The 56,575-nt window shown below is 66.4% G+C and carries 51 protein-coding genes (2 of these 51 only partly in view); 33 read left to right on the top strand and 18 right to left on the bottom strand.

Translation table 11 applies throughout. The annotated features are described in order from the left end of the window. On the bottom strand, positions 1 to 93 hold the beginning of the coding sequence (locus WOC76_RS15230) for an acyltransferase family protein (protein WP_341105682.1). The gene continues 1,914 nt to the left of window position 1, outside the view; 93 of the gene's 2,007 nt are visible here — the first part of the coding sequence; its start codon is at positions 91 to 93; its stop codon lies beyond the left edge, outside the window. A gap of 135 nt (positions 94 to 228) precedes the next feature. Here WOC76_RS15230 and WOC76_RS15225 point away from each other — a divergent pair, with 135 nt between their 5' ends. Next, complete coding sequence (locus WOC76_RS15225; RefSeq protein WP_341105683.1) at positions 229 to 1,770, top strand: class I adenylate-forming enzyme family protein; 1,542 nt, start codon at positions 229 to 231, stop codon at positions 1,768 to 1,770. 128 nt (positions 1,771 to 1,898) lie between these two features. Beyond that, a complete protein-coding gene (locus WOC76_RS15220) occupies positions 1,899 to 2,273 on the top strand; it encodes a hypothetical protein (RefSeq protein ID WP_341105684.1) in 375 nt (124 codons plus the stop codon). A gap of 123 nt (positions 2,274 to 2,396) precedes the next feature. On the opposite strand, the gene WOC76_RS15215 is transcribed toward WOC76_RS15220, so the two are convergent. Further along, complete coding sequence (locus WOC76_RS15215; RefSeq protein WP_341105686.1) at positions 2,397 to 2,774, bottom strand: AprI/Inh family metalloprotease inhibitor; 378 nt, start codon at positions 2,772 to 2,774, stop codon at positions 2,397 to 2,399. 204 nt (positions 2,775 to 2,978) lie between these two features. On the opposite strand from WOC76_RS15215, the gene hemN reads away from it, so the two are divergent. From hemN to WOC76_RS15180, 7 genes are all read left to right on the top strand, one after another. Then, positions 2,979 to 4,325 (top strand): oxygen-independent coproporphyrinogen III oxidase, encoded by a 1,347-nt coding sequence (gene hemN, locus WOC76_RS15210; protein WP_341105687.1) that lies wholly within the window; start codon positions 2,979 to 2,981, stop codon positions 4,323 to 4,325. A 34-nt stretch (positions 4,326 to 4,359) separates the two neighbouring features. Then, on the top strand, positions 4,360 to 4,749 hold the full coding sequence (locus tag WOC76_RS15205; RefSeq protein ID WP_341105689.1) for a hypothetical protein: 390 nt from the start codon (positions 4,360 to 4,362) through the stop codon (positions 4,747 to 4,749). Continuing rightward, the gene (locus WOC76_RS15200; RefSeq protein ID WP_341105690.1) at positions 4,746 to 5,408 is read left to right on the top strand and encodes a nucleoside deaminase; all 663 of its coding nucleotides are present in this window, start codon (positions 4,746 to 4,748) and stop codon (positions 5,406 to 5,408) included. The genes WOC76_RS15205 and WOC76_RS15200 overlap by 4 nt, the downstream gene beginning before the upstream one ends. A gap of 101 nt (positions 5,409 to 5,509) precedes the next feature. Further along, positions 5,510 to 5,638, top strand: coding sequence for a hypothetical protein (locus WOC76_RS15195; RefSeq protein ID WP_341105692.1), 129 nt, complete (start codon positions 5,510 to 5,512; stop codon positions 5,636 to 5,638). Between the two features lie 84 nt (positions 5,639 to 5,722). Further along, positions 5,723 to 6,820 carry an ATP-dependent DNA helicase gene (locus WOC76_RS15190; RefSeq protein WP_341108754.1) on the top strand — a complete coding sequence of 366 codons (1,098 nt, stop codon included), beginning with the start codon at positions 5,723 to 5,725 and terminating at the stop codon, positions 6,818 to 6,820. A gap of 67 nt (positions 6,821 to 6,887) precedes the next feature. Further along, entirely contained in the window at positions 6,888 to 8,663 is a 1,776-nt protein-coding gene (locus tag WOC76_RS15185; RefSeq protein ID WP_341388890.1) for a patatin-like phospholipase family protein, read from the top strand. After that, entirely contained in the window at positions 8,660 to 8,980 is a 321-nt protein-coding gene (locus tag WOC76_RS15180) for a hypothetical protein (RefSeq protein ID WP_341105697.1), read from the top strand. The genes WOC76_RS15185 and WOC76_RS15180 overlap by 4 nt, the downstream gene beginning before the upstream one ends. Positions 8,981 to 8,985: 5 nt before the next feature. Here the strand turns inward: WOC76_RS15180 and WOC76_RS15175 are convergent, their stop codons facing one another. Further along, positions 8,986 to 10,347 carry a hypothetical protein gene (locus WOC76_RS15175; RefSeq protein ID WP_341105700.1) on the bottom strand — a complete coding sequence of 454 codons (1,362 nt, stop codon included), beginning with the start codon at positions 10,345 to 10,347 and terminating at the stop codon, positions 8,986 to 8,988. Positions 10,348 to 10,480: 133 nt separating this feature from the next. On the opposite strand from WOC76_RS15175, the gene WOC76_RS15170 reads away from it, so the two are divergent. Continuing rightward, entirely contained in the window at positions 10,481 to 11,089 is a 609-nt protein-coding gene (locus WOC76_RS15170; protein WP_341105701.1) for a hypothetical protein, read from the top strand. Here the strand turns inward: WOC76_RS15170 and WOC76_RS15165 are convergent. Then, positions 11,070 to 11,570 (bottom strand): hypothetical protein, encoded by a 501-nt coding sequence (locus tag WOC76_RS15165; RefSeq protein ID WP_341388886.1) that lies wholly within the window; start codon positions 11,568 to 11,570, stop codon positions 11,070 to 11,072. The two genes, WOC76_RS15170 and WOC76_RS15165, sit on opposite strands and share 20 nt — an antisense overlap. Positions 11,571 to 11,649: 79 nt before the next feature. After that, a complete protein-coding gene (locus WOC76_RS15160) occupies positions 11,650 to 12,222 on the bottom strand; it encodes an HNH endonuclease (protein WP_341105706.1) in 573 nt (190 codons plus the stop codon). A 457-nt stretch (positions 12,223 to 12,679) separates the two neighbouring features. On the opposite strand from WOC76_RS15160, the gene WOC76_RS15155 reads away from it, so the two are divergent. After that, complete coding sequence (locus WOC76_RS15155) at positions 12,680 to 13,900, top strand: exonuclease SbcCD subunit D (RefSeq protein ID WP_341105708.1); 1,221 nt, start codon at positions 12,680 to 12,682, stop codon at positions 13,898 to 13,900. Continuing rightward, positions 13,901 to 17,665 carry an AAA family ATPase gene (locus WOC76_RS15150; RefSeq protein ID WP_341105709.1) on the top strand — a complete coding sequence of 1,255 codons (3,765 nt, stop codon included), beginning with the start codon at positions 13,901 to 13,903 and terminating at the stop codon, positions 17,663 to 17,665. A 20-nt stretch (positions 17,666 to 17,685) separates the two neighbouring features. On the opposite strand, the gene WOC76_RS15145 is transcribed toward WOC76_RS15150, so the two are convergent. Beyond that, positions 17,686 to 18,906 carry a TCR/Tet family MFS transporter gene (locus WOC76_RS15145; RefSeq protein WP_341105711.1) on the bottom strand — a complete coding sequence of 407 codons (1,221 nt, stop codon included), beginning with the start codon at positions 18,904 to 18,906 and terminating at the stop codon, positions 17,686 to 17,688. 313 nt (positions 18,907 to 19,219) lie between these two features. Here WOC76_RS15145 and WOC76_RS15140 point away from each other — a divergent pair, with 313 nt between their 5' ends. The 3 genes from WOC76_RS15140 (at position 19,220) to WOC76_RS15130 (ending at position 24,243) form a co-directional block, all read left to right on the top strand. Further along, a complete protein-coding gene (locus tag WOC76_RS15140) occupies positions 19,220 to 20,839 on the top strand; it encodes a porin (RefSeq protein WP_341388883.1) in 1,620 nt (539 codons plus the stop codon). 87 nt (positions 20,840 to 20,926) lie between these two features. Beyond that, positions 20,927 to 21,640 (top strand): tetratricopeptide repeat protein, encoded by a 714-nt coding sequence (locus WOC76_RS15135; protein ID WP_341388881.1) that lies wholly within the window; start codon positions 20,927 to 20,929, stop codon positions 21,638 to 21,640. A 668-nt stretch (positions 21,641 to 22,308) separates the two neighbouring features. Next, positions 22,309 to 24,243, top strand: coding sequence for an OprO/OprP family phosphate-selective porin (locus tag WOC76_RS15130; RefSeq protein ID WP_341105715.1), 1,935 nt, complete (start codon positions 22,309 to 22,311; stop codon positions 24,241 to 24,243). Positions 24,244 to 24,303: 60 nt separating this feature from the next. Here the strand turns inward: WOC76_RS15130 and WOC76_RS15125 are convergent, their stop codons facing one another. Then, complete coding sequence (locus tag WOC76_RS15125; protein WP_341105717.1) at positions 24,304 to 24,672, bottom strand: hypothetical protein; 369 nt, start codon at positions 24,670 to 24,672, stop codon at positions 24,304 to 24,306. 481 nt (positions 24,673 to 25,153) lie between these two features. Between WOC76_RS15125 and WOC76_RS15120 the strand changes: the two genes are divergently transcribed. Continuing rightward, the gene (locus WOC76_RS15120) at positions 25,154 to 26,506 is read left to right on the top strand and encodes a DEAD/DEAH box helicase (RefSeq protein ID WP_341431479.1); all 1,353 of its coding nucleotides are present in this window, start codon (positions 25,154 to 25,156) and stop codon (positions 26,504 to 26,506) included. A 124-nt stretch (positions 26,507 to 26,630) separates the two neighbouring features. Further along, on the top strand, positions 26,631 to 28,088 hold the full coding sequence (gene glpD, locus WOC76_RS15115; RefSeq protein WP_341105721.1) for a glycerol-3-phosphate dehydrogenase: 1,458 nt from the start codon (positions 26,631 to 26,633) through the stop codon (positions 28,086 to 28,088). A gap of 52 nt (positions 28,089 to 28,140) precedes the next feature. Here the strand turns inward: glpD and WOC76_RS15110 are convergent, their stop codons facing one another. Beyond that, positions 28,141 to 29,874 (bottom strand): acyl-CoA dehydrogenase, encoded by a 1,734-nt coding sequence (locus WOC76_RS15110; RefSeq protein ID WP_341105722.1) that lies wholly within the window; start codon positions 29,872 to 29,874, stop codon positions 28,141 to 28,143. 140 nt (positions 29,875 to 30,014) lie between these two features. Between WOC76_RS15110 and WOC76_RS15105 the strand changes: the two genes are divergently transcribed. From WOC76_RS15105 to WOC76_RS15095, 3 genes are all read left to right on the top strand, one after another. Continuing rightward, the gene (locus tag WOC76_RS15105; RefSeq protein WP_341105724.1) at positions 30,015 to 30,239 is read left to right on the top strand and encodes an FmdB family zinc ribbon protein; all 225 of its coding nucleotides are present in this window, start codon (positions 30,015 to 30,017) and stop codon (positions 30,237 to 30,239) included. 247 nt (positions 30,240 to 30,486) lie between these two features. Continuing rightward, complete coding sequence (gene infC / locus WOC76_RS15100) at positions 30,487 to 31,008, top strand: translation initiation factor IF-3 (RefSeq protein ID WP_341108755.1); 522 nt, start codon at positions 30,487 to 30,489, stop codon at positions 31,006 to 31,008. A 133-nt stretch (positions 31,009 to 31,141) separates the two neighbouring features. Continuing rightward, on the top strand, positions 31,142 to 31,969 hold the full coding sequence (locus WOC76_RS15095; RefSeq protein WP_341105726.1) for a hypothetical protein: 828 nt from the start codon (positions 31,142 to 31,144) through the stop codon (positions 31,967 to 31,969). A 17-nt stretch (positions 31,970 to 31,986) separates the two neighbouring features. Here WOC76_RS15095 and WOC76_RS15090 read toward each other — a convergent pair whose 3' ends face one another. The 7 genes from WOC76_RS15090 to WOC76_RS15060 form a co-directional block, all read right to left on the bottom strand. Next, a complete protein-coding gene (locus WOC76_RS15090) occupies positions 31,987 to 32,814 on the bottom strand; it encodes an ABC transporter permease (protein ID WP_341105728.1) in 828 nt (275 codons plus the stop codon). Between the two features lie 19 nt (positions 32,815 to 32,833). Next, complete coding sequence (locus WOC76_RS15085; RefSeq protein WP_341105730.1) at positions 32,834 to 33,577, bottom strand: ABC transporter ATP-binding protein; 744 nt, start codon at positions 33,575 to 33,577, stop codon at positions 32,834 to 32,836. 16 nt (positions 33,578 to 33,593) lie between these two features. Continuing rightward, positions 33,594 to 34,559 (bottom strand): YVTN family beta-propeller repeat protein, encoded by a 966-nt coding sequence (locus tag WOC76_RS15080; RefSeq protein WP_341105731.1) that lies wholly within the window; start codon positions 34,557 to 34,559, stop codon positions 33,594 to 33,596. Further along, on the bottom strand, positions 34,556 to 35,734 hold the full coding sequence (locus WOC76_RS15075; protein ID WP_341105732.1) for an ABC transporter substrate-binding protein: 1,179 nt from the start codon (positions 35,732 to 35,734) through the stop codon (positions 34,556 to 34,558). The genes WOC76_RS15080 and WOC76_RS15075 overlap by 4 nt, the downstream gene beginning before the upstream one ends. 66 nt (positions 35,735 to 35,800) lie before the next feature. Further along, entirely contained in the window at positions 35,801 to 36,217 is a 417-nt protein-coding gene (locus tag WOC76_RS15070; RefSeq protein ID WP_341105733.1) for an EF-hand domain-containing protein, read from the bottom strand. Positions 36,218 to 36,333: 116 nt separating this feature from the next. Then, complete coding sequence (locus WOC76_RS15065; RefSeq protein ID WP_341105735.1) at positions 36,334 to 38,784, bottom strand: TonB-dependent receptor; 2,451 nt, start codon at positions 38,782 to 38,784, stop codon at positions 36,334 to 36,336. A 122-nt stretch (positions 38,785 to 38,906) separates the two neighbouring features. Further along, positions 38,907 to 40,247 carry a histidine kinase gene (locus tag WOC76_RS15060; protein WP_341105737.1) on the bottom strand — a complete coding sequence of 447 codons (1,341 nt, stop codon included), beginning with the start codon at positions 40,245 to 40,247 and terminating at the stop codon, positions 38,907 to 38,909. Positions 40,248 to 40,325: 78 nt separating this feature from the next. On the opposite strand from WOC76_RS15060, the gene WOC76_RS15055 reads away from it, so the two are divergent. Then, positions 40,326 to 40,943 (top strand): response regulator transcription factor, encoded by a 618-nt coding sequence (locus tag WOC76_RS15055; RefSeq protein ID WP_341105739.1) that lies wholly within the window; start codon positions 40,326 to 40,328, stop codon positions 40,941 to 40,943. Positions 40,944 to 40,976: 33 nt separating this feature from the next. Here WOC76_RS15055 and WOC76_RS15050 read toward each other — a convergent pair whose 3' ends face one another. Both WOC76_RS15050 and pqqA read right to left on the bottom strand, forming a co-directional pair. Next, the gene (locus tag WOC76_RS15050) at positions 40,977 to 42,008 is read right to left on the bottom strand and encodes a cytochrome-c peroxidase (RefSeq protein ID WP_341431478.1); all 1,032 of its coding nucleotides are present in this window, start codon (positions 42,006 to 42,008) and stop codon (positions 40,977 to 40,979) included. Between the two features lie 146 nt (positions 42,009 to 42,154). Further along, positions 42,155 to 42,232: a pyrroloquinoline quinone precursor peptide PqqA gene (gene pqqA, locus WOC76_RS24365; RefSeq protein WP_154420341.1), complete on the bottom strand. Its 78-nt coding sequence runs from the start codon at positions 42,230 to 42,232 to the stop codon at positions 42,155 to 42,157. Positions 42,233 to 42,686: 454 nt separating this feature from the next. On the opposite strand from pqqA, the gene WOC76_RS15045 reads away from it, so the two are divergent. From WOC76_RS15045 to WOC76_RS15025, 5 genes are all read left to right on the top strand, one after another. Further along, positions 42,687 to 43,790, top strand: a complete 1,104-nt coding sequence (locus WOC76_RS15045) for a formylmethanofuran dehydrogenase (protein ID WP_341105742.1) — start codon at positions 42,687 to 42,689, stop codon at positions 43,788 to 43,790. After that, a complete protein-coding gene (locus WOC76_RS15040; protein ID WP_341105744.1) occupies positions 43,784 to 45,418 on the top strand; it encodes a formylmethanofuran dehydrogenase subunit A in 1,635 nt (544 codons plus the stop codon). Before WOC76_RS15045 ends, WOC76_RS15040 begins: the two co-directional genes overlap by 7 nt. Beyond that, positions 45,406 to 46,314, top strand: coding sequence for a formylmethanofuran--tetrahydromethanopterin N-formyltransferase (fhcD, locus tag WOC76_RS15035; RefSeq protein ID WP_341105746.1), 909 nt, complete (start codon positions 45,406 to 45,408; stop codon positions 46,312 to 46,314). Before WOC76_RS15040 ends, fhcD begins: the two co-directional genes overlap by 13 nt. Next, positions 46,311 to 47,120 carry a formylmethanofuran dehydrogenase subunit C gene (locus tag WOC76_RS15030; protein ID WP_341105748.1) on the top strand — a complete coding sequence of 270 codons (810 nt, stop codon included), beginning with the start codon at positions 46,311 to 46,313 and terminating at the stop codon, positions 47,118 to 47,120. Before fhcD ends, WOC76_RS15030 begins: the two co-directional genes overlap by 4 nt. A 64-nt stretch (positions 47,121 to 47,184) precedes the next feature. Then, a complete protein-coding gene (locus WOC76_RS15025; RefSeq protein ID WP_341105749.1) occupies positions 47,185 to 47,400 on the top strand; it encodes a hypothetical protein in 216 nt (71 codons plus the stop codon). Between the two features lie 13 nt (positions 47,401 to 47,413). On the opposite strand, the gene WOC76_RS15020 is transcribed toward WOC76_RS15025, so the two are convergent. Beyond that, positions 47,414 to 47,731 carry a DUF1330 domain-containing protein gene (locus tag WOC76_RS15020; RefSeq protein ID WP_341105750.1) on the bottom strand — a complete coding sequence of 106 codons (318 nt, stop codon included), beginning with the start codon at positions 47,729 to 47,731 and terminating at the stop codon, positions 47,414 to 47,416. Between the two features lie 146 nt (positions 47,732 to 47,877). Here WOC76_RS15020 and putA point away from each other — a divergent pair, with 146 nt between their 5' ends. The 7 genes from putA to WOC76_RS14985 all read left to right on the top strand — a co-directional run. Beyond that, complete coding sequence (gene putA / locus WOC76_RS15015) at positions 47,878 to 50,949, top strand: bifunctional proline dehydrogenase/L-glutamate gamma-semialdehyde dehydrogenase PutA (RefSeq protein ID WP_341389862.1); 3,072 nt, start codon at positions 47,878 to 47,880, stop codon at positions 50,947 to 50,949. 129 nt (positions 50,950 to 51,078) lie between these two features. Further along, positions 51,079 to 51,588 carry an Hsp20/alpha crystallin family protein gene (locus tag WOC76_RS15010; protein ID WP_341431477.1) on the top strand — a complete coding sequence of 170 codons (510 nt, stop codon included), beginning with the start codon at positions 51,079 to 51,081 and terminating at the stop codon, positions 51,586 to 51,588. Positions 51,589 to 51,935: 347 nt separating this feature from the next. Beyond that, positions 51,936 to 53,138 carry an MFS transporter gene (locus WOC76_RS15005; protein WP_341105751.1) on the top strand — a complete coding sequence of 401 codons (1,203 nt, stop codon included), beginning with the start codon at positions 51,936 to 51,938 and terminating at the stop codon, positions 53,136 to 53,138. Between the two features lie 132 nt (positions 53,139 to 53,270). Continuing rightward, positions 53,271 to 53,678, top strand: a complete 408-nt coding sequence (sdhC, locus tag WOC76_RS15000; protein WP_341105753.1) for a succinate dehydrogenase, cytochrome b556 subunit — start codon at positions 53,271 to 53,273, stop codon at positions 53,676 to 53,678. Positions 53,679 to 53,692: 14 nt separating this feature from the next. Further along, positions 53,693 to 54,088 (top strand): succinate dehydrogenase, hydrophobic membrane anchor protein, encoded by a 396-nt coding sequence (gene sdhD / locus WOC76_RS14995; protein WP_341105755.1) that lies wholly within the window; start codon positions 53,693 to 53,695, stop codon positions 54,086 to 54,088. A gap of 48 nt (positions 54,089 to 54,136) precedes the next feature. Beyond that, a complete protein-coding gene (gene sdhA, locus WOC76_RS14990) occupies positions 54,137 to 55,969 on the top strand; it encodes a succinate dehydrogenase flavoprotein subunit (RefSeq protein WP_341431476.1) in 1,833 nt (610 codons plus the stop codon). A 1-nt stretch (position 55,970) separates the two neighbouring features. After that, positions 55,971 to 56,575: the 5' portion of a succinate dehydrogenase iron-sulfur subunit gene (locus tag WOC76_RS14985; RefSeq protein ID WP_341105757.1), read on the top strand. The gene runs 181 nt beyond the window's last position; only the first 605 of its 786 coding nucleotides appear in the window; its start codon is at positions 55,971 to 55,973; its stop codon lies off the right edge, out of view.

Here is a 56,575-nt window from a genome sequence, read left to right as displayed (position 1 = left end):
GCCGCCCCGGAAGAGGTCGAACCCCGCATGAAAAAATACAACGGGCACAACCGCGATGGCGCGAAGGCCGTCAATCTCGGCTCGATATCTCATTCAGGCTTGCCCGGCTCCTCGAAGTTAAAGCAAAGCTTACGCTAATCAGCTGCTGGCTGTGCGATATCCGGCCTGAAAGGCGCCGCCGTCAACACCGGGCTGGCGCGCGCCGGGGCTTGCCGCCGCGTGGAACGGATGCAAAAAGAAGCCGTGCTCCTCTCCGTCTCCGCCCGCGAACCCGTTCCCGCCCGTTTCAACCTCGCCCGCTACTGCCTGGCCGAGAATGCTCAGGCGCGGCCTGACGCAACAGCCCTCACCGTCGTCGGCGACGCCGGGGCGCAGCGCTGGACGCATGCGGCGCTCGATCTGAAGGTTCGTCGCCTCGGGGCGGGTCTGGCGTCGCTCGGACTGGAGCCGGGCGCGCGCGTCATGATTCGCATGGGGAACGAGGCGAATGCCGCGCTTCTCTATTTCGCCTCCATCGCAGCGGGCTTCGTGCCGCTTCTGGCCTCATCCCAGCTCACCTTCGAGGAGGCCGATTTCCTGTTGCGGGATTGCGGGGCCTCGGCGCTGGCGCTCGGCGCGGCCTTCGAGCACGAGACGCATGGCGGGGATTTCGCCGTGCTGCGCGGGGCCGACATCGAGCGCCTTGCGGATTGCGCGCCGCTCGACGATTACGCCGACACCGCCGCCGACGATCCGGCTTATCTCGTCTATACCTCCGGCACCACGAGCCGGCCGAAGGGCGTGCTCCATGCCCATCGCGCCGCCTGGGGACGCCGGCCCATGCGCGCCCATTGGACGGGACTCGGTCCGGGCGATGTGATGCTCCATGCCGGGGCCATCAACTGGACCTATACTCTGGGCGTCGGCATCGTCGATCCGCTCTCGGCGGGCGGTTCGGCCGTTCTTTACAACGGTCATCCCGACCCGAACGTCTGGCCCCGCCTCATCGCCGAGCATCGCGCGACCGTCTTCGCCGCCGTGCCGGGCGTTTACCGGCAGATGCTGAAATATGCCGCGCCGGAGAAGGCCGATCTCTCCAGCCTGCGCCATGGCCTGTCCGCCGGGGCGGCGCTGGCCCCAAGCCTGCTGGCCGAATGGCGCGCACGCACGGGCAAGGAGATCTATGAAGCTTTCGGCATGAGCGAATGCTCGACCTTCATTTCCAGCGGCCCGACGACGCCGGTGCATCCGGGCTCGCCGGGGCGTCCGCAGCCGGGCAGGGTGGTGGCGGCGCTGCCGCAGGACGGCGGCGAGACGCCGCTTCCGCAAGGCGAAACCGGCGTCCTCGCCGTGCGGCGCGACGAGCCGGGTCTGATGCTCGGCTACTGGAACCGGCCCGAGGAGGAGCGCGAGGCGTTTCGCGGCGACTGGTTCGTCTCGGGCGACCTCGTGGCCTTCGACGCCGAGGGCTACATGCACCATCACGGCCGGGCCGACGAGGTGATGAACGCCGGGGGCTTTCGCGTCTCGCCGGCCGAGGTCGAGAAATGCCTCGCCGCTTTCGACCATGTGGCCGAAGCCGCCGCGGCCGAGCGCCCCGGCCGGGACGCCGATACGACCATCATCAAGGCCTATGTGGTGATGCGCGACGGGGCGGCGCAGGACGAGGCGGCGATTCTCGCTCATTGTCAGGAGCATCTCGCCGCCTACAAGCGCCCCCGCGCGGTGGTCTTCCTCGACGCCTTGCCGCGCAACGCCAATGGCAAGCTCAACCGGCGCGCTCTTCCGTAAGGTCCGGCTCCCCCTCCAAAGCTGACGCGAAGATGAACGGCGCGGACATGCGCCGTTCAGGCGCGCGACTCCATTATCGCGTCATGAGGCTTGACCCGACGGAAAGCCTCTCACGAATGGAGCCTCCCATGCGCCTGCATATTCGAGTGATCGCCGCGACCGCCGCCCTGGCGGCCGTTCTGGGAGCCGGCGTCGCTCCCGCCGCCGCCGACGACTGGGACGACGGCTATCGCGGCTGGGGGCATCATCATGGATGGGGCGATGACGATTGGGGGCGCCGGGGCTGGGGCTATGGCCGCGGCTGGGGCTACGGCTCCGGCTATCGCCGCGGCTGGGACAATGGCGGCGCCGCCGCTGCGGCGCTCGGCGGTTTTGCGCTCGGCGCCGCGGCCGGCGCGGTCGCCCGGCCGGGATATTACGGCGGGTGTTACGTCACCCGGCGCCCTGTCGTCGATTACTGGGGAAATGTCGTGAGTTACCGCAGCGTCGAGGTCTGCGACTAGGCAGCGCCGTCGCGCTTTGCGCAAAGGCTTTCCGCCGCCTCCTCCCCGCCCCTCTCGCTGGCGGCGGACAGCGAGCCTCCCGGAGCGATCCGGGAGGCTTTCTTTTATGGAACGGGCTTGCTTTTATGGAATGGGCTTGAAGGCGAGCGCGGATTTGCCGCCTTCCTTGGCGTCCCGGCGCCAGAGGCCTGCGTCGTCCTTTTCGAAATGCGCCTTGTGGCCCTTACGGGCTGTCAAGGCGAGACGGCCGTGATCCATGGCCCATTTCACCGGGTCGAAGACGACGATGCCATTGTCCCGGCATGCGGGGGCGAGTTGCGCCTTGCCGCCGCCGAAGAGCGTCAGCATGCAGCCCGTGTCCTTGTCGTCGCGCAACACGGAGTAGCGTCCCGTGACCTCGCTGGCCGCGAAAGCGCCCGCCATCGGCAGGAGAACGACGAGCACGGCCGCGGGCAGGCCGAGACGTTTCAGCTTTCCCGCGCCGGAAATGGATGTCGACATCGACTGTTGCTCCAGGAACAGGAGAGGAATCGTTGCAGGTCTGCTCTTTTACCATGGGCAGGCGAAGTTACCATGGTCAGGACCGGCTGCGTCGTCAGCCCGGGATCGGGCATCCCGAGCGGGCGCGGTAATGTGTAGCAGTGCGAAAAGGGCGTCTGCGCGATAAGCTTGCGCAAAGTCAAAATACAAGAGGAATTGGAGCGTATGGACCCGGCCTCTCTCGCCCTCGCCGAACGTTCGGCGCCGCGTTACACGAGCTATCCGACAGCGCCGCATTTCTCGAAGACGATCGGCGACGCCGAGATGCGCGACTGGCTCGCCGCGCTCGACCCGCACGCCTCCCTCTCGCTCTATTTCCATGTGCCCTTCTGCCGGGAAATCTGCGCCTATTGCGGTTGTCACACCAAGGCCATGCGCCAGGAGGCGCCGCTCACTGCTTATAAAGAGACGCTGTTGCGCGAAGTGGAGATGACGGCGCAGGCGACCCTCGCGCGCGGCGTTTCCAGCATCCACTGGGGCGGGGGCACGCCGAGCATTCTCGGCCCGGCGCGCTTCCGCGAGATCGTGTCGCGCCTGCGCGACCTCTTCGATTTCTCGCCCGAGATCGAGCACGCCATCGAACTCGATCCGCGCCTGCTCGACGCGCCCATGGCCGAGGCGCTGGCCGAGGCGGGAATCACCCGCGCCTCTTTCGGCGTGCAGGATCTCAATGACCATGTGCAGGCGGCGGCGGGCCGCGTTCAGCCCTTCGAGGTGGTCGCCCGCGCGGCCGGCCTGCTGCGCGCGGTGGGCATTACCGCGCTCAATCTCGATCTCATGTACGGGCTGCCCAGCCAGAGCGTCGAGGACGCAGCGCGCACGGCCGCGATGGCGGCCTCTTTGGAGCCGCAACGGCTCGCGGTTTTCGGCTACGCCCATGTGCCCTGGTTCAAGGCCAATCAGAAACTCATCGACGCCGCGGCTTTGCCCGGCGCGGCCGAGCGTCTGGCGCAGGCGTCAGCCGTGCGCAGCACGCTCGAACGCGCGGGCTTCGAAGCGATCGGCCTCGACCATTTCGCCCGGCCAGAGGATCCGCTCGCGGTCGCGGCGCGGGAAGGGCGGATGCGGCGTAATTTCCAGGGCTATACGATTGATCAGGCGACCGCGCTGCTGCCGTTCGGCGTCTCGGCCATCGGCCGCCTGCCGCAGGGCTTCGTCGGCAATGCGACGGACCTCGCCGGCTGGCGCCGCGCAATCGAAGCGGATCGCTTCCCCGTCACGCGCGGCCTCGCCTTCTCCTTCGAGGACCTCGCGCGCGGCGACGTCATCGAGCGGCTGATGTGCGATTTCGCGGTCGATTACGGCGTCATCGCGCAGGAGCATGGTTTTGCGGCGGACGCCTTTGACGAGGCGGGCCCGCAATTGCGCCGGCTCGAAAGCGACGGCGTCGTCGAGCTTACGGGCCGTCGCCTCGCCGTGACCGAGCGCGGCCGGCCGTTCGTTCGCCTTGCCGCCGCGGCCTTCGACGCCTATCTGGAGGGGTCTGCGGCGCGCCATTCGGCGGCGGTCTGAGACGGGCGGCGGGGGGGCCATCGGAGGCAGGGGCATGACGCCGTCGACGCTTTATCTCGCCAAGCTCATGGGCGCCTATTCGCTCTTCGCCGCTGCGTGGCTCATGTTTCGCCGGGAGGCGGCGCTGGCGCTCATCGACCGCATCTCCAACGATCCTGTTTTCGAGTCGGTCATCGGGACGCTGCGGCTCGTCCTGGGCCTCGCCATCATTGTCGGCCACAACCGCTGGGGCGGTTTTGTCGAGGCGCTGGTGTCGCTCATCGGCTGGCTCGCCTTTTTCAGCGGGCTTGCGACCATGTTCCTGCCCACAGGGACGCTGCGCCGCGCCATCATCTGGATGCGCTTCAAGGAAAAGCTGCCGCTTTACGCGCTGCTTTCCTCGCTTCTCGGCGCGGCGCTCTTTATCGGCGGCGTCGTCGCGTGAACGTGGCGAATGCGGAAGAGGCGGTTCCCGAGGTGATGGCCCTCGGCCGCAGGCTCCTTGATGAAACGCTTCCCCGCGACGCGCGCCAAAGCGCGTTGAAGACGCGTCTTTCGGCCTATGCGGGGGACGAAGGCTTTCTCGGGCCGGGCGACGAGGCTGGCTGGGTGTCCTGCGTGCTCGCCTTCGCGTCGCTCAGTTGCGGCAATTTCGGCGTCGGGGCACTGATCGTCGACGCCGCCGGGCGCGTCTTCGCCTCGGGGCACAATGAAATCTGCACGCCGCGCTTTCGCAGCGACGCCCATGCGGAGATGGTCGTCATCTCGGAATTCGAGACGCGATGGCCGAACGCCAGCAAGAGCGGGCTCGCGCTCTACACGTCCCTCGAGCCGTGCCCCATGTGCTACACGCGCATCCTGATCTCGGGGCTCACGCGCGTCTTCTGGGTCGCCGATGACGAGGCCGGCGGGATGGCCCGGCGCGCCCATCTGATGCCCGACTATTGGCGCGCGATGGAAGGCCGCTGCCGCTTCGAGCGCGCCGAGACGCGCGCGCCGCTGCGTGCGCTCGCATTGGACATTCTCAATTACAATCTCGACGATCTGGGCTCGACGGTCGAGCTGAGGCCGCTCCCGGGCGTCTCCTCCGCCCGGCGGGGCTGAACTCGCCGCCCTTTGTCTGGTTTCGCCCTGTCCCGCAAGCCGGCGCCGCTTACTCTGACCGAGAAGCGCCGAGATCGGGCGCGGTCAGGGAGAAACGAAAAATGGAAGCCAGAGAGCTTTTCCGCAATCCGCGCTTCGTCGCGCTTTGGATCGGCGTTTGGGCCGGTATGCTGCTCGCGGTGGAAAACATCGCCACCAAGATCAGCCTGCTGATGCAGCTCGGCCAATAGCGGCCTTCGTTTTCCGCCGACCTTGTGACCGGCGGCGGCGTCCGGCATCGTGCTGTTCCCGATTCGATCTATCTTTGGGACACGATGCCCGTCTGGACGCCCGAACAGGACAATGCGCTGAGCGCCGTCGCCCGCTGGCTTGCGACGCCGCGCGGGCCGCAGGTGTTCCGGCTGTTCGGCTATGCGGGCACAGGCAAGTCGACGCTGGCGCTGCATCTCGCCGAGCATGTCGAGGGCGACGTGGCCTTCGCCGCCTTCACCGGCAAGGCCGCGCTCGTGATGCGCTCCAAGGGCTGCAAGGACGCGCGCACCATCCACAGCCTGATCTATCGCGCGACGGATTCGGAGACGGAGGAGCCGTCCTTCGTCCTGAATGACGACAGCGACGCCGCCCATGCCAAGCTGATCGTCATCGACGAATGTTCGATGGTCGACGAGGAGCTCGGCCGCGATCTCCTTTCCTTCGGCAAGAAGGTGCTGGTGCTGGGCGATCCGGCGCAATTGCCGCCGGTGAAGGGCGGTGGCTTCTTCACCGAGGCGGAGCCGGATGTGATGCTGACGCATGTGCACCGGCAGGCCTCCGACAATCCGATCATCCGCCTCTCCATGACGATCCGCGAGGGTGGGGCGCTGACGCGCGGCGTCTATGGCGACACGCGCATCGTCGGGCGCGAGGGGCTCGACCCCACGCTCGTCACCGGCGCCGATCAGGTGCTCGTCGGGCTCAACCGGACGCGGCGCGCCTATAACGGCCGTCTGCGCGAATTGCGCGGTTTTACCGGCGCCTTTCCGCACTCGGGCGAGAAGCTCGTCTGCCTGCGCAACAATCGCAAGAAGGGCTTGCTCAATGGCGCGCTTTTCACAGTAAAGAGCGCCGGGGCGCTCAGGCGCGGCAAGATCAGGATGCTCGTCACGCCGGAAGAAGGCGAGGCGGGCAAGTTCCAGCGCGTCTCGGTCATTCCGCAATTCTTCGAGGGCGGCGAGGGCGAAATCCCTTACGCGCTGCGCAAGGATTCGGACGAATTCGATTTCGGCTATGCGCTCACCGTGCACAAGGCGCAGGGCTCGCAATGGGACGACGTGACGCTCTTCGACGAGTCCTTCGCCTTCCGCGAACATCGCGCGCGCTGGCTCTATACAGGCGTGACGCGCGCCGCGAAGAAGCTGACGCTGGTGATGTGAGCCCGGCGCTTGTTCATTCCTGTGAGAGGGTCCAAGATGGCCGGGTTTTGCAGGCCCGGAGGTTTTCATGTCCGATATTGACGCCGCTTTCGTTCCGACCCTGTGGAAACTCGAACCGCAACAGACCCTGGGTCTGGCTTTGTCCGGCGGCGGCTTTCGCGCGTCCTTCTTCCATATTGGCGTGCTCGCGCGATTGGCCGAGCTCGATCTGCTGCGGCGCGTCACCACGCTGTCGACGGTCTCGGGCGGATCGATTGTCGGAGTCTATTACTATCTCAAGGTCAAGGAACTGCTGGAAGGCCGGCGAAAGGATGCGGCTGCGCCGACCTCACAGGCTTATGTGGACATCGTGCAGGAGATCGAGAAGGAATTTCTCGCGGCCGTGCAGACCAACGTCCGGATGCGCGCGCTGCTCGATCCTGTCGCGAATGCGAAGATGATTTTCTCCGACAATTACTCGCGCAGCGACCGTATGTCGGAAATCTATGACGAGGCCTTCTACGCACGCTTCGCGCCCTCCGGCCAATCGCGCGTGGCGCTCACGGACCTGCTGATAACGCCCCAGGGCATGGCGCCCGGCTTCGACGTGCGCGCATATAACAAGACTGCAGACTACAAAATCCCGATCCTCAAGATCAACGCGACCTCCCTGAACTCCGGGGCGCGCTGGACCTTCACCGCGACCGATCTCGGCGAAGAGCCGCCGGAGCCGAGAATCGACACGATCAAACTGCAGGACCGGATCACATATCGAACTGCGACCCTGGAACAGAAAAAGAAGCTGTCCCAGATCGGCGTGGCGGGGGCCGTCGCCTCATCGGCCTGCGTTCCCGCGATCTTCACGCCCTTTTCGATCCACGACCTCTATCCCGCTCAGCCGGGAGCGAAGGAGTTCGTCGTGGAGCTCGTGGACGGCGGCGTCTATGATAACCAGGGCGTCGAGGCGCTCACCGCCGAAAATTGCGACTTTATCATCTGCAGCGACGCCTCCGGGCAACTGGAAGAGAACCGCACGCCCGACAGCAAATCGCTGCCAGTGGCGGCGCGCGCCAACAGCATCTCGATGAATCGCGTGCGAACCGATTGCTATGGCCGCCTGTGCGCCAAGCCTGGCGATGGGAAGTTTGCCTTCTTCCATCTGCGCGACGCTTTCGCCGGCAACGCGAATTATCCGCCCTTGCCCGGACCGGTTGGGGAGTGCGGCCCGACGCCCAATGACGGGCACATCTACGCGCTTTCCAACATAAGGACGGATCTCGACGCCTTTTCCGATACGGAAGCCCTGACCCTCATGTATGACGGCTATTGCCTGAGCGATTATTTCCTCCAACGCGCGCGGGCGAACGCCGATCTAGGCCTTCCGGGACCTGGCGGCGCGCCGCGCGCGCCCTGGCGTTTTCTCGATATCCGCCCGGTCATCGAAAAGGCGAAAGGACCGCTGCGCGTCCAGCTCGACTACGGCAAATATCTTTTTTTCAAAGCCTTTTTTGCCGATCGTCCCACCGCTGTGCGCGTCACCGCCGTGTTCGCCTTGCTGGGGCTCGTCGCGGCCTTGACTCAATGGGACCGGATGGCCGCGCTGTATGACTTCGTCGTGCATGATCTATTATTTTTGTTGCTGCCCCTCGGAATTTTGGCGGCCCTCGTCTATGCGATCGCCAAGGCGCTGGACGATGCGCCGATCGTGCTCGCCGTCGCCGATTGGTTCCGGCAGTTCAGAAAGGCCGACAACGTCGTCCTGATCGCCCTCTTCTTCCTTCCAGGCCTTGTCGGAAGCGTCGTCGCCCTCGCCAGTCTCTATGTCTACTATCCGATATTTCTGCGCGCCGGGCGGCGTCCGTGAGCAGCGCGGCGGAGCGTGATGCAGGCAAGGGCGGCGTCGAGATGCGCCGCCTCTCCGACGGCGCGGTGTATCGTTTCCTTCCGGAGCCATCGGCGGGCGACGGCCATCCGCGCTACAAACGGGCGGACAAGGACATCTGGATCATGCGCCGGCCGGCGTTCGGCTGGGTCGTCTGGGATGCGGGTGAGCAAGCCCTGATGGGCCGGCCCTGGGAGATCGCGCCCGAGGATCAGGGCGCGACGCCGCCAGAGGGCGTCTGGGTGAGCCGCAAGGGCGCGCATTCCTTCGTCTATGAACTCGCCTTCGTCGGCGGCTAGACGTTTTATCGGCTCCAGGAATCGATGGCGTCGGCGAAGACCCGCTCGCCCGACGCGCCCTTTTCCATATTGATGGTCGCCGCGCGGCCATCGGCGAATTGCAGCGGCAGGTCGAGCACCGCGAGCGAGCGCATCAACTGAATGTTGCGCGCCTCGCGTTCGCCCCGCATCAGGCCGATGAGGAAATTGTTCTCGGTAATGGGCACGGGAATGCCCATCACCTTTTCGCCCGCCTGTGCGTCGGCGCGACGCATCTGAATCGGTCCGATGGCCTTTACGTTGCCGAGGGGACTCCCAGGCTGGGGCTTGAAGGAAATCGTGATCGTATGCGAGGCCGACAGCGCCGTGTCCATGTTCTTCTGGAACAGCAGAGTCATTTTCAGCTTGGCGTCCGGGACGTCGACATCGCCGCGAATCGCGGAAGAGACTGGCTGGCCCGGTCCGCCGCCGACATTTTCGAGCCGCCAGACCACCGACGCATTGTAGATGCGCTCGACCTTTTCAGGCTCCTGAAGCGAGGCGACCCAAAGCTCGGCCTTCTGCGCCACCGGAACGGACGTGACCCGCTTGGGTCCCGACGTCGTCGCGCCGCCTTCGACGCGGTCGCCGAATTTCCCGGCTTCCGCGCCCGCGGTCGCCGTCTCGGCCGGTTTCAGCTTGGCGAGATCCTCCGGCCGTTCGCGCAGATACCAGGCGAGCACGCCGACGACGGTCAGGAGTGCGATCAGCACGCCGCCGAGCGCCAGCATGCGCGCGGGCGGGCGCTGCGATCTCGGCGGGCGGGGGAGGGGCGCGGCGGGGCGCTGCGCTTCGCGTGGCGCGCCGGTGGGCGCGGTTTCGGCAAGCGTGTCGCGCCAGGCGTCTTCGGCGCTGCGCGCCGGGGGCATGGCGTCCGCGGACGATCCGGACGCCGTCGCGGCCTCGATGATGCGCGCGGGCGGCGCCTCGACGGCGGAAGGCTTCGAGGGGGCGGGTTTCGCCGGCGCCGGGGCGGCGGTTGCGGGCTTCGCGGCCGCCTGTCTGTCAGCCGCTTGCCTATCAGCCGCTTGCCTGTCGGCGCCTGGCCGGGGCGGCGTCGGCGCGGGTCCGGCCGCCGCTCTGGAGGTTGCCGCGGCTCTTGCGGCGACGGACGCAGGCTCGCGTACTTGGGGGCCCTTGCTGGCGAGTTCGAGTTCCAGGCGGGCGATGGCTTCTTCCAGCGCGCGCCCTTCGGCGGCGATGTCGGCCTCTGGGACCGGGGGCTGAATGCTCCGCAACTGGCTTTGCAGCGCCTTCCGCGCGCGGCCATAGACCGCCTGTCTCGTATCCGGCCTTTGCTGAGGAAGAGCGGATATGGCGCGGGAGATCAGCGAATAATAATCAGCCATGGCGGGTTAAGAGCATTTCCCAATGAGTGCGTCAATCCTGCCCCCCTTGCAAAACCGCGGAAAACCGGGGATTTCTGCGACCTTGCGCCTCGTATTGGACGCGGGCTGCGTTCCCTCACGCTGGAGAGTAAAAATGTCATTTTTCGCTTTGCTGGCGCGTGGCCTGCAAGCGGGTTTCGCCGCTGTGTTCGCCGCCGCATTGCTCGCGCCGGCGCCCGCGCGCGCCATCAGCATGGACAAATCCTCCACCATCCGCGACCAGTGCGAGATCTCCATCGGACCCGACCTCATCGGAATCGTGTCCTACATGCCGGATCGCTCGCGCGATCGATTCTGCGGCGAGTTTCCGGCGACGGGGCGCATCATTCTGACCATAGATCTGATCGCTGAGCGGTTGCGCGAGCTTCCCCTCGAAGTGCGCATCGTCAGGGAGCCAAAGGGCCCGCTCAGCGAAGAGGACGACCTTGCGCCTTATACCGTCGCCTATGTCGCGCCGCGCCTCTATCCCGGCGGCGCCGTGCCGGTGGAGCACGTTTTCGACGAGAGCGGCGATTACGCGGCCTTCATCACGGTGACGGAGAATTCGGGGACAAAACGCACAACGCGCTTCGGATTTACGGTCGGGGGGCCGCTGCAATTCTATGCGACGGCGATTCTCGCGGGGGTGTTCCTGAGCGGCGCGGCCTTCCTCTACTGGCGGCACGCCAGCGACTTGCGGCGCGTCACTCGGGCGCGGAAGTGAGGCGCGCCGGCGCCGGCGGGGGCGCCGCGATCAGCCAGTAGATCGCGCCCGTCAGCGCGCCGGTGAGAAAGAACAGCAGGGCGATGCGTCCCTCGGCGTCGGTCATGGCTCGCGTCGGATCGAGCCCTCTCGCCGCGCGCGCGATCCAGGGGGAGGCCCCGGCGAGCAGGCCGCTGACGCCCGAATACCAGACGAGAGACCGCGCGCCCGCTGCTTCGCCGACGAGGGCGGCGACGGCGAGGGGCGCGGCGCTGGTGGCGACGATCGCGGCCCAGATGACGAAGCCGATCGCCGAGACGGCCTGCGCCGGGTCGCCATCCGCAAGCGCCTCGTCGAAGGCGGCGAAAAGCCCCGCCATGACGGACGCCAGCCCCAGTTCGCGGGTGGCGGGATCGAAGAGAGCGGAAATGACGAGAAACATCGCGCCGGTCCCGGCGGCGATGAGATAGCCGAAGATCATCACGACGATCCGGCGCAGCATGGGCTTTTCTCCGGGGCGAGCCTTTCTCCGGGCGAGCCTTTCGAGCGCGACGGTCTTTCGCGGCGGGGCGCGCTCTGGTCTAAGGCTCCAGCACAGTATCCCAATAGAGATAATCGAGCCAGCTGTCGTGCAGATAGTTGGGCGGGAACAGGCGGCCGTTGCGATGCAGATCGACGATGGTCGGCTGGAAAGGTTTCTGCGCGGGGGTCATATGCGCATCGAGCGGCAGGCGGTCGCCCTTGCGCAGATTGCAGGGCGAGCAGGCGGCGACCACGTTCTCCCATGTCGTGGCCCCGCCCTTGGAGCGCGGAATCACGTGATCGAAGGTCAGTTCGTCGTGTGCGCCGCAATATTGGCAGGTGAATCGGTCGCGCAGGAAGACGTTAAAACGAGTAAAGGCCGGCTGACGGGCCGGCCTTACATATTCTTTCAGCGATACGACCGAGGGCAGGCGCATCTCGAAGCTCGGACTTTTGACCACTTTGTCATATTCCGAGACGATGTTGACCCGATCCAGGAAAACCGCCTTGATCGCGTCCTGCCAGCCCCACAGCGACAGCGGATAATAGCTGAGGGGCCTGTAATCCGCGTTGAGCACCAGCGCGGGACAAGCCTGAGGCGAGACGTTTTGTGTTCTGAAGTGAGCGGTCACCCTGCCAGCCTCTCGGTTGCGAGAAGGGCCTGAATGGACCGCGCCAAGGTCCATGCGGCCTTTTGCGACGATATATAGTTTACAGGTAGTACGACGCGCTTGTGAAGGCGTCTGAGCCGATCGCGACGCCGGGCGCGGCCAGCGCCAGCCATTCTGAAGGGCGGCGGCGAGGCCTTCCGGCGCTCATGCAGAAAAATCTCTTAAATTCAGTTGGTTGTGTATGTCTCCCGACGCGCTGGCCGGCCCCCTGTCCGACCGGCGCCCCGTTTGCAACAGTCATGTCCGAGACTGCGAGGGCGCGGCCTGCTGGTTCTTTTTGGGTCGCTCGCCTTGCAAGGCTTCCGTTTCTCGCCTCCGCTTCCCGCACCGCGGGAGGCCGGCGGCGAGGGCGGCGGCAGGCCGAAGCTCGCGCGTTACTGCTTGCCTCCGGCCTGCCGCCTGCGGCTTACTGAAAGAGGTGATTCGACTCCTCCATACCGCCGACTGGCATCTGGGCGCCGCCTTGCAGGGATGGTCGCGGGAGCCCGAGCATCGGGCCGCGCTGGCCCAGCTCGTGGCGCTGGCGAAGGCGCGCGACGTGGACGCCGTCATCGTCGCGGGCGACGTTTTCGACAGTCTCAATCCGTCGGCAGAGGCGCAGCGTCTGCTTTACGACACGTTGCGCGACCTGCGCGCCGCCTGTCCGCGCGCGGCCATCGCGCTTCTTGCCGGCAATCACGACCCCGCCGGGCGTCTCGAGGCGCCGCGCGCCCTGTTCGAGATGGCGGGCGTGCAATCCATCGGCGTGGTGGCGCGGCGCGAGGGGGCGCTCGACGCCGAACGGCACCTGATCCCGATCCGCGCCGCTTCCGGCGACATCGGCGCCTATCTCCTCGCGCTGCCCTATCCGCGCGCCGCCGATCTGCCGGTGGCGGGGGCGGATGTCGTCGGCTCCTCCGTGGTCTGGGGCGTCCGCGCGCTTTACCGCGAGGCCGCAGCCGCCGCGCGAGCCGAAATCGGCGCCGCGCCGCTCGTCCTCACGGGCCATCTGCATGTCGCCGGGGGGCTGGAGTCCGAGGGCGCAGAGCGGCGGATTCTGGTGGGTGGCGAGCACGCCGCGCCGCCGGACATCTTCCCGGCCGACGCCGCTTATGTGGCGCTCGGCCATCTGCATCGGCCGCAAAGCGTCGGCCGCGATACGATCCGCTACAGCGGCGCGCTCATCCCCATGTCGAAAACCGAGATCGGCTATCGCCATGGCGCGACAATCGTCGAGATTGACGCGGCCGGGGTGGCGACGGCCGAGCATGTTCCGTTCGAGCGCAGCGTGCCGCATCTGCGCCTGCCGGCGGCGGGCGCGCTCGCCGTGAGCGAAATCGAGCCGGCGCTTTCGGCGCTGGCGCTCGATCTGCAAACGCCGCACGACGCGCGGCCCTTCCTGCATCTGGCGGTGCGCGTCGAGGGTCCCGCGGCCGGGCTCAAATCGGACGTTGACGCTCTTTGCGAGAAATTTCCCGTCCGGCTGGTGTCGCTCGCTGTCGAGCGGCCGCAGGCGCCTGACGTGGCCGCCGCCGCGCCGCCGCGGCTTGCCGAGCGCGAGCCTGTCGATCTCTTTCGCGAGGCTTTCGAGGCGACCCATCGCGCGCCGCCGTCCGAGGCGCATCTGCGCTGTTTCGGCGAGCTCGCGGAGGAGGGCTGATTGCGCATCCTTGCGATCCGGGGCGAGAATCTCGCCAGCCTCGCCGCGCCCTTCGCGCTTGAATTCGAGCGCGAGCCGCTGCGCTCGGCCGGCCTCTTCGCGATCGCCGGGGAGACGGGCGCGGGCAAATCGACGATCCTCGACGCCCTGTGTCTGGCGCTTTACGACGACTTCCCGCGCGTCGTCGCGCCGGGGGGCAGCGAGGAGGTGCCGGACGCCTCGGGCGAGCGCATCAAGGAAAATGACCCGCGGACCATTCTGAGACGCGGCGCGGCGCGCGGCTTCGCCGAGGTGGATTTTTCCGGCAGGGACGGGCGCCTCTATCGCGCGCGCTGCGATCTGACCCGCGCGCGCGGACGCGCCTCCGGCCGCCTGCAAAATCGCATCCGCAGCCTCTGGCGCATCGACGAGAGCGGCGAGATCGTCGAGGCCGTTGAGTCCGGCGTCGAGGCCGTCAATCGGCGCGTCGCGGCGCTCACCGATCTCACCTTCGACCAGTTCCGCCGCACGGCGCTTCTCGCGCAGGGGGATTTCGACGCCTTTCTGCGCGCCAAGCCGAACGAACGCGCCGATCTTCTGGAAAAGATCACGGGCGCCGAAATCTACGGCCTGCTGTCCAGACGCGCCTATGAAAAAACCCGCGAGGCGGGCGACAGGGTGAAGCGCCTCGAAGAGGCGCTGGCCGAGATCGGCGCGATGACCGAGGAGGCGCGCGCTGGTCTCCTTACCGAGAAGGAGGCGCTCGTCGCGCGGCGCGCCGCCCTCGACGCCGCGCAGCAGGAGGTCGTCGAGGCGCTGCGCCGTCTCGCGGCCCATGAGCAGGCGGCGGCGAAGCTGGCCCAGGCCGAAGCCGATCACGCGGCGGCGGCGCAGGCGCTCGATGCGCTGGCGCAAGAGCGCGAAAGGCGCGACGCGCTCGAACGCGTCGAGCCTTTGCGCGGGCCGCGCGACGAGACGCAAAAGGCGCGCAGCCAGCTTGCGGAGAAAGAGGCGGCGGCGGCGCGGGCGACGGAAGTGGCCGGCGCCGCGCGCGTCGCGGTCGACGCGGCGCAGGAGAAGTTGCGCCTCGCCGTCGAGGCGCTCGAGGCGAGCGCCGTTGGCGTCGAGCAGATGAAGCCGCTTTGGGAGAAGGCGGCCGAGCTCGACGCCTTGATCGACGGCCAGAAGCGGGAAGTCGCGCGTGCTGGCGCCGCCGAGACGGAGGCGACGACGGCCGCCGCTGCAAAAGCCGCGCTGCTGGCGCAAGCGCGCGCCGAGGAGCGGACGGCGGCAACGGCGCGCGATGCGGCTCATGCGGCGCGGGGCGCCCTCGACGCGGCGCGGCCGCTCGGCGAGAGATGGCCCGAGATCGACGCGCAGCTCACAAAACGCGCCCGCGCGCTTGGGGAGAAGCGGGAGGCTGCGGACCTCTTACGTAAGGCGGAAGAGGCGCTGGCGCAGGCTCGAAAGATGTGCGACGCCTTCGATCTGGCCGATGCGCATGACCGCGCCGCGCTCGCGGATGCGCTCGCACAGCGCGGCGAACGCGCGGCGGCGCGCGACGCGCTCGATGCGCCGGCCGCCCGGCGCCGGCTCGCGGAGGCCATGCGCGCGCTCGATATGGCGCAGGCGCTGGCGCGTCTTTCACATGATCACGATGCTGCGCAGGAGAAGATGGCGCGCGCGAAAGCCGACGCTGCGCGCTTCGGCGAGGAGGTCCATGCGCTCGCCGCGGCGCTCGCGGAGTTGCAGGCGCAGCGCGCGGCGCAGGTTCTGCAGAAAGAAGAGGCCGAGCGTCTCGGCGAACTTGCCGACGCGGCCGCCGATCCCCATGCGCTCAGGCTGCGCGCGACGCTCGAAGACGGCGAGGCCTGCCCGGTCTGCGGGGCGACCGACCATCCTTTCGCAGAGGCGCGCGATGCCGCCAGCGAATTGGTGAGCGCCTTGCGGGCGAAGCGTGACGCGGCGCGCCGCACGCTGGAGGCCACCGAGGCGGCGATGGCGGAGAAAGGCGCGGGCGAAGCGAGAGCTCGCGCCCGCTGCGAGGAGGCAACGCAACGGCGCGGCGAGGCGCAAGCGGCGATCGAACGCGCGGCGCAGGACTATGCCCGGCGGCTGGCGCGCGAACCGCTCGACGGCGCCCCTGCGGCCATCGCAGACGCCGCCGAAGGGCTGCACGCGCTGATCGCCCAGGCGGAGACCCTGCGCGTTGGGCAAGAGCAAATCATCGAGACGGCCGAGCGGCTCGGCGCCGACATCGAGCGGCTCGGTAAGGCGGCCGAGGGTTGGCGCGCCGCCATGGACGCCAGGCGCGTGATGCGCGAGGAGGAGGAGACGCGCGCCCGGCGCGCGGGCGAGGATCGCGCCCGGCTCGGCGAGGTCGTCGCCAGCGCCACGAGGGAACTGGCGGCGTTGGACGAGGCGCTCGCGTCCTATCTCGCATTGGGCGACCTCGCGACCGCCGATCTCGACCGCGATCCCGACGGCGCGCGACGGCGCCTGGCGGAAAGCGGCGCGAAATTCAAAGAAGCCGAGGCGGCGCTCGCCGACGCGGAGCAGCGCCTCGCGGAGACGGCGCGTCGCGCCGCATCGCTCGACGTCGAGGCGCGTGCAGAGGCCGGGATCGCGGCTTCGGCTGTCGCCGATCATGGCGCGCGGCGCGGGGAGCTTGCGCGCCTCGAAGCCGAGCGGGAGCAGTTGCTCGGCGGCGAGGAGACGGCGCGCCATCGCGCCCGCGTCGAGGAAAAGCACAATGCCGCGCGCCTCTTCCACGATGCGGCCAAAGACGCGCTCGCCTCGGCGGACAAGGCAAAGGCGGCTTGCGACGCCCGTAGCGCCGCCGCCGCCGCCGAGAGGGAAACGGCGCGCGACGCTCTCGAAACGAGGAAAGCCGCATTTGCCGCCGCGCTCCTTGCCGCAGGTCTGACGGCGCAGGAGGCGGACCCGCTGCTCTCGGTTTCGCCGCAAGAGGCCCAGGCCATGCGTCAGCGTGTCGACACGGCGATGGCCGGGCTGGCGTCGGCGGTCCGGGCGCTCGACGAGCGCCGCGCCGACCTGGCCGAGGCGACTGAAGGGCTGCCGGAGACGCCGCGCGCCGAACTCGAGACGATGCGGACCGAGGGCGCGGCGGAGATCGAGGAGGTTCTCACGCGGCTCGGCGCTTTGCAGCAGCATCTTGCGCAGGACGACGCCGCGCGCGCCCGTGCGGCCGCGCTCACTGGCGACATCAAAGAGTCGCGCGCCCTGAGCAAGACGTGGGAGGAGATCAACGCCGCGATCGGCTCGAGGGAAGGGGACAAGTTCCGCCGCTTCGCGCAGAGCGTGACGCTGGAGCAACTCGTCGCGCTCGCCAATCAGCGGCTCGCTTTGCTCGCGCCGCGCTACCGGCTTGAGCGCGCGGGAGAGATGGGCGCGCTCGGCCTTCAGATCGTCGATCGCGATCTGGGCGACGAGCGGCGCTCGACCCGCTCGCTTTCGGGCGGCGAGCGTTTCCTCGCCTCTCTCGCGCTCGCCCTCGCGCTTGCCGGGCTCGAGGGGCGCGACTCCTTCGTCGATACGCTTTTCATCGACGAAGGCTTCGGCGCGCTCGACGCCGGGACCCTCGACGTCGCCATAGACGCGCTGGAGAATCTACAGGGACAGGGACGCAAGGTCGGCGTCATCAGCCATGTCGAATCCCTGCAAAGCCGCATCGCTACGAAAATCTGCGTCGAACGACGCGGCGGCGGCGTCAGCGTCGTGCGCCTGCGCGCGCCGGGCTTGGAGGCTGCGGAGGCTGCCGGCTGACGCCCCCCTTGTGAAAGGGATCAGCCTTGAGCGCGCCGGATCGCCGTGAGCCCGATGGCGAGGCTCGTCGCGAGCAGCAGGCCGGCCATGAAATAGCCGGCGCCGGGGAAGAAGTCCGCCGCCAGCGAGAAGGCGAAGATCTGCGAGAAAAAGAGCGGCCCGACCATGCCGGAGACGCCGCGAAGGCTCCCCAAAGCGCCCTGGAGACGGCCCTGTTCGGAGGCGGCGGCGAACCGCGTCGCGAGGCCCTGGAAAGAGGGATTCGCCATGCCCCACATGGCGATGAGCGGCGGCGCGGCCATGAAGAGCGCTCCCGTCGGCGCGAAAGCGTAGGCGAGGAAGCCGAGCGCCCCGCAGGCGAGCGCGATCGTCAGTGTCGTCTTCTCGCCGAGCCGTTTCACGGCCGGGCGCACGAGCGCGCCGGAGACGATGGTCTGCGAAATGCCGACGATGGCCAGCGCCCAGCCGGTCGTGCTCGGATCCCAGTTGTAGCGGTGCTGCGTGTAGAGGACGAAGAGCGCGGGCAGCGACTCATGCGCCAGATAGGAGAGGAACAGCGCCGCGGCGAGCAGCGTGAGCGCCGGCTGTCGCCTCAGGAACTCGAGCGATCCGAGCACATTGGCGCTGCGCCAGACGATCTTCGGCGTGCGCTTCTCGGGCGCAAGCGATTCAGGGAGGATGAATGCGCCATAGAGGAAATTGGCAAGGCTGAAGGCCGCCGCCGCCCAGAAGGGGAGGCGCAGATCATGGGCGCCGAGCGCGCCGCCGATCGCCGGCCCGAGGATGAAGCCAAGGCCAAACGCCGCGCCGATCATCCCGAACCGGCCGGCGCGTTTCTCGGGCTCCGTGATGTCGCTGATGTAGGCGTTGGCGGTGGCGACGCTCGCCGCGGTCGCGCCCGAGATGAGTCGCCCGACGAAAAGAAAGGGCAGGGAGGGCGCGAGCGCCATGAAGACGTAATCGAGCCCGAGTCCGAGATTCGACGCCAGCACGACCGGCCGGCGCCCGAAATGGTCGGAGAGCGCCCCGAGCACGGGCTGGAAGAGAAACTGCATCGCCGCCCAGGCGAAACCGAACATGCCGACGATACGCGCCGCCGATTGCAGATCGCCGCCCTCGAACTGGACGATGAGCTTCGGCAGCACGGGAATGATGACGCCGAGCGCCAGCATGTCCAGTGCAACAGTGACGAGGATGAAGAGAAACGCCGCCTCTCTCCGAGGCTGAGGCGCAGATGTCATGGGCGGCCCTGAAGACTTCGATTTGTCAACGTTCGATAGCGGCAAAGCCCCGACCCCGCAAGGAGTCCCGCGTCTGTCCCCGGCGAACCGCGCGCGGCGGGCCAAAAAGGCTGCGCGGCAAGCGCCGTTGTTACGAAACTGCCACTTCGATCAGGGGGATAGCCTCTGGACTGTGGCATGGGAGCCACAATTGCCCGCGAGTTGATTGTCACAATCCGAGCGCGCCCGCCGCGTCCCCGCTTTTGTCACGGCTCTGTCATCTGACGACGGATTCTCTCGCGACCGGAACTTAACGTTTGGGGAAGGTCCATAAATGAATTCTCGTTTCGGAAGCCGCATCCTCGCCTGGGCGGCGTTGGGGGTATCGGTCGCCTTCGCGGCGCCGGCGACGGCGGACACCGCCGACGAAATTCGCGCCCTGAAAGCGCGACTGAACAAGCTCGAAGCGCAGGAGGCGGAGTCCAAGCGCGCCGCCAAGGCCGCTGCGGCTCAGGCGGCTGCGGCGGCCGCCGCCCATCCCGCGCCCGTCGTCATCGCGGGAGCGCCGCCGGCGCCGAAGCATTGGTACGAGAAGATCAGCATCCGCGGCTATACGCAGATGCGCTACAACGACATCCTCTCGGCCCATAATTTCAATGACGCTTATGCATATGGCGACAGATCTGTCGGGCCGCGTCAGAACTTCTTCCTTCGCCGCATCCGCTTGATCTTCAGCGGCGACATCAGCGATCATCTCTATCTCTATCTGCAGCCCGACTTCGCCTCGTCGCCGTCCGGCACCTTCAGCAATACGCCTTCCTCGGTCGTCTCGGGCGTTCCCTATTACGGCTATTACAACTACCAGGTCGGCACGTACAACCTGAACGCCGGCAATTTCGCGCAGCTACGCGACGCCTATGCCGATATTTCGGTGGACGAGAAGAAGGAATTCCGGTTCCGCGTCGGTCAGTCGAAAATCCCTTACGGCTTCACCAACTTGCAGTCGTCGCAAAACCGACTGACGCTCGACCGCCCGGATGGGCTCAACACCTGCTGTAAGGACGAACGCGACCTCGGCGTGTTCTTTTACTATACGCCCGAGCATATGCGTCACCTCTTCAGGGATCTGGTCAAGAACAACCTGAAGGGTTCGGGCGATTACGGCATGTTCGCCTTCGGCGTCTATAATGGCCAGGGCGCGAACCGCGTCGAGCTGAACAAGGGCGTCCATCTCGTCAGCCGCTTTACCTATCCTTATGTCTTCGAAAACGGTCAGGTCGTCGAAGCCTCGATCCAGGGCTATACGGGCCGGTTCGTGCCGGCGACCACGGCGATCATTCCGTCCCTCGGCATGGCGACGAATTGGGCGGGCTATCGCCCGAACCAGTATCCGTGGAACGCGTCGCCCTTTACCGGCGCCGTCGTGCCCTTCGTGAATGCGCCGGGCTACAACAGCCCGAACAACTTCAACACGACCTACTACCCGACCCCCGCTTCGGGCGTCTGGAACCCCTCCTGCGTCAATGGTTGTACGGGCGTCAAGGATGAGCGCGTCGCCGTCACCGGCATCATCTACCCGCAGCCCTTCGGCGTCTTCGCCGAATGGAATTGGGGCCGCGGCCCGGTGCTCGATCCGTACCAGCTCGTCGTCAAGGACGGCAAGCTGAACGGCGGCTATATCCTGGTCACTTACAAATATGACGACAAGGAATTCGGTCTCGGCACCTTCTTCCCCTATGTCCAGTGGCAGCAGTATCGTGGCGGCGCGAAGACCGAAGTCAATGCGCCCTACAACAGGGTGAACGAAATCGAGGCCGGCATCGAATGGCAGCCTCTCCCCGAGGTCGAGTTCACCGCCGCCTATTCGCACATGAACCGCACCAACCTGGCGCTCGCGCCTTACCGGCAGTGGCAGGGCGATCTGTTGCGCATGCAGCTCCAATGGAACTACTGACCTAGTACAAGCAAAATCCGTCTCGAACGTCCCCGGCCTTCCGGGGGCGTTCATTTCGTTTCTCAAGGGTAAGAATAGGCAGACCAAATGCTGAAACGCGTCCTGTGTCTCGTCTGCTTCGCCGCGTTGGCGCCGGCGGCGCAGGCGGACGATTATGCTTCCGCCACCGAGGCCGCGCGCAAGGGCGACTACGCCATGGCGTTCAGATTGTTGAAGCCGCTCGCCGAAAAGGGGGACGCGCGCGCGCAAAACGAACTCGGCGCGATGTATATGAGCGGCAAGGGCGCGCCGCCCGATCCCAAGGAGGCGCTGAAATGGATGAAGCTGGCCGCCGACCACGGCAATGCGGCCGCGCAGTCCAATCTCGGCACCATGTATCTTGAAGGGCAACTGGTGGCGCGCGATTACAAGGAGGCGATGAGGTGGAGCCTTCTCGCCGCCGGCCAGGGGGTCGCGGCGGCGCAGATGAATGTCGCCAGCATGTATTATGACGGCGCCGGCGTCGCGCAGAATTACGACGAGGCGGCGAAATGGGTGCGGCTCGCGGCCGCGCAGGGCGACCCGGAAGCGCAGTTGAATCTTGGCACCATGTACACCCTCGGCCAGGGATTGAGCCAGGATTTTCTGCACGGCTACATGTGGACGCATCTCGCGATCGAGCAGCCCGCGCTCGCGATGAACGAGAGCGAAAAGAAATCCGTCCACGAACTTTCGGCGAAGACGCTCACAGCGCAAGAGATCGCGACAGCCGAAAGCATGATGAAGAAATGCCGGGCGTCACGCTTCAAGGACTGTGACTGACCCGCCGCCGATCGCCGCTCCAAAAACGCCCCCGGGGACAGCCCCCGGGGGCGTTTTTCGTTTTGATGACGTTGAACCTTCCCGATCTTTCGCTCACGGGAGCGCTCGCAAGCTCTCATATCTCGCGAGGGGCTGATCGACGGGGATTGTTTCAGCCCCGTTCAGCCAAGTCCGCCACCACGCCCCTGCGGCGATAAGCCTTGCGCCCGTTGATCAAGCCACTGGACGGCGGGCAGGTTCCAGGGCCGGCAGGCGAATCCCCGAGACTTGTCTCTTCGATCGACCTGACGTCGTCGTCGGATTCACCCGAGACGCGCCGAGGAGACTGCTCGAAAAATGTTTCTCGTTTTTTTCCAATCGGAGCGCAATTGTTTCTGTTTTATAGGTGGATCTGACAAAATTTCGGCAAGAAGCGGCTTAAATTTCTGGATTGTGTCTGTTAAATCAAAGTAAGCGCATAATAGAAATCATAGAAACAGAACAGAAATAGTAGCGCAAGCTTAGCCTACAGGTGGTATTGTGTTGCAGACATGCAACTAGTCTTTGTTTGAATCCCGAGAGTCTTTCCGAAATAGGTTCTTGTCATGTTTCTGTCGTGGAAGTTGCGTCAGTGTAAGGCTGTAGCCTAAAATATGGGCACGTCCGAGATTCTCAGGTCGGAGATCGAAATGTTGATTAAAAAGTGGGCAGTCCGGGGCGTTGCGCTCGGCGCATTAATCGCGACGACGGGCGCGCATGCGGCCGCCGACGTGAACGCAATCGACGCTCGCCTACGCGCGCTCGAGGCGGAGATCGCGAAGCTGCGGAAGGAGGCCAGGGAGGCCAAGGCGCAGGCCGCCGCCGCCGCGACCAAGGCGACCAATGTCGCGAACGCTGCGGTGGTGAAGGGCGACGCTGGCCCGCCGCCGCCGCCGCCGGTGTTCGTCAGCTTGAAGAGCGGCCTCCTCATCGAGACCGAGGACAAGGCCTTCGCCTTCAAGGTCGGCGGCCGTCTGTTCGTGGATGGCGGCGGCACCGCCGGCTCCCCCGGAAATAGTTGGCAGGGGAACGTGGGTTTTGGTCAGGCGCGACTGGAAGTCGAAGGCCGGATGAGGCCCTGGTTCTACAAAATGCAATACGACTTCGCCAACTCCACGACGCAGCTTTGGAACACCAATCTGCCGAATGCGAATACGGTGGCGGGTCTCGCCTTCTGGTCGCGAAACTACGTGACCGACCGAAACTTTCTCTGGGGCGGCTGGCGCGACGCTTACATCGGCCTGCAGGATCCCCGCCTGTCGGCGCCGTGGCTGGCGGAGCCGGTCTATTTCAAGATCGGCAGCCAATACGAGTCCTTCAGCCTCGAGGCGCTGGCGTCATCGAAATACCGCGACACCATCGAGCGTCCGCTGGCGGTCGACGCCATCGCGCCCTTCCGCCACCTCGGCATCGCGGCCGGCATGATCGGCAAGGACAACTGGACCGCTCACGTGGGCCTCTACTCGCTGAGCTTCCAGGACCTCAACATGCGCCCGGTCAATACGTCGTCGGGCAATGTGGGCGCCTTCGTGCCGGCCTATAACGGCTACGGCGTCAGAAACGCCAACTGGTGGCAGCCCTGGGGCGGCGGCGCCTATTGGGAGGCCACGGGCCGCGTGACCTGGGCGCCGATCTATGACGAGCATCGTCTCGTGCATATCGGCGTCGCCGGCAGCTATCACCAGCCGAACAACTCCAGCGCCTACAGCGACGACCGCAATATGGCGCCGGGCAATCGCCTTGGGTCGGAAGCCAATGTTCTGGGCTCGAACTTCCTCGGGACGCCGGATCTTTCCTGCGGCCGCTTCCTTCAGCCGACCGTCTTCCAGACGACCGGGACCGTCTGGAACCAGTATAACGCCGCGAGCAACTGCGTAAAGGATATCCAGAAACTCGACCTCGAAGCCGCGCTCTCCTACAACAACTTCTTCGTTCAGGGCGAATGGCTGGTGGCGAACTACAACCGCAACACCTTTGCGGCCGCCGAGTTCGCGCAGGCCCAGTTGACGCAATTGGGCGCGCCCACGCCGGCTCAAGGGATCTATCTGTCGCCCGGCAATTCCCGTTACGTTGCGAGCGGCGGCTATGTCCAGGGCGAGTGGTGGATCACGGGCGAAGAAAAGTCCCAGTCCTATGACATGAAGGACAAGAACGGCGTGACCTTCGGCCAGCTGAAGATCAAGGACCCGTTCTCCAAGGGCGGCTGGGGCGCCTGGGGTCTGGTCGGCCGCTGGAGCGTTCTCAACCTGAACAACGGCCCTTTCTCGGGCGGCAATATCAACAACGCGCTGTTCTTCGCCAACAACGCGTTCGGGCTGGCGGGCTCTCCGCTCCCCGGAACCCCCGCCCAGATCGCCAACGCCACCCTGCTGCAGAACGCCATCGCCAATTCCGGCATCTATGGCGGCTACCAGCAGAACGTGACGGCCGGCATCAACTGGTATCCGGACAATGGCGTCGCCTTCCAGTTCAACGCCACGCACGTGATGTCGCTGAAGTCGCCGCTCAACTGGAACCCGCAGGCGATGTACGAGGGCGGATCGCATCCGACCTTCCTCGAACTGCGCACCAAGGTCTATTTCTAGACCGGACAGAGCGCCACGCATCTGCGCCCCCCAAACGGGGGCGCAGATTTTTTTCAGCCGCTATTTTTTGTCTGCCGACGCGGCCGCCGAGCCGACGAGCTTCTCGATCACATAAAGATTGAAGCTCACGTTGGAGACCACGCCGTCGAAGCAGATGGTCTTGAGTTCGTCCATTTTTTCATCCGCCGGACGGGCGTAATAAATCTTCAGAACCTGTCGTCCGTTCGTCCAGACCGCATGTGTCTTGCCGTCGGCGCTCATGCCGCGCAGCAACTCCGCGTAATTGTGGTCGGAAATGTATTTCTCGGCCTTTGCCCGGTCGACGCAGCCCGTGATCTCCTCGGCCGGTTTTTGCGGCGCGGGCTCGGCATGGGCGCCGGCGCAGGCGAAAGCCAGATACAAAGCGCATGTCCGTCCGAGAGTCTTCATGGTCTCCCTCCGAAGGGTTCGAACGCGGGACCGCCCGTGTCGAAGCGACCGGCTTCGAGGACTTTGACACCGTGGCGGCTGATGGATCGAGCCACACTATATCCGTTTCGACGCGTCCAAAAGCGCGGAAGCGAAAGGCTTGCGATTTTCTCTTGCGCATTCCGCGCCGGACGGGCCGAACGCCTCGCCGCGCCCATGCAGGGCCCGCCTCGTTCTGTTTCCTCGACCTTGCTGCGGCGAAAACGCCGCATTGACCGCAGCCTGCGCTTGCTGTAGCAACGAACCGCTGCGCCGCAGCATGAGGCTGCTCCAGCCGCGTAGATCGGACAAACGCCCTTTGGGCGCCCGACCAGCTGTCGAGCCTCCTTCACATTTCCTAAGCGACGGCCCGATACGCGGGGCAGGTCTCCCTTTTACCGGATCGACCCAACCGCGCTCGAAGAGTGGGCCGCGGCGCGCGATCTCTCACGAAAGAACCTAAGTGACCAAATTTTCCGATCTCGGCCTCGCCGAGATTCTGCTTCGCGCCCTCGATCGCGAGGGCTATGAGACTCCGACCTCCATTCAGGCCCAGGCGATCCCGTATCTTCTCCAGGGCCGCGATCTCCTCGGCATCGCCCAGACCGGCACCGGCAAGACGGCGGCTTTCGCTCTGCCGATCCTGGAACGGCTCGCCGCCGACCGGCGCCGGCCGGCGCCCTTCACGGCGCGGGCGCTGGTGCTTGCCCCGACGCGTGAGCTCGCCGCGCAGATCGCCGACAGTTTCCGCGCCTATGGGCAGTTCATGCGGCCGAGCGTCGGCGTCATCGTCGGCGGCGTTTCGCATCGCCCGCAGATCGACATGCTGGCGCGCGGGCTCGACGTGCTCGTCGCGACGCCCGGCCGGCTGCTCGATCATGTCGCGAGCGGCCGCATGCGGCTCGCCACGACCGAAGTGCTCGTGCTCGACGAAGCCGATCACATGCTCGATCTCGGTTTCATCGTGCCGATCCGCCAGATCGTCGCCAAGCTTCCCAAGCAGCGCCAGACGCTCCTGTTCTCGGCCACGATGCCGAAGGAGATCTCCGGGCTCGCGCAGGACATGCTGAACAATCCCGCCGAGGTCGCCGTGACGCCAGTCGCGACGACGGCCGAGCGCGTCGCGCAGCATGTGTTCCTCGTCGATGGCGGCGCCAAGCGCGACATGCTCATCGAACTGATGAACGACGCGGAGATTTCGCGCGCCATCGTCTTCACGCGCACCAAGCGCGGCGCCGATCGCGTGGCGCAGCATCTCGACGCGGCCGGGGTCGGCGCCGAGGCGATCCACGGCAACAAGAGCCAGAGCCAGCGCATCCGTGCGCTCGACTCCTTCCGCAAGGGCCGCACCCGCGTGCTGGTCGCGACCGACATCGCGGCGCGCGGCATCGACGTCGACGGCGTGACGCATGTCGTCAATTACGAATTGCCTGAGACGCCGGAGGCCTATGTCCATCGCATCGGCCGCACCGCGCGCGCCGGCGCTTCGGGCCGGGCGATTTCCCTTTGCGACAATGGCGAGCGGCCACTGCTGCGTCAGATCGAAAAGGTCACGCGTCAATCGCTGCCCGTGACCGACCGGCGCAGCGACGACCAGCGTCACGAGGAAGCGGCTCCGGCGCGCCGGGGCGGTCGCGGCGGCGCGCCAAAGAGCAATGGCGGCGCCCGTCCGGCGCCGAAACATCCGCGCCGCGAAGGCGGACCGCACCGCGACGGCCCCCGTCCCGAGGGCGCCCCCCGCCCGGCGCGCGCGGCCAACGGCCAGAAGCGCCGCGCGTATGGCGGCGGCGGTCGACCGGCCGCGCCGCGAGGCTGATGACGAAAGCCGTCCCGGATCGGGGCGGCTTTTCACTTTGGCGGCGTCGCTTGCGGGCGCGCTTTCTTGCGCGCGGCCCCGGCTGCCTTAGATTGAGCCTGAAGCCAACGAGGGCGGCGGGCGCATGTACGATCTTCTCATCATCGGCGGCGGAATCAACGGCTGCGCCATCGCGCGCGACGCGGCGGGGCGCGGGCTTTCTGTCCGGCTCGTCGAGCAGAACGATCTCGCAAGCGGCACGTCTTCCGCTTCGACGAAACTGATCCATGGCGGACTGCGCTATCTCGAACTCTATGAGTTTCGTCTCGTGCACGAGGCGCTGGCCGAGCGCGAGCTGCTGCTCGCCGCCGCGCCGCATGTGATCTGGCCGCTGAAATTCGTTTTGCCGCACGAGAGGGGTCTGCGTCCGGTCTGGATGCTGCGGCTCGGACTTTTCCTCTACGATCATCTCGCGCGGCGCAAGCGGCTCGAGGGCTCGCATATGGTGTCGCTGAAAGGCGATGCGCTCGGCGCGCCGCTGCGCGAGACCTATTCGGTCGGTTTCACCTATGCCGACTGCTGGGTCGATGATTCGCGCCTCGTCGCGATCAATGCGCTGGACGCCAAGGAGCGCGGCGCGACGATCGGCGTCGGCGAGAAGCTCGTCGAGGCGCGGCGCGAGGCGGGGCGCTGGCTCGCGTCGCTGGAGGGCGGCGCGAAGATCGAAGCGCGCGCGCTCGTCAACGCCGCCGGGCCATGGGTGTCGCAGGTGATCGACGGCGCGCTGCATATCGCCTCGCGCAAGCATGTGCGGCTCGTGAAGGGCTCGCATCTCGTCACGCGCAAGCTCTATGAGGGCGCGCAGGCCTATATTCTGCAAAACCCCGACGGGCGCATCGTTTTCGTCATCCCCTACGAGGGCGACTTCACGCTCGTCGGCACCACCGACGTGCCTTATGACGGCCCGCCGGGGTCGGTCGAGATCAGCGCGGCGGAAACGGATTATCTGCTCGCGGCGGTCAATCATTTCCTGCGTCGTCCGCTGAGCCGGGACGATGTCGTCTGGAGCTATTCGGGCCTTCGGCCGCTTTACGACGACGGCGCGCTCGACGCCTCCGTGGTGACGCGCGACTACGCCTTCGATCTCGATGCGCCCGTGGGCTCGCCGCCCGCGCTTTCGGTCTTCGGCGGCAAGATCACCACGGCGCGCCGGCTCGCGGAACATGCGCTCGACGATCTTGCGCCCTATCTGCCGCCGCATGGCGGCGCATGGACTCAAGGCGCCGTCTTCCCCGGCGGCGAGATGGCCTTTGACGCGTTCCTCGCGCATCTCGAGGCAGAAAAGCCATTCCTCGGCGGCGCCCTCGCCCTTCGACTCGCGCGCGCCTATGGGACGCGCGCGGAACGATTCCTCAAACATGCGCGGTCGATGTCGGATCTCGGCCGCGACTTCGGTTGTGGCCTCACGGAGGCCGAAGTGCGTTACCTCATCGAGAACGAATGGGCGCGCAGGGCAGAGGACGTCTTGTGGCGGCGCTCGAAACTGGGCCTGCATATGAACGAGGCGCAGCGGCAGGGCTTGCGTGATTTCATGGGCGCGTAGCCACCTCCCTGTCCTTCCCCCGCTCTGCGGGAGAGGGGTGGGGAAGGGGGCGTCAGCCGCGCAACGCCTCCGCCGCCGCCGTCACCGACGGCGCGCCTTCCGTCACCATGCGCGCCAGTCCCGGCGCAGCGACGGCGACGTTCTTTGCGAAGAAATGCGAAAGGGTTTCGTAGCGCGCGGCGTTGGGGTCGTTCTCGCGGCGCGCGCGGCGCGCGCCTTTCTCCAGTAGCGTCGCGCCGCGCGCGAGCGCGAAGAGCCGCAGATAGGGCGTGGCGCCCGCGAGCCCGTCGGCGGGCGCGGCTTTCATGGCGCGCGCCATGTAATCGCTCGCCTGCGCGAAGGCCTCCACCGCCTCGGCGACGGCGGCGAAGTCGCTTTCGTGCGCGACGGCGCGCATGTCGTCGATCTCGCGCCGCAGCGCGGCGCCTCCGGACATGGCGAGCTTGCGGCCGACGAGGTCGATCGCCTGAATGCCGTTCGTGCCTTCATAGATCGCGCAGATGCGCGCGTCGCGCATGAGCTGGGCGACGCCCGTCTCCTCGATATAGCCCATGCCGCCGAAGACCTGCACGGCGAGCGAGGTCGCCTCATTGCCGATGTCGGTCGCGAAGGCCTTGGCGACGGGGGTCAGCAGGCTCGCGCGTTCCTCGGCGTCCTTCGCGCGCGCAGGATCGGCGTCGCGATGGGCGCGGTCGATCGCCGCCGCGGTCTCGAAGCAGACGGCGCGCGCCGCCGCCGTGAGGCTCGCCATGGTGAGGAGCATGCGCGCCACATCGGGATGTTCGACGATGGCGCTCGTTTGCGCCGCGCCCGGCGCTCGGCCCTGCCTGCGCTCGCGGGCATAGGCGAGCGCCGCCTGGCTCGCCCGCTCGGCGAGCGCAACGCCCTGAAGACCCACCGAAAGACGGGCGTTGTTCATCATCGTGAACATGCAGGCGAGACCGTTGTGCTCTTCGCCGACGAGGAAGCCGAGGGCGTCCTCATAGATCATGGTGCAGGTGGGCGAGCCGTGGATTCCGAGCTTGCGCTCAATGCCCGCGCAGCGCAGCGCGTTGCGCCGCGTGAAAGCGCCCGCCTCGTTGGGCAGGAATTTCGGCGCGAGGAAAAGAGAGATGCCCTTCACGCCGGGAGGCGCGTCAGGGAGCCGCGCCAGCACGAGATGCGCAATGTTTCCGACGAGGTCGTGCTCGCCATAGGTGATGAATATTTTCTGGCCCGTGAGACGGTAAGATCCGTCTTCATTGCGCTCGGCGCGCGTGCGCAGGAGCGCGAGATCGGAGCCGGCCTGCGGCTCGGTCAGATTCATCGTCGCGGTCCATTCGCCGCTGACGATCCTGCGCAGATAGGTCTCTTTCAACGCCGCGCTGGCATGCGCCTCCAGCGCCTCGATGGCGCCGTGGCTCAGGAGCGGGCAGAGCGCGAAGGAGATATTGGCCGCGTTCCAGATTTCCGTGCAGGCGGCGTTGAGGAGAGCGGGCAGGCCCATGCCGCCATGCTCCGGCGCCGCGCCGAGTGCAGTCCAGCCGCCCGCCCGCCATTGCGCATAGGCCTCGCGCCAGCCGGGCGGCGTGGTTACGGCGCCGTCGGCATAATGCGCGCCGACGCGGTCGCCGGTTCGGTCGAGCGGCAGCAACTGCTCCTCGGCGAATTTGGCCGCCTCGGCCAGCGTCTGCTCCGCGAGGCCCCCGGCGAGATCAGCGTAGCGCCCATCTGCCTCGAGCGCCTCCCGGCCCGCGGCGAGGCGAAGCGAAAAGATGAGGTCCTGAACCGGCGCGCGATAAGTCATTCCAGCCTCTTGAAGCGAATCACGGGCTGAATGTAGGGCGCCTCGGCCGCCCGCGCGCCTGCGACGCGGCTCTTCTTTCTCCTTCGCCTCCGGAGCGGTAGAGTAGGAGCCTTCCAACGTAATCGAAAGAGGCCGTTCGCATGCCGCTTTATGCCTTTCGCTGTCAGGACTGCGCTCATGAATTCGAAACGCTGGCGCGTTTCGAGGAGACCCCTGTCTGTCCGTCCTGTGGGGCGGCCCATGTCGAGCGGCAGCTGTCGCTGATCGCGAAGCCTGCCGCCGGGGGCGACGCGGGCGGGGGCGAAAGCTGCGCTGCAATGAGCGGCGGGACGCCTTGCGCGGGCTGTCCGGCGTTCGCCGCCTGACGCCGGGCGCCGCCGGGCGGGCGCAGGCAAGGAGGGAGAATTTCCCATAAAGCGCGCTTTCGCGTGAATAATGCGCTTTCGGCCGGTTTCGGCTGTTGACTTGCCGCTCTTTCGTGAGAATCTCCCGTACTCCGGGACAAGCGTCCGGAAGAGCCTATATGCGCGTCAGTAGCGCAGATTGCCAATCGACGGCCGGGAGTTTCGGCCACTGGAAGGAGAACGATCCATTCGCAGGCCAATGAAGAGCATGGCGGCGCCGCAGAAAGAAGGCCCCCGCATCAACCGTGAGATTCGCGCACGCGAAGTGCAGCTGATTGATTCCGAAGGCAAAAATCATGGCGTCGTTCAATTTCTGGACGCCCTGAACATCGCCGAACAGGCTGGCCTCGACCTCGTCGAGATCGCGCCGAATTCTGCGCCCCCCGTATGCAAGATCCTCGATTATGGACGCTTCCGCTTCGCCGAGCAGAAGAAGGCCGCCGAGGCGCGCAAGAAGCAGAAGGTGGTCGAGGTCAAGGAAATCAAGCTGCGCCCCGGCATCGACGAGCATGACTATGACGTCAAGATGAAGGCCGTGCGTCGCTTCTTCGAGGAGGGCGACAAGGTCAAGGTGACCCTGCGCTTCCGCGGCCGCGAGATCGCCCATCAGGACATCGGCTACAGGCTGATGACCCGCGTGAAGGCCGAGACGGCCACCCTTGCCAAGGTCGAGCTCGAGCCCTCGATGGAGGGCCGCCAGATGGTGATGGTTCTCGCGCCGAGACAATAACAATTCGCTCGCCGGCGCGGCCGGCGGGGCTGGAAGGGGCCGTTTGAGAATGTCGATTGCGCCGTCCTTGACTGTCATTGCTCGGGCGGCAGGGACAGCCGTCTTTTTGTGCGCTTGCGGGCCGGCGTCGCCTGTGTCCGCGCAGATGGCGCTTCCCGGCGCCGTGGAGCCGACGCCCGAAGGCACTGTCGCTTCGCCCCGACCGAAGAAGAAGCTCAGCAGCGGCGAGATGGGGTCGGCGCGCGGCCCTGTCGTCATGCCCAAGGCGCCATCCGAGGACACGATCGTCGGCAAGGCGCTGATGCTGGACGGCAACGGCAGCACGATCGAATTCGCGCGGAACGGGTCCGATGTCCAGGTCGTGAAGCTCACGCTGGCGGGCGACCGGCTGTCGCGTTCCGGCGAGGCGTGCCGGGTCGACATCGCCGGCATGCCCCTGAAGCTGACGCCACGCGACAGTGGCGCAGGGCTGCGCCGTTATCAACTCGCCGCCCTCACGGCGTGTCCGTTCACGCTCGACGTTCTGGACGGCGCCATTCTCGTGACCAATGACGGCAAGGCCTGCGAGATCAAGGAGGCGGACTGCCGCGCCGATCCGAGCGGGCTCTGGGGAATGCCCGAGACCGACTTCGACCCCAAGAAGGCCGAGGAAATGCTCGGCGCCCGCGCCAGCGTCGAGAAGACGGTGCGCTCCGATTTCCGCGCGCTCTACGATCGCAACAAAGCGGACAAGCTGGTGCGCGGCTTCGTGGTGAAGGAGCAGGCGGGCTTTTCCTCCTGGCGCGAGGAAGTGTGCCGCTCCTACGCCAAGGAATCCGACTTCGGCTATTGCGCCCTGCGCCTGACCGAGGCCCGCGTCATCGCCCTCGGCGCGCAGCTCGCGGGCGGGGTGAAGTTGCCCGAAGGCTATGCGGAGACCGTCGCCGCCGAGGAAACCGCCGCCAAGGCGAAGAAGAAGTAGGGCGCCCCCGCCGGCGCCTATCCGCCCTTCCGCATCAGCATCCCACGCGCGGGGTCATAGGCGATGATCGCGCCCGTTAGAAACACGCTCGTATAGGCGAGGACCGCGGTGAGCGAGGTCCATTCGATCTGCTGGTAGAAGGCGAAGCGTATCAATTCGACGGCGTGGGTGAAGGGATTGGCGAGACACACATAATAGAGCCAGGGGCTCGACTCCTTCACGCGCCAGAGCGGGTAGAGCGCGGAGGAGGCGAAGAACATCGGGAAGATGACGAAGTTCATCACGCCCGCGAAATTCTCGAGCTGCTTGATCAGCGACGACAGCAACATGCCGAGCGCGCCGAGCATCAGCCCGCCGAGCGCCAGCGCCGGCAGCACGGTGAGATAGCCCCATCTGGTCGGCGGCTCGATCTCCCAGAAATAAGCAATCAGCAGAAAAGCGTAGACCTGCAGGATCGACACGGCGACGCCCGCCATCAGCTTGGCGCCGAGCAAAAACCATCGCGGGAAGGGCGAGACGAGCAGCGTGCGCATATTGCCCATCTCGCGGTCGTAGACCATGGAGAGCGACGACTGCATGCCGTTGAAGAGCTGGATCATCGCCATGAGGCCCGGCGCGATATAGACCTCGTAGAGCACATAGGTCTCGTAAGGCGGGATGATCGAGACGCCCAGCACCTGCCGAAATCCCGCCGCGAAGATGAAGAGCCAGACGAGCGGACGCACCAGCGCGGAGACGAAACGCTCGCGCTGATGCAGGAAGCGCAAGCCTTCGCGCCAGACGACGCCCATGAGGCAGATGAGATATTGGCGGGGCGTAAAGGAGCCCTCCCTCTCCGTCGTCATCGGCAAAAAGTCCTTCACCCTAACCCGCTCGGGCGTCGACGCCCGTGATCCTTGCGAAGGCGGCGCCGATGCTGTCGGCGTCCGCTTGCGTGGCGATCTCTCTCGCGCGCCCCGTCGCGAGCACCTTGCCCTGATGCAGGATCACGACCGGGTCGTCGTCCTCGATCTCGTCGATCAGATGCGTCGTCCACAACACGCCGAGCCCCTCGTCGCGCACGAGGCCGCGCACATGGGCGAGCAGATCGGCGCGCGCCTTGATGTCGAGGCCGACGGTCGGTTCGTCGAGCAGCAGCAGGCGCGGCTTGTGCAGCAGCGCGCGAGCAATTTCGACGCGGCGCATCTGCCCCCCGGAGAGGGCGCGCGCCTTGTCGTCGGCGCGTTCGGCGAGGCCGGCGCGGGCGAGCGCCTCTAAGCCGAGACGGCGCGCCTCCAGCGGGCCGATTCCATGCAGCGCCGCGTGATAGATGAGGTTTTGCATGAGGCTCAATTCGAGATCGAGCGTGCGCGCCTGGAAGACGACGCCGAGACGCCGCAACGCCGCGCCCGGCGCCCGCATGACATCGGCGCCGAGGATGTCGATCTCGCCGCTTCGCGCCGCATAGAGCCGCGTGACGAGGGAGAAGAGCGTGCTCTTGCCGGCGCCGTTCAATCCCAGCAGCACGGTGAAACTGCCGGGCGCGACCGTGAAGGACACGTCGTCGAGCGCCTTGCGCGACCCGTAGGAATGGCTGACGTCTCTGATGTCGAGGGCCGGGACGCTCATCGCGCCACACCCGCCGTCATTGCGGCGCCACCACGACGCCCCAGGGGAAGGAGCCGACGGGGATCGACTTGACCACCTTGAGACTGGCCACGTCGATCACGGAAACGTCATTGGAGACGCCATTGGCGGTGAGCAGATATTTCTCATCCGGCGTGAAGGCGAGATGCCAGACGCGCTGGCCGACGAGCAGATATTTCTCGACCTTCTTCGTCTCCGCGTCGATGACGGCGACGCGGTTCGCCGGCCCGAGCGCCACAAAGGCGCGCTTGCCGTCCTTCGTGATGGAAATGCCGATCGGCTGGATCGCCTCTTTCGACATGGCCGGAATCTCGAAGCTGATTTTCTGCTTGAGCACGCGTTTCACCGGATCGATCACCGCCACCGTGCCGCCGACTTCGGAGGAGACCCAAAGCTCCGAGCCGTCCTTCTTGAATTCGGCGAAGCGCGGACGCCCGTCGACGAGAATATTGGCGACGATCTCCTTCGTCTGCGTGTCGATGAGATGCGCCATATTCGTCGTTTCGGACGTGTTGACGAGCAGCTTGCCGTCCGGGCTCACCGCCATGCCCTCTGGCTCGACGCCGACCGGAATGTCGCCGATCTGCTCCCTGCGCTTCACGTCGATCAAGGTGACGAGATTGTCGTTCTCATTGGAGACGTAGATCGTGTCGCCGCCGGGGCTCAGCGCCAGAAGCTCCGGATCGGGGCCGGATGGCAGCTTGCCGGTGAGTTTCAGGGATTTCGTATCGAGCACCTGAATGGCGTCGTCGTCGCCGGCGCAAATGTAAAGTTCGGAGCCGTCTTTGTTCAGCTCGATGCCGCGCGGGCGCCGCCCCACTTTCACCGTCGCCGTCGCTTCGAGCTTGTCGGTGTCGATGACGGTGATGGAGTTGCCTTTTTCGTTGCTGATATAGGCCGTGTAGGCGCCTGCGGGGAGGGGCAGGAGGGACGCCAGGAGGACGGCGGCGAAAAGCTTGCTCATTTCAACCTGCACTTGGTTTCGGGCTGATCGAGGCCCAGCGTATCGAGTTCGCTCACCTGATGCAGAAAGCCTTCCTGCGGCGAGACGGAGACGGTCATACGGCCGTCGGAGAGAAGGATCGGCTGGCGCAATTGCTGGTTCCACGGGCGCAGCGTCAGCCGCACGCCCTTGAAGGCCGCGATCGAGAATTCCGGGCTCGCCATGAAAGCGCGCAGCTTTTCCGGGTCGCCGGAATTGGCGCGCGTCGCCGCTTCGCCGATCATGCGCATGGCGAGCCAGGCGTTGTTGTCGCGCGCATTCATCAGCCGGCGAAAGGTCGCCATGAAACGGTTCTGCAATTGATGCGCGCCCCATTGCTCATGGGCCGGGTCCCAGCTCGTCGGATAGAGTCCTGCCGAACCCGCGACCGGGCGCGGGTCCCAAGTGCGATAGGGAAGATAGCCTGCAAAGACCTCGCTCTCGTCGATAGCGACGAGCGAATCATAAGCGGGCGCGTTCTGGGTCAAGACCGGCATCTGGCGCTGCGTCTGCACGGAGCCGGAGTCGCTTCGCCGTCCGCCGCCCGTATCCTCGTAAAGGCGTTCCTCGACGATCTTCGCGCCGAACTTCTTGGCGGCGCGGCGGTACGCCTGCGCCAGAAGTTCGTCTTCCGGATGCGAGCCCTTGATGAGCAGCCATTTGCGCCATTGCTTCCAGACGAGATATTGCGCGAGCCCGTCGGCCAGCATGGCGCGCGTCGGCGTCACATGGATCACATTGGCGCGGCAGTCTTCCTCGCGCAGGCGTTCATCCGGCGCCGAGACGTTGAAGAGGAGCGCGCCTTTCGCCCTGGCGCGTTCGCTCGCCGCCAGCAGACGATCCGCATTCAGATCGGCGATGATGAAACGGGCGCCCTTGTCGACGAGCGCGTCGACAGCTGTTGCGGCATCGGCGCCGGCGTCGAGCTTCTCGTCGATCGCTTCATAAGACTGATTGGTGAATTTGCCGGTCGTATTATTGTCCGCGGCGCCGAGCAGGGCGCCGGCGAGCGTGTCGTCGGCTGCGGGAATGTCGAGGATCGAGAGCGTCTCGCGGGAGTGTTCCTGCCGAAGCACGCCGACCTTGATCGCGAGCGCATCCGCCGCGGCCGGCGCGGCGGCGAACATCAGAAGGAAAGCGGCGGCGAGGCTTTTCATGCCTCCTAAATGGCCGCTTTGGCGCGCGGGATCAAGTCGCCTCTCCCGCGCGCCCGAGCCCAGGGATCAATGCGTGACGCGCAGCAGCTCCTTGCCGGGCTTGGAGGCAAGCTCCTTCTCGTCCAGCGTGCCGTCATTGTCCGGGTCGGCGTCCTTGAACAGCGCCGAGACGGCGGAGAGGAACTCATCCTTGGTCAACGTGCCGTCATTGTCCGGATCGGCCGCGGCGAAGGCTTTCTTGGTCAGGCGGCCCTGAATCTCCTTCTTGTCCAACGTGCCGTCATTGTCCTTCTCGAGCTTGCCGAACAGCTCTTCGGCGGGCTTGGTGATCTCGTTCAAATCCACGGTCGAGTCATTGTCCGTGTCGAGCTTCGCGACCGGCGACGCCTTGGCCGCCTTTTTGGCCAGGGCGGGCGAGACCGGCGCCGCGACGAGGCCGGCAAGCGCAAGCGCGCCCGCGAGAACAAATTTGTTGGCTTTCATTGTCAGCTCCACGTTCAGGAAGAACTCCCGAGATATATTGGAGCCGCTCCCGGTCCGCCAGTAGCGCGTCACGCGCCAAAAAAGAGCGGCCCCGAAGGGCCGCAAGTCTGTCGGGGTCAGTAGGTGAATTTCACGCCGCCATAGATGCCGGTCGGCGGCCCGAGCGAGACCATGCGCGGATTTGTGTAGGTCAGGAAGGCGATGTCATTCGTGTCGAACCAGGAGCCGAAGGTTCTCGCGCGCGTGTTGGTCACATTCTCGAACAGGCCGTAGACCTGAAGGTTCGGCGTGATCTGATAGGAGGTGCGCAGGTTCAGCATGGCGTAGGACGGAAGCCGCGCGCCGATGTTGATCTCGTCGCCCCGGATATAGGACCCCGCAGTGTATTGGAAGTCGGCGCCCACCTTCCACTGCGTCGTGACCGCGTAATCCGCGCCCGCCTTGAAGCGATGCGGCGCGACCGAGGAGAGATTGGCGCCGGGCGTCACCATGATCGAGCCATTGCCGTAAAGCTGCGCGAGCGGATTGTCGGGCGCGCCCAGCAGAATTGTCGAACGGAAGGTTGCGATCGTCATCGTATAGTTGACATAGGCCGAGAGACTCTCGTCCGCATAGCGCAGCGCCACTTCCACGCCCTCGCGCCGCGTGGAACCTGCGTTTGTGAAATAGCCGCGTCCGTTGATCGAACTGGGCACGGCAAGAATGTCGTTGAAGTTGTTGGTGCGGAAGACGCCGCCGCTCCACGTCACCACGCCGGGAAAATAGTCGCCCGCCGCCGGGAGGACCTTGGGGATTTCCACCGTGCCGCGCATGCCGAATTCCGTCGTGTTCGACTCGACCTGCTTGAGCGGCGGATCGGCGACAAGGAAGGTGTCGAGCAAACAGGGGCGCGCGGGGTCGGCGCAGCCGAGCTCGAGCGGCGTCGGCGCACGATTCGCCTCAGAGTAGCTGGCGTAGGCAAAGGTGTTCGGCAACACTTCATAGGTCGCGCCGGCCATGGGATTGATGCGCGTATAGACGCCCGCGCCGTTGAGCGCCGTGCCGCGCAGATCGTATAGGCTGATCCCCGCGCGATTGAACCGCGCGCCTGCGGTAATTTTCAGCCGGTCGGTGACGTCCAGCGTGTCGAGCGCATAGACGCCGAGATAGGAGTTGCCCGCAGTGACCTTTACGGGCGAGATGTCGCTCGCCGGCTCATCGACGAAATAGTTGATCCCCTGTACGGCGAGGGTCGGCGGAATAATTCCCAGCTCCTGGATGGCGCTGAAGGATGTCCAGCCCTGATCGAGGCTGGCGCCGAAAGTGATCTTGTTGTGGAAGCCGAAGTAAACGTCGTCGTTCGTCGCCTGCACGGTCCCGCCGATGGTGCGCGAGCGCGTCCAGGTGCGGTCGACGGCGCCGAGTTGAACCTGTCCGTCGAAGAAATTCGGGATGGAGGTTGGATCGCCGTTGCTGTTTTCGCAGATGGCTTCGCCCGGCTCACACTCGAACTCGGTCGTATTGCCGTCGACGCGGGCCTGGTCGAAAGCGCGGTAATGCACGTCGCCGAAGAGTTTCCAGCTCGGGCTCGCCTGCACATTGCCGTTGACGTCGAACATCGACAGCGTGTTCTTCTGCGACTGGGGCGTGGTGTACACAGCCCAGGGATTGCGCGTCACGTCTTCGACCGGTGCGGGGCCGGTGCCGTTGATCTTGTTGCCCGCGAGGGTCACATTGGCGTGGATCTCGGCTTGGTCGCCGCGGTAGCCGATGTCGCCGTAAAGGCGCTTGATGTGGCCGCCGGAGAAGTAGCGGTAACCATTGTCGCCCAGCGCCTCCAGCGCGAGATAGGCCGCGTAGGGGCCGGACTGCACGCCGAACTGGCCATAGCCCTGCCGTCGCCCCCGGCTGCCGCCGCGCCCGTCGATCTCGAGGCCCTGATAAGTGAAGCCGTTCTTCATATCGAGGACGACGGCGCCGCCGATGGCGTTCAGGCCGAAAAGCGGATTGCCGGTGACGATCGTCGAGCGGTCGATGGCGATGTTGGGGATCATGTCCCAATAGACATTGTCGCCCCAGGCTTCGTTGATGCGAATGCCGTTCTGATAGACGGCGAGGCCCTGCGGGGTGCCGGCGACCGGCGAGGCCAAGAAGCCGCGAAAATCAACTTGCGGCTGCAAAGGATTGCCGGTGACGTCGTTGACGCTCACGCCGGGGGATTGGCGAAGCAGATTGTCGACGAGCTCGAAGCCGCGCGTGTTCTGCAACTGTTTGGACGAGAGCGTGTAGGTCGCCGCCGGAACCGCATATTGAATGACGACCGGAGAGACTTGCCCCGCGCCGGCGCCGGCGCCGGGCGCGGCGGGCTGGGCCGCGGGCGCAGCCGCAGCGGCGACGGGCCGGCTCGGACCCTGGGCGGCGGAGGGGCGCGCGGGACGCGGCGCCGTGGAGCGCAGGGGCGCGCCGCCGACTTCGATGGTCGGGAGGGTCTGCTGGGCAAGGGCGGTCGATGAGAGGAGCGCAGCGCCGAGAGTGGTCAGAGATCGAAGTTTAGCCATTGTGCCGGGGGCCACGAGTTGGATTTCCATGCTCCCGCTTATAGCGTTTCGCGCCCTCATCGTATCGACGGGAGAGGCTGCGCCCGCCAATATTCCCGGCCTGTGGCCTATTGGCTACAGTTCTGAAAAATAACGGTTTTGTCGGGATCGTGTCATGACGGGTCCGGGAATTTTTCCCGAATTCGAGACGGTTTTGACCCAGATCGCCGCAGCTCCGCGGAAAGCTTCGCGCCGCCTCCGGGAGCATTCGTCAAGGTCAGCCTCCCGCCGAGCGCGGCGACGCGTTCGCTCATGCCTCTGAGCCCCAATCCGCCGCCCCCGCCCGCTGAAAATCCGGCGCCGTCGTCCTCGACCTCGATGCGCAGCGTTTCCTGTTCCCGAGAGACGCTCAGGCGGATTCGGCGCGCGCCGGAATGGCGGAAGGCGTTGGTCAGCCCCTCCTGCGCCACGCGATAGGCGGTGAGCGCCGTGGTTTCGTCGATCGGCCCGCGTGCGCCGTCGAGGGCGAGATCGATCGTCACGCCGGCCCGCGTCTCCCGCCAGCCGCGCGCGAGCGCCTCGAGCGCGTCGGCGAGGCCCATTTCGGAGAGCGCCGCTGGGCGCAGCCGGCCCAGAATGCGGCGGTTCACCTGCTGCAGCGCCGCGATCTGCGCGTCGATCTTCGTGCAGTCTTCAACGAGGACTTCGGGATCAGCGCCGCTACGGGCCTTGCGCGCCAACGCCCCGACGCCAGCGCGAATGGCGAAGAGGAAGGGGCCGATTTCGTCGTGAAGATCGCGCGCAATGTCGCGTCGCTCTTCGTCCTGCACATGAATCATGCGGCGCACCAGGCGCCGGTTTTCATCGTCCAGCCGTCGCAGCGTTGCAGCGAGCGCGTTGATGCGCTCTGCGATCAGGATGAATTCCGGCGGCCCATCGGCGTCCGCGCGCACGTCGTAGTCGCCTTGCTCCAGCCGCCGCAGCGCGTCCGAGAGCGCGCCGATGGGGCTCAATGTGCGGGAAACGGCGTAGGAGACGAGCGCGAAGGCGACGCCCGCGACGCCGGCCGCGCCGATCGCGAGCCAGACGATCTCCTCCCAAATCTCTGCGATTTCATCGGCCGGATTGGCGGCGATCTCCACGGCGCCGAGCGGCGTCGCGATTCGCGCGGGCGGCGGAGGGCGAAACACGAGCGCGCTGAACCAGTCGGGCGCGGGAGTCTTCGATTTCGGCGGCGGCTCGGCCTCGGCTTCGACGCCGACCCGCACGTGTCGCAGCCGCCGCACATCCTGGAGAAGGTCGTCGAGTTCGGCCTTGGGGTTCGCCGCGCCGCTCAGGCGGGGCAGAGTGGCCTCGACCAGATCGCGCGCGAGCCGCGTCGCGCCTTCGGCCTCTGCGCTGACGCGCGCGCCGGCGTGGAGAATCAGGAGCCCGACGCCAAAGGCCAGGCCGCAGACGATCACGCCGCCGAGCAGGAGAGACAGCCGCGCGCGCAAGGACAGACTTTGCAGCATCGCCGCTTTCCTTATCCGTTGGCTGCAGACTTTACGAAGGCGGCGCCCGCGGTCAATCTTCAGGCGCGAGGAGGAAAGATGCGGGTTCTTATCGTTGACGACCATCCGATCATTGTCGCGGGCTGCGCCGCCATGCTCGCGGGGGAGGGCGACATCGACGTCGTCGACGCGCGCGACGCGGAGACGGGTCTCGCCGCTTTCCTCGCGCACAGGCCCGATGTGACGGTCGTCGACATCGCCATGCCGGGCGTGTCGGGTCTCGAGCTGACGCGCCGTATCCTGCAGGAGGACCCCGCGGCGCGCATCGTCGTCTTCAGCATGAACGACGATCCGATCTTCGCCGCGCGCGCCATCGACGCCGGCGCGAAAGCCTATGTCACCAAGAACGACGATCCCTATCTGCTGGTCACGGCGGTGCGCGAGGTCGCGGCGGGCGGCGTGTTTCTGATGCCGAAGATCGCCAATCAACTCGCCTTCGAGAAAGGCGGCGGCGCGGGTCCGCTCGCGGCCCTCACGGCGCGGGAGCTCGAGATCCTGCGCATGCTGGGCGCGGGACTGGGCATGAATGAAATCGCCGAGGCGACGCAGGTCTCCTACAAGACCATCGCCAATAGCTGCTCGATCATGAAGCGCAAGCTCGGCGCCCGTACGCCCATGGAGCTGATGAAGATCGCGCTGGAGCAGAAGCTGGCGTGATCCAGCGCCTGCTCCCTCGCGTCAGAGAGGGTCCTACTTCGCGTCCGGGAAGGGCTCGGGCGCCGAATAATTCGCCGGGACCGCCCCCGTCAGGCTGCCGAGGAAGGCGACGATGTCGGCCGTCTCCTGCGGAGACAACGACTTGCCGAGCTGCGTCTTCCCCATGATCTCCACGGCCTTCGCCAGTTGCGCGACCGAGCCGTCGTGGAAATAGGGGTCGGTCTTCGCCACGTTGCGCAGGCCCGGAACCTTGAAGACATAGAGGTCGGCGTCGTTCTTGGTCACATCGGCCCGGCCTTTGTCGGGCGTCTTCACGCCGGTCTCTTTCCAATAGTCTTCGACGACCCCGAACTTCTGGAAGGAATTCCCGCCGACGCCCGGCCCATTGTGGCAGCCAGCGCAACCCGTATCGATGAAGAGGCGCAGGCCGGAAAGCTCTTGCGGCGTCAGCGCCTTGAGGTCGCCAGCGAGGAAGGCGTCGAATTTCGAGGGCGTGAGCAGCGTTCGCTCGAAGGAGGCGACGGCGAGGCCCCAGTTCTTTGAAGTCACAGGATCCTTTTCGCCGGGGAACGCCTTGGCGAACGCCTCCGGATAAGCGGGCACGGCCTTCAGCTTGCCCATGGCCGCCGCCTGGTCGGGATTGCCGAAGCTCGCGGGGCCGAGCAGCGACTTTTCAGCCTGATCCTCGAGCGATTCGCGGTCCCCGCGCCAATGCTGCTTGAAATTCAGCGCGGAGTTGAACACCGAAGGCGCATTGCGCGGATTCTCCTTGCCGAAGACGCCGATCGCCTTCGCTAGGCCGTCGCTCGCCTGCCTGTCCGGCAAATGGCAATGCGCGCAGCTCACATTGCCGTCCTCGGACACGCGGTTCTCGAAAAACAGCCGCCGGCCGAGCTCGACGCGGGCCGCCTGAACGGGGTCCTTGGCGACAGGGGCAGGGGGGAGCGGCTGAAAGAGAGCCTTCGCCTCGTCGAGGAGCTTTCCGGCGTCGGGCGCTCCGGCCCCCGCGGGCGCGGGCGTAAAGGTGGCGGCCAGAAGAAGGGCGGCGAGAATCGGATGTCTCATATCAGCTCCGCGGGCGGCGCGGCCTCCTGGATTTTGGGCAAAAAAAATCGAGCCGAGTAAGAGACGCCGGCATGTCGCGGCGCTATTCCTACCGGCTCGATTTTTGTGGAGAGACCGCCGGAAAGGCGGCGACTCGCCTGAAATCCTTAGATTTCAGCCGACGAGTAGGCGGTGACTTCCATGCCCACGCAAACTTCGACGATCACAGGGGTGGTCCAGGCCATTGTATTTCCTCCGTTTGGAACTCTGTCGGCTGCATCCTGCTCTTGAATGTCCTCGACTTCTCGGGTCGGGCGACGGGGGCAGGTTCGAGCTCGGCGAGAGCATTATCATGTTCATGTTGACGGTGCAATTGGCCCCCTCGCGAGCTGTTGGAGGGGCGGAAAGGCTACGACGGCGGAGGCCCCCCGGCTTTCCTCTTTGCTCGAATCGCGCGCTTCGTCGCCTCCGGTCGGGCATATGGCGCCTAGGTTCTCGACACGGGGCCTGACGGCTGCTAGGCATAGTCCGCATTCGGTAGGGGCGCCGGCGACAGCGGCCCGGCCCGAAGCGCATCAAACAAAAAAGCCTTTGAGTTTTCCTCCGGCCGCCGGCATAGCGAGGGCGACTTCAGGCTCGCGCGGCAATGCGCCGCGCGGCATTTTCGACAACCGCCAAGCGGCACAAGGCAGGAAGCGGATGAGCAAGGCGACGCTCGACGGCAAAGCGATTGCGCTCGAAGACGCCTACAGGCAGGCGGCTCGCATTCTGAGCGGCGCGACTTTCCCTCTCGTCGGAGGGCTGGGGGCCGACGTTCCCGGCGCCCGTGCGGCGATCCTGCTCGCGGAGCGGCTGCGGGGCGCCTTCGATCATCTGGCGTCGCGCGATTCTCTCGCGGACCTGGACGTGAAACGCTCCTTCGGCATGTTCACGACGACGGCCAACGAGGCCCGCGTCCGCGCCGATGTGGTCGTGCTCGTCGGCCCCGGCCTGACCCGGCAATGGCCCGGCATGCTGGAGCGCCTTGCGCTCGATCAGCCGCCGCGCCATGGCTCGCAGGCGGGCCAGCCGCGCAAGGTCATCTGGCTCGGGCCGGATGCGAGCGAGGCCGGCGCCGTTCCGGGCGCCAAGATCATCCCGGCGAGCCTCGAGGAAATTTCCGGCGTCTTTGCCGCATGGCGCGCGCGCGTCGGCGGCCGTCCCCTGGCGTTCGACGCCGCGAAGCTCGAACTGATCGACGGCGTCGCCGAGACGCTGAAGGGGGCTCGCTTCGGCTGCTTCGTGTGGGCGGCGGCGATCGGGCTCGACGCGCTGGCCATCGAGATGATGCAGGCGCTCGTGACCGACCTCAACGTCACGACGCGCTTCACGGGCGTCCATATCGGCGGCCGCGCCGGCGCCGCGGGCGTCACCCAGACGGCGGGCTGGATGACGGGCTTTCCGCCGCGCACCGGCTTTGGCCGCGGCTATCCCGAGCACGATCCCTGGCGTTTCGAGGCCGCGCGCCTCGTGGACAGCGGCGAGGCCGACGCCGCCCTGTGGATTTCCGCCTTCGACGGCGAGGCTCCGCCCTGGGCGCGGCGGGACATTCCGCTCGTCACGCTGGCCCCGGCGGGCGCCGAGCCTGCGCATGGGCTTTACATCGAGGTTGGTCGGCCCGGCGTCACGCATGACGCCGTGCTCATGGCCCAGGAGACCGGCGGCCTGACGCTGCGCACGGCCACGGCGCCGACCGACGCGCCGACGGTCGCGCATGTCATCGACGCCATCATGGCGAATGTTTCGGAGGTCGCGCCTTGCTGACAGTTTTGCGTGGCGGCCATGTCGTCGATCCGGCGACCGGCCGGGACGGCGTCGGCGACGTCTGGTTCGAAGACGGCCGCATCGTCGCGCCGCCCGCGGGCGGCAAAGCCGACAAGGAAATCGACTGCGCCGGCCATATCGTCATGGCGGGAGCGATCGACATTCACTCCCACATCGCCGGCGGCAATGTGAACACGGCGCGCCTGCTGCTGCCGGAGCTTCACCGCGCGATTCGCGCGCGCGTTTCCGGCACGCCGCTCTCGACGGCCAAATGGTCGACCTATGAGACCGGGCGCCTTTACGCGCAGATGGGCTTCACCACGGTTGTCGAGCCGGCGATGGCGCCGCATCATTCGTTGCAGACGCATTTCGAATTGAACGACGTGCCGATCATCGACAAAGGCGCGCTGACCGTCCTCGGCAACGACGACTTCCTGCTGCGCCAGTTGCGCGCGGGCGAATCGGAAAGCGCGATAAACGACTATGTCGCCCAGACGGTGAGCGGCACGAAGTCGCTGGGCCTCAAATGCATCAATCCGGGCGGCTGCGAGGCCTTCAAGGAGAACATGCGCGCCTTCGGGCTCGACGACGAGGTGCCCTTCTACGGCCTCTCGTCGCGCAAGATTTTCCAAGCGCTACAGAAGGCGACGCAGGCTGTGGGCGTTCATCACCCGCTGCATCTGCACATGAACAATCTGGGCATCGCCGGCAATATTCAGACGGCGCTCGACACGATCGACGCGTCGCAGGGCCTGCCGCTGCATCTGGCCCATGTGCAGTTCTACGCCTATGGCACGGAAGGCGCGAACGCCTTCTCCTCCGCCGCGGCGGCCTTCGCGGAGAAGATCAACGCCAATCCGAACGTCACGGTCGACGTCGGCCAGGTGATGTTCTCGCAGACGGTGACCATCTCTTCGGACGTGCTGAAGCAGTTCAACAGCATGCCCGGCGGCAGTCCGAAGAAGGGCGCGATATTCGACGGCGACGCCAACGGCGGCGGCATCGTGCCCTACGCCTACAAGATATCGAACTACTACAACGCCATCCAATGGGCGGCGGGCCTCGAGCTGTTCCTGCTCATCAAGAACCCCGAGCAGGTCTTCTTCACGACCGACCATCCGAACGGCGGCCCTTTCACCGCCTATCCGGAGCTGTTCGCGTTGCTGATGAGCGCGGATTTGCGCGCGCAGGTCATGTCGCGTCTGCCGGCCGAGGTGCTGGCGCACACGACGCTGCCGTCGATCACGCGCGAATATACCTACTATGAGCTCGCGCAGATGAGTCGCTCCGGCGCGGCGAAGCTCTTCGGCTTCACCGACCGTGGCGCGCTGGCGCCCGGCGCCATCGCCGATATTGCGATCTACAAGGAGAGCAGCGACAAGGCGGGCATGTTCCGCCGCGCGGCCTATGTCTTCAAGGATGGCGACCTCGTGGTGCGTGACGGCGAGGTCTCGCACTACCGTCGCGGCAGGACGCTGCACATCAGCCCGCGCTTCGACAAGGCCATCAACAAGCGGCTCGACAGCTATTACGAAGAGCTTTACGGGCTGCCGCGCGGCATTTTCGACGTGCCGGACGCAGCTCTGCCGCACAAGGACGCCTTTGCGGAGGTCGCATGCAAGGTATAGTTCGCAACGGCGTTCGGATCGACGACAGTTTCGCCGAAGCCTTCCCCATGGCCGCGACGGGACTCATCGTCACGGCGCCCACGCGCAAATGGGCCAATCAGGCGGCGGCGACGGCCACGGGCTACGCCACGTCCGTCATTGGCTGCGATTGCGAGGCGGGAATCGACGCTGAGCTTTCCGAAGACGAGACGCCCGACGGCCGTCCGGGCGTCAGACTGCTGTTCTTCGCCTTCTCGACGAAGGGCGCGGAGAAGGCGCTGGTCAATCGTGTCGGCCAGTGCATCCTCACCTGTCCCGGGACGGCGCTTTATTCGGCCTTCGACGGCGATCTGAAGATCAAGGTCGGCGATTCGATGCGCCAGTTCGGCGACAAATGGCAGACCTCGAAGGCGATCGACGGGCGCCGCTTCTGGCGCGTGCCGGTGATGGACGGCGAGTTCTTCGTCGAGGGCCAGGTCGGCGTGCTCAAGAAATGCGTCGGCGGCGGCAATCTGCTGGTGATGGGCGCGGATTGGGAATCGACCATGCGCGCCACCGAGGCGGGCGTGAACGCCATCCATGCGGTCCCGGACGCGATCATGCCCTTCCCCGGCGGCATCGTCCGCTCCGGCTCGAAGGTCGGCTCGCAATACAAGGGCATGAGCGCCTCGACCAATGACGCCTATTGCCCGACGCTGAAGGGCGTGACCAAGACCGCGCTGGAAAGCGATATCGGCTGCACGCTGGAGATCGTCATCGACGGTCTGAGCGACGAGGCGGTGCGTCAGGCCATGCGCGCGGGCCTGAAGGCGATCATCGATCTTGGGCCCGAGAAGGGCGCGAAACGCGTCGGCGCCGGCAACTACGGCGGCAAGCTCGGGCCGTTCCACTATCATCTGAAGGATCTGCTGCCGTGAAGCCCTTCACCTTCACGCTCCGCCAGGAGCCGCCGCAGCGCGTCGACCTCTCGGCGCTGACGCCCGACCGCCTCGCCGGCAAATCCCTTGCCGCGATCGAGAAGATCGAACTCGGCACGACCCGCGCCTCGACCAAGGTCGGCGATCTGTTCAAGCTCGCCGAAGGCGATCTGAAAAATGTCCGCTACGAGGGCGGTTCGGCGCGCTTCGACCGGCTTGGCGCGAAGCTGCTGCCGGGCTTCTCGATCCATGTCGAGGGAGACGTGGGTCTTGAGCTCGGCCGCCTCGCCAAGGGCGGCGCGATCACGGTTTCCGGCGGGGCCGGGGCCTATGCCGCCTCCGGCAACGAGGGCGCGCATATCGAGATCAGAGGCGACGCGGGCGAGATGCTGGCGGCTCCGCTCGCCGGCGAGCTGGCCGGCATGTCGGGCGGGCGGGTCGTCGTGCGCGGCAAGGTTGGCGCGCGGGCCGGCGACCGGCTGCGGCGCGGCATTCTCATCATCGAGGGAGACGCCGGCGACGACCTCGGCTCCCGCTTCATCGCGGGCACCATCATCGCGCTGGGCAAAACCTCGGGCCGCGTCGGCTATCTCAACAAGCGCGGCTCCATCATTCTGGCGCGGCGCCCGGAGATTCCGCCGACCTATGTCGACTGCGGACCGCATGTCTTCACCTTTGCGGGTCTTTTCGCCCGCGGCCTCAAGGCGGACAGCGCCGCGGCCTCGGCGCTGCTCTCGCAAAGACTGCAGCGTTTTGGCGGCGACACGGCGGTCTATGGCAAGGGCGAGATATTGACCCCCGCCTGACCGGCATTACCCTTGCTTGATATCGAACGCCGCCGATGGGCGGCGTTCATGCAAGGGGTTGCCGATGAATTTCGTCCAACTCATCCTGACTGTCTGCGCCATCTCCCAGCCGACGGCCTGCGACGAACGCCGGCTGACGCTCGAGTCCGCCACGGGGTCGACGCGCAACTGCGTCATGCAGGCCATGCCCTATATCGCCCAGTGGTCGGGCGAGCATCCCAATGTCACGGTCACGCGCTGGCGCTGCGTCACGCCGGGCGCCGAGGGCGACAAGATCTGAGCCCCGCGAGCCGTCACACGATCGGATCGGGGTCGCGCGTGTTCTCGCGCCCTTCCTGGAGGATCATCCGGCCCGTCGACGCCGCGCGGCGGAACGCGCAGGCAGTCTGGTAATCCGGATCATTGTACCAGGCCAGAGCCGTCTCCCGGTCGGGGAATTCGAGGATCACCAGCCGCTCGGCGACGTGCGGCCCTTCGACTGTGGCGACCTCGTCGCCGCGCGTGAGGAATTTCCCACCATGGCGGGCGACGGTGGCGGGCGTCAGCGCCGTATATTTGCGATAGGTCTCCGGGTCGTGGATGGTCATCGTGCAAATGAAATAGGCGGGCATCCACATCTCCTGACGATCGACTCGGGCCTTCAGTCATAGACGAGCAGAGCCGCCGCTGAAACCGAGGGCACGCCGCCCTTTGCCGGAATGCCCCTGCGCGCCCATATCCTCCAGACAGGAACTTGAACAAGGCGCTGCTTGCCGCCATGCCCAAAGACCCGCCGCCGCCCTTCGCCGCGCCCTATGCCCCGCCGGACGAGATCCTCGCCGCGCGCCTGATTGCGAATCCGCCAGATTTCGAAACGCGCCGCGCCATCGGAGAGCTTGCGCGCAAGCTCATTCGCGGTATGCGCGGCGAGCGCGGCGCGCTTGGCGCCCTTGGCTCCCTTGGCGGCGTCGAGGACTTTCTTCACGAGTTCTCGCTCTCGTCCCGCGAGGGTCTCGCCGTCATGGCGCTGGCGGAATCCTTGCTGCGCGTGCCCGACGACGCGACCGCCGACCAGCTCATCGTCGACAAGCTCGCCGCGGGCGATTTCTCTCATCACGCGGCTGAGTCCGACGTGCTGCTCGTGCAGGCCTGCGCCTTCGCGCTGGGCTTCTCGGCGCGTCTCGTCGGGCAGGGGGAGCCGCGCGGCCTCGTCGCCGATCTGGCGCGACGCATGGGGCTTCCCGCGCTGCGCCTCGCCGCGCGGCAGGCCATGCGGCTGATGGGCGCGCATTTCGTCTTCGGCGAGACGATCGGCGACGCGCTCTCCCGCGCCAGGGGGCGCCGCGAGCGCTTTTCCTTCGACATGCTCGGCGAGGGCGCCCGCAGCGCGGCCGACGCCGCCCGCTATTTCGACGCCTATGCGGCGGCGATCGAGGCTATTGGCGCGCAGGCGGGCGCGGAACCGCTGCCCGCGCGCCCCGGCATTTCCGTCAAGCTTTCCGCCCTGCATCCGCGCTACGAGGCGATCTCGCGCGCGCGCGTGTTGCAGGAATTGCCGCCGCGCGTCCTGGAGCTCGCACGGCTCGCGCGCGACCGCGACCTCGCCTTCACGATCGACGCGGAAGAAGCCGACCGCCTCGAACTCTCGCTCGATGTTGTCGCGCGCGTGGTCGCCGATTCATCGCTTTCGGGCTGGGACGGTTTCGGTCTTGCCGTGCAGGCATACCAGAAACGCGCGAGCGCCGTGATCGATTACGCGCTGGCCCTCGCCGAGGCGCATGATCGCCGTTTCATGCTGCGTCTCGTCAAGGGCGCCTATTGGGACAGCGAAATCAAGCGCGCGCAGGAGCGGGGGCTCGCCGATTATCCGGTCTTCACCCGCAAGGCGATGACCGATCTCCACTATGACGCTTGCGCCGCGCAGCTCCTTCACGCGCCGCGTCTCTATCCGCAGTTCGCCACGCACAACGCCCGCAGCGTCGCCGAAATTCTCGCCCGCGCCGGCAAGCGGACGGACTATGAATTCCAGCGCCTGCACGGCATGGGCGAACCGCTTTACGAGGCGCTGGCCGCAATCAGCGACGCGCCCGTGCGCATCTATGCGCCGGTGGGGCCGCACCGCGATCTTCTGGCCTATCTCGTCCGGCGGCTGATCGAGAATGGCGCGAATTCTTCATTTGTCGCGCGCGCCGCCGATCCCGAGACCCCCGAGGCGGCGCTCATCGCCGACCCGCATGACGCGATCGGCGATCCAGACCGCGCCCGCCATCCGCGCCTGCGTTTGCCGGCCGAAATCTACGAACCGTTGCGGGCGAATTCCAAAGGCGTCGAATTCGGCGACAGAGCCGCGCTCGCGGCGCTGTGCTCCGAAATCGGCGCGGCGCAGGGCTCCCATGAGACGCATCCGACGATTTCCGCCGGGGCGCCGTCGCGTCCGGTTTTCTCGCCCATCGACGGCGCGGCCATCGGCCTCGTGGCGGAGAGCGACGAGACAACCGCGCGCGCCATGGTGGCCGACGCGGCGCGGGGCTTTCCCGCCTGGAATGCGACGCCTGTCGAAACGCGCGCGCGCATCATGGAGCGCGCCGCCGATCTGCTGGAGGCGCGGCGCGGCGTCTTTCTCGCGCTCTTGCAGAGCGAAGCCGGAAAGACGCTCGACGACGCCCTCGCCGAATTGCGCGAGGCGGCGGACATGTGCCGCTATTACGCCAATCAGGCGCGTCTCCTTTGTCGCGAGATCAGGCTTCCCGGCCCCACGGGCGAAGACAACCGGCTGAGCTACGGCGGGCGCGGGGTTTTCGTCTGCATCTCGCCGTGGAACTTCCCGCTAGCGATTTTCCTCGGGCAGGTCGTCGCCGCGCTCGTCGCCGGCAACGCGGCCGTCGCCAAGCCCGCGGAGCAGACGCCGCTTATCGCCGCAAGAGCCGTCGCGCTCCTTCATGAGGCGGGCGTCCCGCGCGCGGCGCTGCAACTGGCGACCGGCGCGGGCGAGATCGGGGCCGCGCTCGTCGCCGATCCGTGGACGGCCGGCGTCGTCTTCACCGGCTCCGTCGAGGTGGCGCAGCACATCAATCGCGCGCTCGCGGCGCGCGCGGGCGCGCTCGCCCCGCTGATCGCGGAGACGGGGGGCGTCAACGCCATGATCGTCGATTCCACGGCGCTCATCGAGCAAGTGGTCGACGATGTGCTCGCCTCCGCCTTTCGCTCGGCGGGCCAGAGGTGCTCCGCGCTGCGGCTCCTCTGCCTGCAGGAGGAAATCGTGCCCGGCGCCATCGAGACCCTCATCGGCACCGCGAAAGAGCTGCGCATCGGCGACCCGCGCGAGATCGGCGTGCATGTCGGGCCGGTCATCGACGCGGAGGCCAAGGACAAGCTCGACCGCTACATTGCCCACGCCAAGGCCGAAGGGCGGCTGCTCTTTGCGGGGGAGGCCCCGGCCAAGGGAACCTTCGTCGCGCCGGCGGTCATTCGTCTCCGGCGCGCCTCGGAGTTGCGGGAAGAGGTTTTCGGCCCCGTGCTGCATGTCGCGACCTGGCGCGCGGCCGATTTCGAGGCGCTGATCGGAGAGATCGAGGCGAGCGGCTACGGGCTGACCTTCGGGCTCGAAACCCGCATCGAGGAGCGGATGCAGGCGGCGGCGCGCCGCGCGCCGGCGGGCAACATATATGTCAACCGCAACATGATCGGCGCCGTCGTCGGCAGCCAGCCTTTCGGCGGCTTCGGCCTCAGCGGCACGGGGCCCAAGGCGGGCGGCCCGGATTATCTGCGACGCTTCCTGCGCGAGACGACAGTGACCATCAATACGGCGTCGAGCGGCGGGGACGCCGGGCTGCTGTCGCTCGAGGAATGAGCGCGACATTTGGCGCAAAAGGCCAGGCTTGAATCAGGCGCGGAAGACGCAGAATTTTTATCGTGTCGAGGCGACGAACGTCGCTCAAATTTGTTTTTGGATGACCATTGTCTGAACGGAGGAGAAAAAATGGCTCAGGAGCAAAACGCCCCGGTTAAAAAGGATGGTGGCGCGCTGATCTCTCCCGACATGTGGGACTGGCGCCCCTTCGAGGCGCTGCGTCGGCAGCTCGACCGTTTCTTCGACGAGGCGCCCTTGCAGAAACGCACAGGCGACATGGAGCCTTTCGGATTCATGGGCTGGCAGGGAACGCCCCCCGTCGATTTCGTCGAACGCGACAACGAATATGAAGTCACGGCGGAGCTTCCAGGCCTCGACCAGAAGGACGTGGAAGTGAAGGTCGCCAACGGCGGGCTTGTGATCGGCGGCGAGAAGAAGATGGAGCGCGAGGAAAAGAACGAAGGCATGTTCTTCTCCGAACGGCGCTACGGCTCGTTCAGGCGCAGCTTCCGCCTGCCGGAGAATGTCGACGTCGACAAGATCGAGGCGACGTTCGAAAAAGGCGTGCTGAAAGTGGTCCTGCCCAAGTCGGCCCAGACCACGAGTGAAGAGAAGAAGATCGACATTGCCGCGAAATGACCGTCGGTCCCGTGGATGCCCGCGTCGAGCGCGGGCATGACGGGAGAGAGCGCCCCGGCATTCCTCGCAGCCGCCCTCGCCCGTCATGGCCGGGCCTGTCCCGGCCATCCCTTCACCGCATCATATGGCTCAGCGCCTCGAACAGGCCGAAGTCCACCGCGGCCAGCATCACGCCGATAAGCGCCGCCTGGGCGATGAAGCGATAGGTGTAATGAGATGCCCGCATCTTGCCTTCCCTAGGCGGGAGTTAGCGGGAGAACGGTGTCCGGCAAGCGGCCCGCGCGCCAAGATTTTCAAGGGAAAGCGCCTGCTGACCGAGGGCGCATGCTTCGTGCTAGAAGCAATGGATGACTGACGATTCCCCTATCCGGACCGCCCGTCTCCGCCAGATTCCGCCAAGCGTCTGGGCGCTGGGGCTCGTCTCTTTGCTCATGGATTTCTCTTCGGAGATGATCCATGCGCTGCTGCCGGTCTATCTCGTCGGCGCGATGGGGGCGACCATGGCGGAGGTCGGCGTCATCGAGGGCGTCGCCGAGGCGACGGCGTCGGTGGTCAAGATTTTCTCGGGGGCCGTGTCGGACTGGTTCGCCAGCCGCAAGCTCCTTGCGATCCTCGGCTATGGCCTCGCGGCCGCGACCAAGCCCATGTTTCCCCTCGCGCCCGATGTCGCCTGGGTGATGGCGGCGCGCTTCATCGACCGTGTCGGGAAGGGCATTCGCGGCGCCCCTCGCGACGCGCTCGTCGCCGACGTGACGCCGCCGGAATTGCGCGGCGCCGCCTTCGGCCTGCGGCAATCGCTCGACACGGTCGGCGCCTTTCTCGGCCCCGCCGTCGCCGTCGTCGCCATGTGGCTGACGGTCGACGATATTCGGACGGTCTTCTGGGTCGCGACGATTCCGGCCGTTCTGGCCGTGATCGTCCTGGCCGCGGGCGTCAGCGAGCCGGAGAACACGCGCCCCGCGCGGCCGGCCCGCTTTCCGCTGCATTGGGAAGAGCTGAAACGGCTGGGCGGCCGGTTCTGGCTGGTCGTGGCGGTGGCGACCCTCTTCGGCCTCGCGCGCTTCTCCGAGGCGTTTCTCATTCTGAAGGCCGCGACCGTCGGCCTGCCGGACGCACTCGCGCCGCTCGTTCTGGTCGTCATGAACGTCGTTTACGCTGGCGCTTCCTATCCGGCGGGGTCGTTTTCGGACCGCGGTGACCGGATTTCCCCGCTGGCTGTCGGAATTTTCATGCTGCTCCTCGCCGATGTCGCCCTTGCTCAGGCGCAGTCGCTCCCGCTCGTCTGGGTCGGCGTCGTTCTGTGGGGGCTTCATATGGGGCTGACGCAGGGGCTTTTCGCGGCGCTCGTCGCGGACGCGGCGCCGGGGGCGCTGCGGGGCACCGCCTTCGGGGTGTTCAATCTTGCCGGCGGACTGGCGCTGTTGATCGCGAGCCTCGCCGCCGGGAAGCTCTGGGACGTTTATGGCCCGGGGGCGACCTTCGCCGCGGGCGGCGTTCTGGCCGCCCTGTCGCTCGCGGCGTTGCTCACGCTCGCCATTGCCAGAAGGTGAGCGGTCGAAGGAAATTCACTCCTTGGCCCGTGGTCGAAAATGGCGGAGTTGCGGCGCCGCACCATTTGAATTATCCACTTCTTAGGGCGCTTTTCAGAACCATTCCGTAGAGGCGCGAAAGAGGAAGCAAGCATGGCAAACGCTGGAATCGACGAGCGCGCCGCAAGGCGCCCGCTGTCGCCGCATCTGACCATCTTCAGGCCGTGGCTGACGATGGCGATGTCCATGGCCCATCGCATCACCGGGGCAGCGCTCTATCTGGGCATGGCGCTGATGGCGCTCTTTCTGCTCGGGGCCGGCTTTGGCGGGTGGCTGCACGCCCTTACCGGCTGGCTGGCCTCCGGCTTCATCGGCGGGTTGATCGTCTTCCTGACCACCTGGGCGATTTTTCACCATCTGCTTGGCGGCGTGCGACACGCGCTCTGGGACCGCGTCCTGTATATGGATCCGCAGGGCCGGGAGTTCCTCGCGCAGGCTACCCTCTATGGCGGTGTCGGTCTGACCGTGGCGCTGTGGATCTTGAAGTCTCTCGTCGGCTGAGGAAAGGCTCGTCTATGTCGGTTCCGACTCATTTCAAAAGCGGCCGCACGGGACAGGGGGCGGCCTATGTCTCCGATCGCGAGGGCTCCGTCCACGCGCATTTCATGCGCCTCTCGTCCTATGCGCTGGCGCCGCTGGGCCTCCTGTCCGCCTGGTGGCTCGCAGGCCTCGTCGGCAAGACGCTGGAGGGCGTGAAGGCCGAAATCGGCCGTCCGATTCCCGCCATTGTGCTGGTCGCTTTCGGCGTCCTCGGCATGATCCATGCGCGTCAGGGCATGATCGAAATCATCGAGGACTATGTCCACGACGCGGCGCTGAAGGAGAAGGCGCTTTACTGGAACAAGATCGCCGCCATCGCGATCGCCGCCGCCTGGACGCTGGGGATCATGCTGATCGCAGCGCCGAAGTAAGCGCAGGTTTCAAAAGAAGAGCCGTACAACGATAAAAAGGCTGCAATCATGGTTGCCACTGGCGCTGCGAATTCCGTTTCCATCGGCGGGCGGGCCTATCCGATCACCGACCATACATTCGACGTGGTGGTCGTCGGCGCCGGCGGCGCCGGCCTGCGCGCCGTGGTCGGCTGCGCCAAGGCGGGGCTGAACGTCGCCTGCGTGACCAAGGTCTTCCCGACCCGTTCGCACACGGTCGCGGCGCAGGGCGGCGTCGCCGCCGCGCTCGGCAACATGGGGCCGGACGAGTGGAAATGGCACATGTACGACACCGTCAAGGGCTCCGACTGGCTCGGAGACCAGGACGCGATCGAATATATGTGCCGCAACGCGCCGCAGGCGGTCTATGAGCTGGAGCACTGGGGCGTGCCCTTCTCGCGCACGACCGAGGGCAAAATCTATCAGCGCCCGTTCGGCGGCATGACGACCGATTTCGGCAAGGGCCCGCCCGCGCAGCGCACATGCGCCGCCGCCGACCGCACCGGCCACGCCATGCTGCACACCATGTACGGGCAGGCGCTCAAGCACGAGACGCAGTTCTTCGTCGAATATTTCGCGATCGACCTCATCATGGACAGCGAGGGCGCCTGCCGCGGCGTCGTCTGCCTGAAGCTCGACGACGGCACGATCCACCGCTTCCGCTCGGCGCTCACCATTCTCGCGACCGGCGGCTATGGCCGCGCCTATCTCTCCGCGACGTCGGCCCATACCTGCACGGGCGACGGCAACGCCATGGTGCTGCGCGCCGGCCTGCCGTTGCAGGACATGGAGTTCGTGCAGTTCCACCCGACCGGCATTTACGGCGCGGGCTGCCTCATCACCGAGGGCGCGCGCGGCGAGGGCGGCTATCTCACGAACAGCGAGGGCGAGCGCTTCATGGAGCGCTACGCGCCCTCCGTGAAGGACCTCGCGCCGCGCGATATGGTCTCGCGCGCCATTACGGTCGAAATTCGCGAGGGCAGGGGCGTCGGCAAGCGCAAGGACCACGCCTATCTGCATCTCGAGCATCTCGATCCGCAGATTTTGCACGAGCGCCTGCCGGGCATTTCGGAGAGCGCGAAGATTTTCGCCGGCGTCGACGTGACGCGCCAGCCGATCCCGATCCTGCCGACCGTGCATTACAACATGGGCGGCATCCCGACGAATTATCACGGCGAGGTGCTGCGCAAGGTGGACGGCAATCCGGACGCCGTGGTGCCGGGCCTCATGGCGCTCGGCGAAGCGGCCTGCGTCTCGGTGCATGGCGCCAATCGTCTCGGCTCCAATTCGCTGATCGACCTCGTCGTCTTCGGCCGCGCCGCGGGGCTTCGCGCCGCGGAACTCGTCACGCCCGGCCAGTCGCAGCCGGAGCTGCCGGCGGATTCGGCGGAACTGCCGCTCACGCGCCTCGACTTCTTCCGCAACGCCAATGGCGCAACGCCGACTGCCGAGCTGCGCGACAAGATGCAGCGCGTGATGCAGTCGCATTGCGCGGTTTATCGCACGGGCGAGGTGCTCGCCGAGGGCGTCGCGGGCATTCACGAGGTCTGGCGGGAGGCGGCGAACGCGAAGGTCTCCGACCGCTCGCTGATCTGGAACTCCGATCTCGTCGAGACTCTCGAATTCGACAATCTCATCGTGCAGGCGGTGGTGACGATGGAATCGGCGGCGAACCGAAAGGAATCGCGCGGGGCGCACGCCCGTGAGGACTTCCCCGAGCGCGACGACGCGAACTGGATGAAGCACACGCTGGCCTCGATCGATCGGGAGAGGAAGTCGGTTGGGATCGATTACCGACCGGTGCACAATTACACCATGACGAACGAGGTCGCTTACATCGAGCCGAAGGCGAGGGTTTACTGAAATGGTCGAATTCACCCTCCCCAAGAACTCCGTCATCGCCGAGGGCAAGGTCTGGCCGAAGCCGGAGGGCGCGACGAATCTGCGCGAATTCAGGATCTACCGCTACAATCCCGACAGCGACGCCAATCCGCGCATCGACACCTTCTTCGTCGACATGGACGACTGCGGGCCGATGGTGCTCGACGCCATCATCTGGATCAAGAACAAGGTCGATTCGACGCTGACCTTCCGCCGCTCCTGCCGCGAAGGGATTTGCGGCTCCTGCTCGATGAATATCGACGGGGTGAACACGCTCGCCTGCACCAAGGGCATGGACGAGATCGAGGGGCCGATCAAACTCTATCCGCTGCCGCATATGGGCGTGGTCAAGGACCTCGTGCCGGACCTCACCATCTTCTACGAGCAGCATGCGGCGATCGAGCCCTGGCTGCACGCGGGCGCCAATCCGGAGAAGGAGCGCCTCCAGTCGCCGCAGGATCGCGCCAAGCTCGATGGACTCTATGAGTGCATTCTCTGCGCCTGCTGCTCGACCGCCTGCCCGAGCTATTGGTGGAACTCCGACCGCTATCTCGGCCCCGCGGCGCTGCTCCAGGCCTATCGCTGGGT

The organism is Methylocystis sp. IM3 (assembly GCF_038070105.1).
GTDB lineage: Bacteria > Pseudomonadota > Alphaproteobacteria > Rhizobiales > Beijerinckiaceae > Methylocystis.
Note: the sequence above shows the minus strand (reverse complement) of the source record. Positions and strands in the feature narration are given on the sequence as shown.

Bases quoted from the DNA above. Each gene is read 5' to 3' on its own strand.
- WOC76_RS15105 (WP_341105724.1), top strand. From the start codon at position 30,015: ATGCCGCTTTATGCCTTTCGCTGTCAGGACTGCGCTCATGAATTCGAA.
- infC (WP_341108755.1), top strand. From the start codon at position 30,487: ATGGCGGCGCCGCAGAAAGAAGGCCCCCGCATCAACCGTGAGATTCGC.
- putA (WP_341389862.1), top strand. From the start codon at position 47,878: ATGCCCAAAGACCCGCCGCCGCCCTTCGCCGCGCCCTATGCCCCGCCG.
- WOC76_RS15190 (WP_341108754.1), top strand. From the start codon at position 5,723: ATGCCCGTCTGGACGCCCGAACAGGACAATGCGCTGAGCGCCGTCGCC.
- WOC76_RS15070 (WP_341105733.1), bottom strand. From the start codon at position 36,217: ATGAAAGCCAACAAATTTGTTCTCGCGGGCGCGCTTGCGCTTGCCGGC.
- sdhC (WP_341105753.1), top strand. From the start codon at position 53,271: ATGGCAAACGCTGGAATCGACGAGCGCGCCGCAAGGCGCCCGCTGTCG.
- pqqA (WP_154420341.1), bottom strand. From the start codon at position 42,232: ATGGCCTGGACCACCCCTGTGATCGTCGAAGTTTGCGTGGGCATGGAA.
- WOC76_RS15110 (WP_341105722.1), bottom strand. From the start codon at position 29,874: ATGACTTATCGCGCGCCGGTTCAGGACCTCATCTTTTCGCTTCGCCTC.
- sdhD (WP_341105755.1), top strand. From the start codon at position 53,693: ATGTCGGTTCCGACTCATTTCAAAAGCGGCCGCACGGGACAGGGGGCG.
- fhcD (WP_341105746.1), top strand. From the start codon at position 45,406: ATGCAAGGTATAGTTCGCAACGGCGTTCGGATCGACGACAGTTTCGCC.
- WOC76_RS15215 (WP_341105686.1), bottom strand. From the start codon at position 2,774: ATGTCGACATCCATTTCCGGCGCGGGAAAGCTGAAACGTCTCGGCCTG.
- WOC76_RS15195 (WP_341105692.1), top strand. From the start codon at position 5,510: ATGGAAGCCAGAGAGCTTTTCCGCAATCCGCGCTTCGTCGCGCTTTGG.
- WOC76_RS15005 (WP_341105751.1), top strand. From the start codon at position 51,936: ATGACTGACGATTCCCCTATCCGGACCGCCCGTCTCCGCCAGATTCCG.
- WOC76_RS15140 (WP_341388883.1), top strand. From the start codon at position 19,220: ATGAATTCTCGTTTCGGAAGCCGCATCCTCGCCTGGGCGGCGTTGGGG.
- WOC76_RS15055 (WP_341105739.1), top strand. From the start codon at position 40,326: ATGCGGGTTCTTATCGTTGACGACCATCCGATCATTGTCGCGGGCTGC.
- WOC76_RS15090 (WP_341105728.1), bottom strand. From the start codon at position 32,814: ATGACGACGGAGAGGGAGGGCTCCTTTACGCCCCGCCAATATCTCATC.
- glpD (WP_341105721.1), top strand. From the start codon at position 26,631: ATGTACGATCTTCTCATCATCGGCGGCGGAATCAACGGCTGCGCCATC.
- WOC76_RS15220 (WP_341105684.1), top strand. From the start codon at position 1,899: ATGCGCCTGCATATTCGAGTGATCGCCGCGACCGCCGCCCTGGCGGCC.
- WOC76_RS15025 (WP_341105749.1), top strand. From the start codon at position 47,185: ATGAATTTCGTCCAACTCATCCTGACTGTCTGCGCCATCTCCCAGCCG.
- WOC76_RS15205 (WP_341105689.1), top strand. From the start codon at position 4,360: ATGACGCCGTCGACGCTTTATCTCGCCAAGCTCATGGGCGCCTATTCG.
- WOC76_RS15010 (WP_341431477.1), top strand. From the start codon at position 51,079: ATGGCTCAGGAGCAAAACGCCCCGGTTAAAAAGGATGGTGGCGCGCTG.
- WOC76_RS15075 (WP_341105732.1), bottom strand. From the start codon at position 35,734: ATGAAAAGCCTCGCCGCCGCTTTCCTTCTGATGTTCGCCGCCGCGCCG.
- WOC76_RS15045 (WP_341105742.1), top strand. From the start codon at position 42,687: ATGAGCAAGGCGACGCTCGACGGCAAAGCGATTGCGCTCGAAGACGCC.
- WOC76_RS15130 (WP_341105715.1), top strand. From the start codon at position 22,309: ATGTTGATTAAAAAGTGGGCAGTCCGGGGCGTTGCGCTCGGCGCATTA.
- WOC76_RS15135 (WP_341388881.1), top strand. From the start codon at position 20,927: ATGCTGAAACGCGTCCTGTGTCTCGTCTGCTTCGCCGCGTTGGCGCCG.
- WOC76_RS15065 (WP_341105735.1), bottom strand. From the start codon at position 38,784: ATGGAAATCCAACTCGTGGCCCCCGGCACAATGGCTAAACTTCGATCT.
- WOC76_RS15165 (WP_341388886.1), bottom strand. From the start codon at position 11,570: ATGCTGCGCCGGATCGTCGTGATGATCTTCGGCTATCTCATCGCCGCC.
- sdhA (WP_341431476.1), top strand. From the start codon at position 54,137: ATGGTTGCCACTGGCGCTGCGAATTCCGTTTCCATCGGCGGGCGGGCC.
- WOC76_RS15175 (WP_341105700.1), bottom strand. From the start codon at position 10,347: ATGGCTGATTATTATTCGCTGATCTCCCGCGCCATATCCGCTCTTCCT.
- WOC76_RS15080 (WP_341105731.1), bottom strand. From the start codon at position 34,559: ATGAGCAAGCTTTTCGCCGCCGTCCTCCTGGCGTCCCTCCTGCCCCTC.
- WOC76_RS15020 (WP_341105750.1), bottom strand. From the start codon at position 47,731: ATGCCCGCCTATTTCATTTGCACGATGACCATCCACGACCCGGAGACC.
- WOC76_RS15085 (WP_341105730.1), bottom strand. From the start codon at position 33,577: ATGAGCGTCCCGGCCCTCGACATCAGAGACGTCAGCCATTCCTACGGG.
- hemN (WP_341105687.1), top strand. From the start codon at position 2,979: ATGGACCCGGCCTCTCTCGCCCTCGCCGAACGTTCGGCGCCGCGTTAC.
- WOC76_RS15125 (WP_341105717.1), bottom strand. From the start codon at position 24,672: ATGAAGACTCTCGGACGGACATGCGCTTTGTATCTGGCTTTCGCCTGC.
- WOC76_RS15225 (WP_341105683.1), top strand. From the start codon at position 229: ATGCAAAAAGAAGCCGTGCTCCTCTCCGTCTCCGCCCGCGAACCCGTT.
- WOC76_RS15050 (WP_341431478.1), bottom strand. From the start codon at position 42,008: ATGAGACATCCGATTCTCGCCGCCCTTCTTCTGGCCGCCACCTTTACG.
- WOC76_RS15060 (WP_341105737.1), bottom strand. From the start codon at position 40,247: ATGCTGCAAAGTCTGTCCTTGCGCGCGCGGCTGTCTCTCCTGCTCGGC.
- WOC76_RS15145 (WP_341105711.1), bottom strand. From the start codon at position 18,906: ATGACATCTGCGCCTCAGCCTCGGAGAGAGGCGGCGTTTCTCTTCATC.
- WOC76_RS15185 (WP_341388890.1), top strand. From the start codon at position 6,888: ATGTCCGATATTGACGCCGCTTTCGTTCCGACCCTGTGGAAACTCGAA.
- WOC76_RS15170 (WP_341105701.1), top strand. From the start codon at position 10,481: ATGTCATTTTTCGCTTTGCTGGCGCGTGGCCTGCAAGCGGGTTTCGCC.